The sequence below is a fragment of the Rhizobium leguminosarum bv. trifolii WSM2297 genome, from assembly GCF_000271845.1.
Window position 1 is genome coordinate 2,015,287 of the sequence record NZ_JH719395.1, and the last position, 56,119, is coordinate 2,071,405.

Here is a 56,119-nt window from a genome sequence, read left to right on the forward strand (position 1 = left end):
ACCTATTCCTGTACGGGCGCTTTGTCGCGCGAGCCCCGGGATGGCCATCCCGGGGCTCGATCCCAGCTTCCCCTGCAGTAAAGCATAGATTTGAGAGACAATTCCTGTGCCCGTCACAGGAATCCAGTGCGCCCAAGTCCTTGGGCGCGAGAGACTGTTTCAAGGCTCCAATGGATTCATTCACCGCGCCGACGCGCGGTGGCTGGATACCTGTGACGAGCACAGGAATGACGGAGGAGAACGAGGAGCCCCCACCAACCTCCCCATGAGGGGGCATTGACGAGGCGAGCCCCCGGCCGAGCAGGGGGGCTGGCGCAGCACACACCTCCTCCCACCCGCGCGCCCACATATTTTTCCTGCGATGCGACTCGCCCTTCCCTTCCGCCGCAATAGCTTCACAATCAACCGACAGAAAGTGCATCCGGGAAACGACAACTAGGGAATGAAACATGGCGCCGATTCTCTCCAAGACTATTCTGATGACTGCCCTTCTGGCCCTGCCGCTTGGCGGCGCAGCGCCTGTATGGGCGCAAGAGGCAAAGCCGCGCGAGGCGGTGATTTCGGTGACGGGCGATGGCGAATCGGCGGTCGCGCCCGATATGGCCGTCGTCAATCTCGCCGTCGTCAAGCAGGCGAAGACCGCCCGCGAAGCGCTCGACGAGAACAACAAGGCGATGAACGAGGTGCTGAAGGCGCTGAAGGACGGCGGCATTGCCGAGCGTGATCTGCAGACCTCCGGCTTTTCCATCCAGCCGCAATATAATTATCCGCAGCCTGTCGATGGTCAGCAGCAGCAGCCGCAGCTGATCGGCTACCAGACCATCAATTCCATCACCATCAGGCTGCGCGATCTCGCCAAGCTCGGCCAGGTAATCGATCAGTCCGTCACCCTCGGCATCAACCAGGGCGGCGACATCCAGTTCACCAACGACAAGCCGGAAGCAGCCCTTGAAGAGGCGCGCAAGAATGCCGTTGCCGAGGCGGTGAAGAAGGCGAAGACGCTGAGCGAAGCGGCCGGCGTCAAGCTTGGCCGCATCATCGAGATCAACGAGAATGTGCCCCGCCCGATGCCGCAGCCCACCTATCGCGCCACGATGATGAAGGAGGCGTCGGATGCAGCCGTTCCCGTCCAGAGCGGCGAGAACAATTACAATGTCAGCGTCACCGTGACTTTTGCGATTGAGCAAGAATGAGGGTGCCGCGTGTCTTTGAGGACGCGCGGCGCTCAGATGGGCTTGTGGTGGGAGCATCGGCCTCTGGGCGAAGGGAGATAGAGGCAACCTCTCCGTCCCTCGCCAGCCACTCGTAGGGCACGTCCCCTCGCCCCGTAAACGGGGGTCCGAAGGACGGGTCGAGACCCGTGGCTCGACCCCGGTCAGGTTAGGGTGAGGGGCAGCCGTGCGGTCGAATCGGTGTTATGGCACAGGGCGAAGACGACTCAGGGAAGAGCGCAAGACCCACAAAAAGAAAACCGCCCTTGCCGATCCGGGGAGACTGGCAAAGGCGGTTCTGGCCGCCGCATCGGGGAGACGAGGCGGTATTCTGCTTGATATCAGCGGCGCATCGCCGGGCAGCCGCGGACGTTGGCGAAGGTCATTTCGCTGGGGCCGCGGCGGGTCCAGCCCTGGACGATGACGCGGCGGGGCGTGATGTCGACGACGCGGGCGCGGCGGAAGCCGTAGTCGCGGGCCATATCTTCGGCCATACGCGGATCGCAGCCGCGCGGCCGGCGGTCGAAGCCCGGACGCTCGTAACCAGGACGCTCGTAACCCGGAGGCGGACGGCGGTAGTCGCGCGGCGCGTCACGGTCCTGATCGCCGATAATGATATTCAACTGCGCGGCGGCAGGCGCCACCGTGCCGGCAAGGGTGCCGGCGCTCAGCATGACGGCAAGACCCGCCTTTGCCAGAAACTGCATCATCGAAAAACCTTTCGTTCAAAGTCGGTCCGGCCGAGCCGTCCGTCCTATTACCCCGCATGCCGCTGAAGCGTTATTTGGGAATCACTCATACGGGTTAGAGAAGAGACGGCTGAAAGTGGCGCCGTCAAGGCAAAAGCGGCCGGCAAGCACCGCTTCGGCGCCTGCCGGCAGGCCCTCAGCGCCGGATCAGCGGGCAGCCGCGGACATTGGCGAAGGTGATCCTGTCCCAGCCGCGACGGTCGCGCCCGGCAACGACGACGACGCGCGGCGACATGTGGGTGATATGGGCTCTGCGCAGGCCGAAATCACGTGCCTTGTTCACGGCATGGATCGGCGAGCAGCCGCGGATCGGGCGATGGTATTGTGCCTCGATGACGAAGTTCGTCTGCGGCCCCGCGGCTGCCGCCGTGGAGAAAGTGGCCGGGATGGAGCAGAGAGCAAGCAATGCAGCAAGCGAGGCCTTGGCGAGGAAATGTGTCATGGAATGTCTCCGTCGGTTGGTAGGCTCTCCCTTCAGGGATTGCCTCGACAGTAACCACCACAAGCTGAATGGTGTTCGAACCGCACATTCAGTTTGCATTCACAAGGATTAATCCTTTCACGGGCTAAGATGCAGGACGATTTCGCGCCGGTGCGGGCGATCGCGATGTTCGAAGAGATAGAGGCTCTGCCAGGTGCCGAGCATCAGCCGGCCGCGGGCGACGGGAATACCGATCGATATCTGCGTCAGCGCCGCCTTGATATGCGCCGGCATGTCATCCGGCCCCTCGGCCCGATGCACGACCCAGCCCATCGATGGATCGGAGGCCGGCGGCACGAGGCGGCGGAAAAAGGAAAGAAGGTCGGTTTGCACGTCGGGGTCGGCATTTTCCTGAATCAGCAGCGAACAGGATGTGTGGCGCACGAAGACAGTGAGAAGCCCCTCCTCCCGCCCCGAGGCGCTGACGAAAGCGTCCGCCTGATCGGTGAATTCGTAGAGGCCCTGTCCGCGTGTGGACAGGGTCAGGATCATCTGGGGCAAGGCGCTCTCCCGTCTCGAAATGAATTCTGGCGACGTGACGCACCACTGGCGGCCAGTCAAGCTCGCCCGGGCAAAAGTCAAGCTCGCCCAAGCTCAGAGTTTGATCAGCGTCTCGAAGCCGCCATAGATCATCCGCTTGCCGTCGAAGGGCATCTGCCATTGGTCGCCCTTGAGCCTCGGGTCGGCCATCACCTTGGCGTTGATATCGTCGCGCTCCTGCCGCGACCGGTAGACGATCCAGGCAAACACCACCACCTCGTCCTCCTTGGCCTGCACGGCGCGGGGAAAGGAGGTCTGCTCGCCATAGGGCACGTCGTCGCCGAGGCATTCGACATATTCGAGCGCACCATATTCCTTCCAGATCGAGCCGGCGAAGGTCGAGAACTTCTTATAGGCTTCGATATTCTCCTTCGGCACCGCCACGATGAAACCGTCGATATAGGACATAACGCTGCTCCTCCTCCACACTGTCGCGTTGACGGGAGAGATAGGAGGCCGGCCGGGCAGGTCCAGGGCAGCTGACAGAGGCAATCACGGCCCATTGACCAGCTTGAGGATGAGCTGCTGGATATTGCCGCCGTCGCCCATTTCCACCTTGTCGAAGTCGCGGCCGCGCTGGCGCTGCTTCGCCGAGATCTCGCCGAGGCGCTGCGTCAGTTCGATCCGGATCTTCTTGCAATCGGGGTCATCGGCAACGGTGAGGCCGATGCTCATCACCTCGATTTCCCTAACCATCTCCTTGATCGTATCGCCATGCACCCGCTCATGCGCCGCGACGCCTGCGATGAAACTCTCCCAACTGCTGCCAACGGCGGCCGGCAGCGCTGCCGAGGCTTTCGGCAGCGTATAGGTGATGATCAGCTTCGGCCGGTTGGTCGTGATGACGCAGGCCTTACCCTGCACTTCGTATTTCCGGGTCCAGGTCAGCTTGAACGTCGTATGCGCGATCACCCGGCCGATGCCGACCTGAGGTCCCCGCGCGCCGATCGACTCGTAGAGCTCGGCGCCTGACTTGCCTGATATCGAATAGGGCCGCACCTCTTCCACCGCCTGCCATTCGGCCAGCGCCACAGCCGGCGCTAGGGAGAAAATCGCCGCAATTGCACAGGGCAGAAAAGATTTCGTCACGAGCGGCCCCCGCCGAATGATGGTTGGCGCGGACCCTAACGGGACCGCCTGCCACTTTCAATGCAGCTGAGCGCGCCGTGTCGCTTCAGCCCTGCAGCGTCTTGACCTTGGTGAGATCGGGGAAGAGCCGCATCCACAGCAGCACGACGGCGATTGTGCCGAGCCCCCCGACGAGGCCGGTGGCGACCGGCCCGAGGACGGCCGCCATCATGCCGGATTCGAATTCGCCGAGCTGGTTGGAGGTGCCGATGAACAGCGAATTGACGGCGCTGACGCGGCCACGCATCTCATCCGGCGTCAAAAGCTGCACCAGCGAGCTGCGCACGACGACGCTCACCGTATCCGACGCGCCGACCACAAGCAGCGCTACGACGGAAAGCGCGATATTGGTGGAGAGCGAGAAGACGATGGTGGCGAGGCCGAACACGGCGACGGCGGCAAGCATCTTACGCCCGACATTGCTCTCGAGCGGCCGGCGGGCAAGCACGATCGACATGGCAAGCGCGCCGATCGCCGGTGCGGCGCGCAGGAAGCCCAGTCCCCAGGGGCCGGCATGCAGAATATCACGGGCAAACATCGGCAACAGCGCGGTGGCGCCGCCGAGCAGCACCGCGAAGAGATCGAGCGAGATCGTGCCGAGCATCACCGGCCGGCTGCGGATGAAGGAGACGCCGGCAAAGACCGAGGCGAGTGTGACCGGCTCGCGTTTGGCTGGCGCCCATTGCATATGGATCGAGATGACGTTGAAGCTTGCAACGGCAAAGAGCAGCGCGGCAACAGCAAAGGGCGCAACCGGGTTCAACCCGTAGAGCAAGCCGCCGAGCGAGGGACCGATGATCAGCGCCGTCTGCATCAGCGACGTCGAGGTTGCGACCGCCTTCTGCAGCATCGAAGCCGGCACGATGTTCGGCAGCAGCGCTGCCATGGTCGGCCGCTCGAAGGCAACGACGGCGCCGAGCACGGTGACGGCGGCAAGGATGCCGGCCGGCGTCAGCCATTGCTGCCAGGTGGCAACCGCCAGCACCAGCGCCGTCACCGCCTCGATCAGCTGGCAGATAAGGCCGATGCGCCGGCGGTCGAACCGGTCGGCGACATGGCCGACGACGAAGGTCAGCACCGCCATCGGCAGGAACTGGCAGAGGCCGACGAGACCGAGCGCAAATGCGCTGTGCGTCTGGTCGTAGATCATCCAGCCCATGGCGATGCCGATGGACTGGAAGGCAAGTGAGGAAAAGACGCGGGAGGCAGCGAAGTTCAGATAGCCGGGGTGGCGAAGAACGCTCCGCTGGCCTTGGGATATGTCCATTTTGCGATGTCACCGGCCGACATGGGAGGCTGCGGCCTTCAGGAGGTTTCCGTGAATGTCAGAGCGGTGTTCTGCCCAGATGGAGGCTTTGTCAATTGGAATGAACCGATGTCACCGGATTATGCATGCGAAGCGGGCCGTGATCTGCGGGAAGCGCTTAGCGCGGCTCCTTGATGATGTTCAGATAGGCGGGGTCGAATTCGGCAATTTCCTGTAGCCGCTCCCAGTCGACGATGGTGATCGTCCGGTTCTCCCAGGTGAAAACCCCCTCGCGCCTCAGCGCCTGCAGCGTCTTGTTCAGATGGACCACGGAAACGCCGAGCACGTCGGCCATCTCGATCTGTGTCAACGGAAACTGGAAGCTTGCGCCCTTCGTCCGCTTGACGACCTGCAGGCGCACGAAAAGCTCGCAGACGAGGTGGGCGATATGGGCGCGTTTGGAGCGTCGGCCCATGGCGACGATCCACTCCCGGTGAATGGCGCCATCGACCAGCGTATCGAGCCAGAGCAGCCGCGTCAGATGCGGCATGCGCTCGGTGATCGCCCTGAGATCGCCGTGGTCGGCGAAGGCGACATGGCAGGACGACAGCGCGACAATGCCATGATCCATTTTCTTGACGGGAAAGGCATGCAGGTCGACGAAATCGCCGGCGACATGCAGCGCGGTGATCTGGCGGCTGCCATCGGCCATGACCTTGTAGCGCGCCGCAAAACCATCGAGCAGCAGCGTACTGTAGGGCGGGCGGCTGCCTTCGAGGACGATATCCTCTCCGGCAGCGAACTGCCTGTCCTTGACCAGGATCGACCTGAGAAGGTTCTCCTCCTCCGCCGAAACCACATCGCGGCTTCCAAGATTGAGCAGCAGGGCTTCAATCACGGGCTTGTCCGCCGATAGCACAAGAAGAGAACATGACGATGCGACCTGTATTTTCTATAAGAATCAATGCCTAGCCTCGGGAACAATTGTCTTCATCTGTGATTTCCCCTGTGACGCACAGGAAAAAACATGGCACGCTACTTTTTCGATCTGCATAACGGCGAAGGTCCGACACGCGACGAGCACGGCACCGAGCTCCGATCGCGCGAGGATATTCCGAAGGAAGTGACCCGCATCCTGCTGGATGTGGCCCGTGACGAGCTGCCCGCAGGCGATCGCACCATCATCGCCGTCACTGTCCGCAACGAAAGCGGCGATCCGGTTACGGTTGCCAGCCTCGTCTTCAACAATGAATGGCTCGACGTCTGGCGTTAGGTGTCGGGTCCTTGTTTTCCACATGTCGTTACCGCAAAACCGCTGCACGGTTTTGCGCGACATGCTTTAAGACCCACCTTCATAGCCGACAATTAAATTTGACACAGTCGCCCGGATTGCTCTCGGTCGATCGACAGCCATTCATCAATCAGCGCGACGATCCGGCTATTTGGCGATTTCTTCGAGAATCAGCCGGATTTCCGCCAATGGGCGCCGGTTTTCATCGAAGAGTTCCACCGACATCATATTCAAGGGTGCCGTCGGCAGGCCCTCGGCGGCCATCTCCGCCAGCACGCGTCGCGCTTCGGCTTTCGCGGCCTCGACGGATTCGAACTCATATCCCGTCTCGGTCGCCCCGACGCCATCACGATCGAAGAGCTGGAAGTAGAATTTCGGCACGACACATCCCCCGCTAGATCAGCCCTAACGATCCCGCGGGCAACATGTTCCCGCGGACAGCATGCCCGCTGGGCCGCATGCTCCGCCAGACAGTATCTCTTTCGAATCCGTGCGATCGTCAGAAGGTGCCGGCCTCCGGCGAGGCCATTTCCTCGATGCCGTCGACGCGGTTGGGATAGAAGGCGAGATGGTCCTTGATGCTGCTGACCGCGGCATTCGGCGACTCGTAGGTCCAGACGGCATTTTCCGAGCGCTCGCCGCCCGGAATAATGCTGTAATAGGCGGCGTCGCCCTTATAGGGGCAATGGCTGGTATGGTCGGTGCGCTGAAGCAGCGACATGTCGACATCCCGCCGCGGAATATACTGCACCGGCGGATAGGAGGCCTCGCAAAGCGTCAGCGCATCGTGGCTATCGGCAATCACCTTGCCGCCGAGCGTGACGACGACGCGGGAGGGATTGTGCTCGATAGTGATCGGATGGTCGGGCCCCGGGATCTTGATCGTCTTATCTGACATGCGCTTCGTCTCCAGGAAAATAGCGATCCCGTGGAGATAGGGTCGGCAGGCGGCCCGTCCAAGGCCTCAGGCGCCGCCTTCCGCTTATGCGCTAGGGTGAGCATTGGAATTCGAAATATGGCAACGCACGGCTGAGCACGGCCGCCCTTGTTGTCGCCGGCCAGTGACGTGTCAGCGCATCCGCGAGCGTTTCCATCAACCTGCCGATATCCTCGCCGGCAGAAGCATGCAGCGCCTCGGCAACGATCAGCACCGAGCGCGTCGGCGCCCGCACCGCCGAAAGCCCGCCCTGCCGGTTGGTCCAGCGCCGCGCATGCGCCCTCTCCTCACCGTCTGCGAAGATCACCTCGTTTGGTTCCGGATGCTCGATGTCTCCGCCGAAGGTCAGATAGGTCTCGTGGCCGCCGGCCCGCCGAACCTCGAGATCGCCCGCAATCCGTTCGGTGTCGAAGACGGCGATCGGAATGGCGAAGGCGAGCGAAATCACATTGCAGAGATCGACGAGCGGATGCAGGCGCGGCAGGCCATGCTCCTGGCGGAAGCGGCGCAGCAGCGCCTCGGAAGCGCAGCGATATTGCGTCGGCTTCAGCCCCATGCGGGAAAAGCCGCGCCGCCACGCCTGGATTTCAGGAAATTCGCCTTCCTGCGCGACGGCGAGCCGGGCCTCGGCAATCGCGCTGAAGCCCGCAATCGCCTTCTCGACATCGGCATCCGCATGGATAGCGTCCACATGGAGCACGCCGGCGCGAAGCTCCGGAAACGCCTGCCATATCGCCTCGGAATGACGGAACTGCATGGCCTATCTCCCTCCAGATATATTCATCGCCAACCGGCTGCCGGCAAAGGCAAGCCCGAGCATGGCCGCCAATACGCAGGCGATGCCGGCGATCTGGTTGAGCCCGATCGGTTCGCCGAGGATGAGGAAAGCAAGCATGACGGCGGAGACCGGAGCGACCGCAGTGAAGAGCGCGGCTTCCGTGCCGCTCACTCTTGCCGCCCCCGCATACCAGAGCAGGAAGCCGCCGGCTGTCGGCACCAGCGCATAATAGACGACGGCAACAACAGCGCCTGTGGACATATCCCGCGCGAAAGGCGCCTCGAAAACTGCCGGGATGGCGGCAACAGTGAGGCCGATGCCGGCCATCAGCGTCGACTGGGCAAGCGGCGGAATGTCAGTCTTCAGCCTCTTGTTCAGCAGGATGAACAGTCCCTCGCAGACGACGGCGCAGAAAATCAGCACATCGCCGGCGAGCGACCCGCCGGCCGCATGGGGTGTGAAGGCGATCGAAAGCACGCCCGCCGCCGCAAGCGCCACGGCAACGAGCAAAGCAGGCTTCGGCCGTTCGCGCAGCAGCAGGACGGAAATGGCCGCCGAAACCACCGGCAGCGTGCCGATGATGACGCCGGCATCGGCCGCCGAAGTGAGGCTGAGGCCGGAAATCAGCAGCGTCGTATAACCGACGCTGCCGGCGCCCGCCTGAATGACGAGGATCAGCCGGTCATGCCCGGAGAGCTTCGGCAGCCGGACGCCGCTCGCCCGCATCAGCACGACGAGGATGGGAAATGCGAGAGCGAAGCGCAAAGCCGTGGCGGTAAATGGCGACAGGCCCGATGCGATGAACTTGCTGGCGATGACGGTGCTTCCCACCGTCAGCATGGCCAGCGCCAGATAGAGATATCCTTGAATCTGCCTCGACATACAACGCCTCCTGTTGGGAGCGCCTAGGAAACAGCAGGGGCGTCTCGCGGTCTTGAACGAAATTGCAGGCGCGACGTTGGCGCTCAGAAAAAGGCGCCGGCATAGAGCCGCGGCGACAGGCCGTATTTGCGCACGAAGACGCGCGTCATGTGGCTCTGGTCGGCAAAGCCGCTGGCGAAGGCTGCTTCGGCAAGCGGCATGCCCCGAGCGATCAGCCGCCGGGCGAGATGGATGCGGGCCTGGACGAGATAGGCATGGGGCGTCAATCCCGTCGCCTTGGCAAAACCGCGCAGCACCTGGAAGCGGCTGAGCCCGCTTTCCCTGGCGAGATCGGCAAGCGAGACGGCCGCAAGCGGATCATCATCGATCAGATCTCGGGCCGCGCGGATCGACGCCGGCACTGGCGGCCGCTCGCGGCTGCCGCCGCGTTCCCGCATGACATCGGCGACGAGCTGTAGCAGTAACTCCTCCGAGAGCAGCCCGCCGGCCGCTCCGCCGCCGGTCACCGTGCCAAACAACTTTTCGAAGCGGGCGGCGATCGCCCTATTGCGGATGACGGGATAGGGGATTTCCTGCCGCCCTGCCCCACCCTCGGCGATCTCTCGCGACAGCCCGGCGACGATCTCAGGGTCGAAATAAAGGATGCGCCACGATCGCCCTTCGCCGATCGGCGCGCCGTCATGCACCTCGTTCGGATTGACGGTGATGATATCGCCGGCCTCGGCCTCCACCATGCCGCGGCCGCTCAGCGATTTCTGCGCGCCGGCGGAAATCAGGCCGATGCCGAATTGCTCATGCGTATGCCTACCGAAACTATGATGCGTTTCCGCCATCACCGCTTCGACGCCCGTCAGCGCCGAGCGCAGCATCCTGAACTGGTTTTTCGGCATGTCCCGTCCAAAGGTCCGATCGCCGCCACTTTGCCAGCCGGGCGGAGATGTCGCAATGGCTAGAGCATGTCGCGCAAAAGTGTGCGGCGGTTTTGCGATAACGACACGCGTAAAAACAAGGAGCTAAAGCGCGTCGTGCTTTAGAAGAACTCGTCGAGCAGCTGATAGTAATCAAGCCTCGCTGGCTCCAGGGCCGTCAGCCCGTAAAGATCGAGGAAGGGCTGCACAAGCGCATCGCCGAAATTGGAGGCGATGCTGCGGCAGGCGAGCGCGATATCCTGATAGCGGTCGGCAATGCCGAGCCGGCTGCAATCGATATAGCCGGAGAACCCGTCTTCGCAGGCGATGAAATTCGGCAGGCAGGCATCGCCATGGGTGACGACGAGATCCTCGCGGTCCGGCCTTCTGCTTTCGAGCTCGGCAAACAGCGTCTCGGCACTCTTGCCAAGCCGCGTCTCGTCGAAATCGGTCTCGTCGACGATGCCGGCCTGCATCCGCGCTTTGGCCACCGCCACGCGGTTCTCCAGCCGGTGATCGAAGGGGCAGGATGCGATCGGCAGACGATGCAGCTCGAGAAGCGCCGCAGCCAGCAATTCGACCCGCACAAGCGGCGTCAGCGCCGAGGCGCTGGCGAGATCGGCGCCCGGCAGGGCGCTGATCAGCAGCCGATTGCGCCCGCCGCCGCTTTCCCTCGCGATGACATCCGGACAGGGCAGTCCGGAAGCCTTGAGCCAGTCGAGCCTTGCTGCTTCATTGGCAAGCTCGCCGAATGGGCCTGCCTGCTCGACTTTCAGATAGAGGCTTGGCAAGCCCTCGCCTTCCAGCCGGAAGACGCTTGCCGCCGAACGACCGAGCCCATCCCGCTCCATCCGGTAACCCGATAGCCGCTCGCCGAGCGGTCCGGCCGGCAATGTCTTGGAAAATGTCAATGAAGCGTTTCGGCGGGCGCAGCTTCGAGAAGGATCTCGAAGGCCTCTTCGAGCGCTGCCACCAGAATATCGGTCAGCTCTTCGCCTTTGTTTTCCAGAAACAGCGCGCTCACGGCTTCGTCCTGGCCCTCCAGAAAATGCTCGAACTCGTTCGACATATCATTGTCCCTTCTTCACCGTACCATCACGGCCATGGGAAGAGGCTAGATGCGGTTCCTTGCGTGTGGCTTGTTGCCGGTGCGACGGGATCCGATCACGAGGGCTAGTCACGAATTTCATACTTCGCATACTGACTGCGGGGGATCAATCCGCCAACTTCGTGGGCAAATGACATAACTTTCGTAGCTCCGTCATCCACCTCGCAACGGAAGCGAACTTGGAACCAGCCCTTGGCTGTGCCAAAGGCCGCATCCTTCACATCAAGAATGTTACCGGCTCGCAACCCAAAACTGGGCAATGCGGACGGGAAATAGGCCGGTGAACCGTGAACAAGTTGGCCCTGAAGCTCGGTAGTGCAAAGCGTGGCCACTCGCTCTTTGCGTGAAAGGCCACCCATCGCGGTTTGCGCAAATAAACTGCCATCGGCCGTCCGCGAAAACAGGGTTCTTGCCTCAGGCAGATCGTTCGTTGCAGGCAGCGCTTTCGGTTTTTCAGCGGTCTTCTGCTCCGGCGGTTTCGCCTGCTCGATGGTCGTATTCGCTTCGCTAGACGCTTCTGCCGGCGGCCCATTGCGCTCCGGAGAAACGTCCATCGTGGCCACCTCAGGGAGCTTCACATCGTCTGGTACGGGTTTTGATGCAGGCGCCTCGGTTTCAGGTTTCGCCGCAGTAGCCTTTGTCGGCATCGGCTCCGATTGAGTGTCGTGCTGCGGTGGAGTTGTCGAAGGTTTTATTTCACCTTGCGAAGAATTTCCCGCTAACGATTTCTCGGGACCGCTATCCTTATCCCCAAATTGGGTGACAGGGCTCAGGGTCGGCATAGGCTTCGACTTGGCTTGCTCGGGAGCCTTTGTCGCCGAAGGCGGTGGTGGGGGTGGCGGCGGGCGTTTCTTGGCCTGTTCCGGCGGCTTAGGCTCCGGTGGCTTTTCCTCCGGCTTCTTCTCCTCCGGCGGCGGAACGAGCTCGACCTTGACGCTCTCGTCTTCCGCAGGCTTTGGCTCGATCTTCGGCAGCCCGAAAATCAACAGCGCGACAAGCGGCACATGCAGAAGCACGGACGCGACAACACCCCAGCGGATTTCAGGCCGCTGTTTTGCCGTTTCGTGATTCGTCTCTGTCATTTCCACGTCGTCTGTCACAGCAGCGATGTGGCTGTTAAAACCGGCAGCATCAAGCCACGAAACAAAAAAACCTCGTGATCGCCGCGTTCATTGGTCGGCGGGCCCGTCATCCTTTACCAGATCGTGCGCCTGCCATTCGGCCTCCGGAATGGCGTTTCCGACGAGAGAGGCGAAGGACACGATTTTACCGGATCCGGCATCAAGCGCGCATTTGAACTGGATGTTGTACCACTTGCCTTTGCTGCTGAAGGCGCCACCCCTCACCTCGACGCTGTTGCCGCTGACCTTCTCCGGTGCCATTGCATAGGGCGCGAGCATATCCGGCCGCGCGCGGCGAACCTGCTCCAGCGCTTCGAGGTCGCAGAGCTGCAGATTACGCTCGCTGCCGGCAAGGCTACGCAGTGCTTCGCGGGCGCCCCGGCTGCGCGGATCGGCCAGCACCTTGTCGGAAAACAGCCGGCTTGCCGCGACGAATTCAGTCGGCTTCGGCGCCGGCGGAGCGACTGACGTCACAGACGGCATTGCGGCAGCGGGCGGATTATTGGCGACCGGCGCAGGGCTTTCGGCTTGGGGCGATGCGGCTTCGGGTTTTGTCGGATCCGGCGATGGCACCTTAACCGGCTCGGACTTTGTCGGTGGTTCCGAGGGCTGCGGAACGATCTCCACCGAGAGACCGTCGTCGGGCAATGGCAAGGGCGGCTCGGCCTTCGGCAACAGTAGAAGAAGAAGAAGCAGGATGACACAGGCATGCAGCGCAAATGACGCAGCAGCGCCCCACCGGATCCCATCATCCCACTTGTCCGCCGCCATTTCCATCGGTTAGCAGGCGGCAGTCGGACGATCGGTGACGACCGGGAAATGGAGGAGCGCTTTCATCATGAGCTTGCCGAAAAATCGGGCCGGGAGCCCCGCCGCGGAAATTGAAGCACGGGTCGACACTGCCAGCACAGCCGAGGCTCTGCAACACAGAAAATTCCAATCTCTAATTACACTTAGCCAAGCGAGCCTATGAGATCCCGATAGGCCGCCTCCGGGAAGGCCTTCAGCGTCTCGGTCCGGACATTGCCGCCCATGGCAAGAGAGAGCGTAAAATGCGCCATCACAGCGTCATCGGGCGCCTCACAGACGGCGACCATGTCATGGCCGCCCATCGTCAGGAAAAACTGATTGAAGGAGCCGCCGACGCCGGCGAGCAATTTCTTCGCCGCGTCCAGTCGTTTTGCCGAGTCGCGAACGTTGCGGATGCCTTGATCCGTCCAATCGATCAAAAGAATGTAAGTGGTCATGTCGTACCTCCTAACGGAGGAACCAGTCTACGCAGGTATGCGTCGACCTTGGTTCGCGCGTCGCGATCGATCCCTTCCCCCGTGGCCGAATTATAGCCCTGTCACCATGAGGGGACAAGAAAGCCAACGCACTCATTGGTGTTAATTACAAAAGCAAAAGCCGGGCATCGAGCCCGGCTTTTCCCATCAGAACGGCATCGAAGCCTCAGCTATCGAGGAAGGAACGCAGCTTCCTGGAGCGGCTCGGATGCTTCAGCTTGCGCAGCGCCTTCGCCTCGATCTGGCGGATACGTTCGCGGGTGACCGAGAACTGCTGGCCGACTTCTTCGAGCGTGTGGTCGGTGTTCATGCCGATGCCGAAGCGCATGCGCAGGACACGTTCCTCGCGCGGCGTCAGCGAGGCAAGCACGCGGGTCGTCGTCTCGCGCAGGTTCGCCTGGATGGCGGCGTCGATCGGCAGCAGCGCATTCTTGTCCTCGATGAAATCGCCGAGATGCGAATCCTCTTCGTCGCCCACCGGGGTTTCGAGCGAGATCGGCTCCTTGGCAATCTTCAGGACCTTGCGGACCTTTTCGAGCGGCATGGCGAGCTTTTCGGCCAGTTCTTCCGGCGTCGGTTCGCGGCCGATTTCATGCAGCATCTGGCGCGAGGTGCGGACGATCTTGTTGATCGTCTCGATCATGTGCACCGGAATGCGGATCGTGCGGGCCTGGTCGGCGATCGAACGGGTGATCGCCTGACGGATCCACCATGTCGCATAGGTCGAGAACTTGTAGCCGCGGCGGTATTCGAATTTGTCGACCGCCTTCATCAGGCCGATATTGCCTTCCTGAATGAGGTCGAGGAACTGCAGGCCGCGGTTCGTGTACTTCTTGGCGATGGAGATGACGAGGCGAAGGTTCGCTTCGACCATTTCCTTCTTGGCGATGCGGGCTTCGCGTTCGCCCTTCTGCACCATGTGCACGATGCGGCGGAATTCCGAAATCGAAATGCCGGTCTCGGTCGCCAGATTCTGGATCTCCTGACGGATGTCCCGGATCGTCGTGTTTTCACCGCGAGCGAATTCCTTCCAGCCGCGGGCGGCCAGATTGCCGATCGACTTCATCCAGTTCGGATCGAGCTCGGCGCCCTGGTACTGTTCCAGGAAGCTATCGCGCTTGACGCCGTAGGATTCGGCCAGACGCAGCAGGCGGCCCTCGTTGGAAACGAGGCGCTTGTTGATGTCGTAGAGCTGCTCGACCAGAGCGTCGATGCGGTTCTGGTTCAACGACAGCGACTTGACGGCCTTGATCAGCTCGTCCTTGAGCTCCTTGTAGCGGCGCTCCTGGGCTGAAGACAGCGTGCCGGATGCCGACAGCCGCTGCTCGACCTGCTGGTCCTGCAGCTTGCGCAGCTTCTTGTAGGTCTCGGCGATCGTATCCAGCGTCTCCATTACCTGCGGGCGCAGCTCGGCTTCCATCGCCGCCAGCGAGAGGTTGGATTCGTCCTCGTCCTCTTCCTCCTCCTCGGCAGGCAGGCCTTCGCCGCCGACATCGGTGATGTCGTCGTCGCCGGAGCGGGCGCGACGGGTCTTTTCCTTTTCCTCGGCAGCCTTGCGGTCGGCCTCGATCTTCTCGGGGCTCTGGAACTGCGGCGCAGCCTTGGCTTCGGGACCGGAATAGGTCGTTTCGAGATCGATGATCTCGCGCAGCAGCGTCGTGCCTTCGTTCAGTTCGTCGCGCCAGATGATCAGCGCCTGGAAGGTCAGCGGGCTCTCGCAGAGACCGGCGATCATCGTCTCGCGGCCGGCCTCGATGCGCTTGGCGATGGCGATTTCGCCCTCGCGGGACAAAAGCTCCACCGAACCCATTTCGCGCAGGTACATACGCACCGGATCGTCGGTACGGTCGGTCGGTTCTTTCTTCTTGGCGGTCGCGAGCGCAGTGCCGCTCGACGGCGCGAGTTCGCCGCCTTCGCTCTCCTCGTCGGAACCGGCATCGTCGTCATCGCCGCCGCCGGAAGCACCGGCTTCCTCGGCTTCTTCATCTTCGATGACGTTGATGCCCATATCCGACAGCATCGACATCGTGTCTTCGATCTGCTCGGACGTCACTTCTTCGGACGGCAGAACGGCGTTAAGCTCGTCCATCGTCACATAGCCGCGCTTCTTGGCGGCCTTGATCATCTTCTTGACCGCGTCGTCGGAAAGATCGAGAAGAGGGCCGTCGCTTGCGCCGTCGCGTTCGACTTCCGCGTCTTCGTTCTCTTTGACCTTGGTTGCCATTTATATCGTCGCCTTCCTGACGCTATCCAATCTCGCTACGGTGAATGGGCCGTCTCCGAGCATCACGCGCCGCACGCGTCGCCCTAGAATCACCTTTGCCCACCTAACGGGATGACATTTAAAGCCTGATTAACCACGATCGCCGGCACCGGACAGCAAAGCTTTTTTGCTTTTGGATTTCCGGCCATGGTTGCGCGATCCGCCTTGACCCAGTTCACCGTTTCAACAAGTCGAACGGTGATTCCCACATTTTTTGCTCTCGTCAAGCTTTTCCACAAAAAAAGCTCACGAAATATCGGAAAAAGCCTTATCCACAGGCTTTGAACCGCGGCAGCGATTGCGAACCCTTATTTAAGATGCGGCGAACAAAAGACAAGGGCAGCACGGATTTTGCTCCCCCTGCCAGTGGTTCGCGGCTTTTTTGCGTCCTATCGTTGGTCTATTCGCCTCTGTCCGGACAAATACTGGCTACTTTGCCTCGCCATCATAGGCCGTCACCTTCAACGCGCCGAGATCGACCGCGGGAATGCAGCGCAGATTGACCGACGCCATGGCCGCGCCATTCGGGCCTACGCCTTCGCCGAACGGCGCGATGCCGCAGTTGGCGCAGAAGTGATGCCGGATGACGTGCCTGTTGAAAGTATAGGTCGAGAGATCGTCTTCGGGCGTCTTCAGCACCAGCTTGTCGCGCGGCACGAAGGCTAGAAGTCCGCCTCGCCGGCGGCAGAGCGAACAGTTGCAGTCCAACGCCTCGGTGAATTCGCCTTCGACTTCGAAAGCGACTTTGCCGCAATGGCAGCTTCCTTCATAGAGCATGTCTTCCTCCTCACATCCAATCCATCACGACCTTGCCTGAATTTCCTGACCGCATCGCCTCGAAGCCATCGCGGAAATCGTCGATGCCGATGCGGTGAGTGATAATCGGCGCAAGGTCGAGGCCGCCCTGGACGAAGGCGATCATCTTGTACCAGGTCTCGAACATCTCGCGGCCATAGATGCCCTTGAGATTGAGCATCTTGAAGATCACCTTGTTCCAGTCGATCTCGAAACCGGCCGGCGCGATGCCGAGAATGGCGATCTTGCCGCCATTGTTCATCTTGTCGATCATGTCGCGGAAGGCGGGTGCGGCCCCGGACATTTCCAGCCCGACGTCGAAACCCTCCGTCATGCCGATCGCCTTCATCACGTCGGCCAGGTTTTCGCTCGAAGCGTCGACGACGTGGTCGATGCCAAGTTTGCGCGCCAGCGCCAGCCGGTGCGGATTGATATCGGTGATCACGACCTTGCGGGCGCCCGAACGTTTGGCGACCAGGGCCCCCATGATGCCAATCGGCCCGGCGCCGGTAACAAGCACGTCCTCGCCGACGAGATCGAAGGAGAGTGCCGTGTGCACGGCATTGCCGAACGGATCGAAGATCGCGGCGACCTCATCGGAAATATCCTCCGGGATCGCCACGACATTGCTTTCGGGAATGCAGACGAACTCGCCGAAGGAACCCGGCCGGTTGACGCCGACGCCGAGCGTGTTGCGGCAGAGATGCCCCCTGCCCGCCCTGCAGTTGCGGCACTTGCCGCAGACGATATGCCCCTCGCCGGAAACCCGCTCGCCGACATGATAGCGGGTAACCGCCGAACCGATCTCGGCGATCTCGCCGGAGAATTCATGGCCGACCACCATCGGCACCGGAATGGTCTTCTGCGCCCATTGGTCCCAGTTCCAGATATGGACGTCGGTGCCGCAGATCGCCGATTTCCTCACCCGGATCAGCACATCATTCGGCCCGACCTCCGGCACCGGCACATTCTCCATCCAGAGCCCGACTTCCGGCTTCGACTTGACCAGCGCCTTCATCATGTTCGACATATCTATATCCCTTGCAGTGCCTATTCCCGCCCCTCATCCGCCTGCCGGCACCTTCTCCCCGCAGGCGGGGCGAAGGGGATATGCCGCACCGCCTCGTCAACCCTCGACGCCGCGTTTGGCACGTCCCCTCGCCCCGTTTACGGGGAGAGGGTTAGGGTGAGGGGCAATCTCCCATTCTCAAATCATGCCCAATTCCCGCCCGGCCTCGGCAAACGCCGCAATCGCCCGCTCGACATCCTGATGCGAATGCGCCGCCGACATCTGCGTACGGATGCGGGCCTGGCCCTTCGGCACGACCGGGAAGGAAAAGCCGATGACATAGATGCCCTTCTTCAGCATCAGCCCCGCCATGTCCTGGGCGAGCTTGGCATCGCCAAGCATGACCGGGATGATCGGATGGCCTTCGCCGGCGAGCGTGAAGCCGAGCTTGGTCATCTCGCGGCGGAAGAGATCGGCATTGTCGGACAGGCGCTGGCGCAAGGCATCGCCCTTTTTGATGAGGTCGAACACTTTGAGCGAGGCGGCGGCGATAACAGGCGCCAGCGTGTTCGAGAACAGATAGGGTCGCGAGCGCTGCCGCAGCCATTCGACGACCTCGGCCTTGGCCGACGTATAACCGCCGGAGGCGCCGCCGAGCGCCTTGCCGAGCGTGCCGGTGATGATATCGATCCGGCCCTCGACGCCGCAATATTCCGGCGAGCCACGGCCGTTCTTGCCGACGAAACCGACCGCGTGGCTGTCATCGACCATGACCATCGCGCCGTATTTTTCGGCGAGATCGCAGACGCCGCCGAGATTGGCGATGATACCGTCCATCGAGAAGACGCCGTCGGTGGCGATCAGCGTGAAGCGGCTGCCTTCGGCCTTTTTCAGCTCCTCTTCGAGTGCCGCCATATCGTTGTTGGCGTAGCGGAAGCGTTTGGCCTTCGAAAGCCGGACGCCGTCGATGATCGAGGCGTGGTTGAGGGCATCCGAGATGATCGCGTCCTCCTCGGAAAGCAGCGTTTCGAACAGACCGCCATTGGCATCGAAGCAGGAGGAATAGAGGATCGTATCCTCCATGCCGAGGAAGGCGGAGATGCGTGCCTCGAGCTGCTTGTGCTCTTCCTGCGTGCCGCAGATGAAGCGCACCGAGGCCATGCCATAGCCGTAGCGGTCGAGCGCCTGTTTGCCGGCCTCGGCCAGTTCCTCGTTGTCGGCAAGGCCGAGATAGTTGTTGGCGCAGAAATTCAGCACCCGCTCGCCGGTGGAAATCTTAATCTCGCCCGCCTGCTTCGAGCTGATGACCCGCTCGGATTTGTAAAGGCCGGCATCCTTGAGCGCCGCAATCTCGGCTCGGAGATGGGAGAGAAATGGCGAGGTCATGGGCGGCCCTTCCTGACGTTTTTTATAGCACTCGGGTTAGCATACCGCCGCGGGCTTGTCTTGTTCAGCGCTGGACGGAGATCAGCAGGAACATCGGGCGATCCATTTCCGTCGCCCAGTCGGAATTGTCCCGCAATTCCTGATCGTTCGGGCTCCACTCCTCGACATGGCGAATGGAAAAGCCGGCCGCGATCAATGTGTTGAGCGTCGTGCCAAGTTTGCGGTGATGCTTGATCACGCCCTTGGCGAGCCAATCGGTCGTTCGCGAGCCCTCGACAGAATAGCGATCGAGCGGCCAGATGCGCCGCCCCGCGGCATCGGTCGCCCAGTCCGGATTGGTCGGCGCCATGTAGATCGGGTGCTCGATGGTGAAGACGAAATGCGACCCCGGCAAAAGCGCGTCATGCACGGTAGCAACGATACCTGCGAAGTCCTCGATATAATGCAGCGCCAGCGAACTGTAGGCGAAATCGAAAGATGCCTCGGCAAGCCTTAAATGCTCGAGATCGGCGATCTCGTAGGTGGTCGCGGCATCCGTCGTCTCGGCCCTGGCTCTTGCGATCCTATTTTCCGAGATGTCGAGGCCAAGCACGCTTGCGGCACCCTGGCTCCTGGCAAAACGCGCAAACCAGCCAAAGCCGCAGCCGAGATCGACGATGCGTTTGCCGGCAAGGTCAGGCAGAAGCGCCTGCACTGCCGGCCATTCGGATGCCCCGGCAAGGCCGCGGACGGATCGGCTAAGATCGCTATACCCGGCGAAGAATTCCGCCCGGTCGTAGATATTCTGTGCCATCGACGCTTCTCCTCCCGAGGCAGCATTTATCCAGCGTCTATCTTGGCTGAACTGCCGATCTCAAGGATTGGCCCGTCCCCAGTTCAGCCATTGTCCTGCGCCAGGATGATCTCCAGGAACGCATCGCCGTAGCGCTCGAGCTTCGCCTGCCCGACGCCCGATATGGCAAGCAATTCCTTGCGGCTCCTCGGCCTTTCGGTGGCAAAGGCAATCAGCGTCGTATCGGGGAAGACGACATAGGGCGGTACGCCGAGCGATTTGGCGATCGCCATGCGCTCAGTTCGCAGCGCTTCGAAAAGACTGCCGTCGGCGCCTGACAGTCCCGATTTGCGCTCGCTGCGTTCCGCCTTCTTCGTGCGCCGTTCCGAGGCCGGGCGGTCCTTGCGGAAGAACACCTGCCGCTCTTGCTTGAAGACGGCGCGCGCCTCCGGCTCCAGCTTCAGCGCGCCATAGGCTTCGTGATCGACACGGATCAGCCCCATGGCCAGCAGCTGGCGGTAGACGGATTGCCAGGTGCGTGATGGAATATCCTTGCCGGCGCCGAACACCGGCATATCGACATGGCCGAAACGCTCGGTCTTTTCGTTGACGTTGCCGACAAGCACATCGATGACGTGGCCGGCGCCGAAACGCTCGCCGGTTCGGTAGATCGCGGCGAGCGCCTTGATCGCCGCTTCCGTGCCTTCCCAGGTCTCGACCGGCTTCAGGCAGGTGTCGCAATTGCCGCATTGCCCGGCATGCGCCTCACCAAAATGCGAAAGGATCGCCTGGCGGCGGCAGGAAGCGGTCTCGCAGATCGCCAGCAATGCATTGAGCTTGGCGCGCTCGACCCGCTTGATCTCCGCGGCGGCACCGCCCTCGTCGATCATCCGGCCGCGCTGGATGACGTCGGCCATACCATAGGCCATCCAGACTTCGGACGGCAGGCCGTCGCGCCCGGCGCGCCCGGTCTCCTGGTAGTAGGCTTCCACCGAGCCCGGCAGGTCGAGATGGGCGACGTAACGTACATTCGGCTTGTCGATGCCCATGCCGAAGGCGACGGTGGCGACCAGGCAAAGGTTTTCCTCTTTCAGGAAAGCATCCTGATTGGCATCGCGAACCGCCCTGTCCATGCCGGCATGGTAGGCAAGCGCGCGCACGCCCTGCCCGTTCAGCCACTCGGCCGTATCCTCGACCTTGGCGCGCGACAGGCAATAGACGATTCCGCTGTTTCCCTTGTGGCCGGAGAGGAACCGCAGGAGCTGCTGACGCGGCTGGTCGCGCTCGACGATTTCGTAAGCGATGTTCGGACGGTCGAAGCTGGTGGTGAAGATCTCGGCATCGTCGAGCCCCAGCCGCTCGATAATGTCGTCGCGCGTATGCGGATCGGCCGTCGCCGTCAGCGCCACCCTCGGCACGCCGGGATATTGCTCGCTGAGTTGGCCGAGCGCGCGATATTCCGGGCGGAAATCATGGCCCCATTGCGAAACGCAATGGGCCTCGTCGATCGCAAACAGGGCGATCTTTTCGTTGGCGATCAGCTCGCGAAAACCGTCGGTCAGGATGCGCTCGGGTGTGACGTAGAGAAGGTCGAGCTTACCTGCCGAAAGCGCCCGGCGAACCTCGATGAACTCCTCGCGGGACAGCGACGAATTGAGCGCTGCGGCGCGGATGCCGAGCTGCTTCATCGCCTCCACCTGATCGCGCATCAGCGCGATCAGCGGCGAAACGACGATGCCGACGCCGTCACGGCAGAGTGCCGGGATCTGGAAGCACAGCGATTTGCCGGCGCCTGTGGGAAAGAGCACCACGGCATCGCCGCCGGCGACCACATGTTCGACCACCAGCTGCTGCTTGCCGCGGAAGGAGGAATAGCCGTAAACCTGCTTGAGAATATCGAGTGGCGCGCGGCCGGCGGAAAACAGCGCATCGGCGGCGGAAAAGCCTGGTTCGTTCCGTTCGGTCAGCGGCATCAGTGGTTCGCCGCCCCTTTGACGCGGCCGGAAAGCACGCCGAAGCCGTCGATGATCGCCTCCTGGTTCTCAAGGCGCACCCCTTCAAAATGCACTTCCTGCTGCGCCCGCATCAGCTGAACGATCGCCTCGCCGTCGCCGGCCTCGGTCGCCAGCGCGATCTCGCGTTCGAGCTCGTTCTTCTGCCGGCGCAGCGCTTTTGCCCGTTTGTGGGAGGCCAGCGCCTGCCGGTATCCCTCACGCGCATCCTCCATCGCCGCCTCTTCGGTGGCGATCCACAGCCGGGCATTGCGCACCTGCTGGTCGAGGCTCTTGATGAGTGGGCCGAAACCTTCGAATTCCAGCCGTTCGGTCAGATATTCGCGCGTCAGATGCGGGCCGGCAACGGCAGCGGCGGCCCCAAGCATCGCCGACCAGAGCCGCTGCAGTTCACGGCTGTCATATTCGATCGCGGCGATTTCGTCATAATCGTCGATCATCAGCGCCGGATGATTGACGACGGTCAGCGCCAGCACGCTTTCGCGCAGCGCCGTATGGGCCTGGTGGCCGCGAACGGGGCCCGAGCGGGCAAGTCGGTCGGAAATGACGCTGGGGCTTTTCGGCCCTGCCTTGCCCGGATTGTCGCGGCCCGCGCGGTAGTTGCCGTTGCCGTTGAAGCCGCGGCGCTCGCCATTATTGCGGTTCTGGAACTGCGGCTGGAAGAAGGCGTTCAGCCGGTCGCGAATGTCCTGCTGATAATGGCGGCGGACATTCTCATCGGCGATGACGGCGACGAGTTGCTTCAGCCGCGCCTCGAGCTCGGCGCGTGCCTCGGGTGTGTCGAATTTGCCGGTGTTGATCTCCCGGCTCCACAGCATTTCGGATAGCGGCTTTGCCTGGCTCATCACCTTGTCGAAGGGGGCGCGGCCGTCATCGCGCACGAGATCATCCGGGTCCTTGCCATCGGGCAGAAGCGCGAAGCGGACGGAACGGCCCGGCTTCAGATGCGGCAGCGCCAGTTCGGCGGCGCGATTGGCAGCGCGGATGCCGGCTCCGTCACCGTCGAAGCAGAGCACCGGCTGCGGCACCATCTTCCAGAGCAGCTCGAGCTGGTTTTCGGTGAGCGCCGTGCCGAGTGGCGCGACGGCATTCTCAATGCCCGCCTGATAGAGCGCGATCACGTCCATATAGCCTTCGACGGCGATAATGGTGCCGCTCGCATTGTCGTCCTGAAGATCGCCGCGGCCCGGCCCCTGGATCGCACGGCGCGCGCGGGCGAAATTGTAAAGGACATTACCCTTGTGGAAGAGCTCCGTCTCATTGGAGTTCAGATATTTCGCCGGCGCATCGGCCGACATGGCGCGGCCGCCGAAGGCGATCACCTTTTCCCGGGACGAAAGGATCGGGAACATGATCCGATCGCGGAAGCGATCATAGGACACCGGCACGTTTTCATGAACGACCAGGCCGCAAGCCTCGATCTGCTCCTTGGAGACACCCTTGCCGGCGAGGAATTCCTTGAGCGCATTGCGGCTATCGGGCGCAAAACCGAGACGGAAGGTCTCGATGGTGCGGCCCGTCAGCCCGCGATCGCGCAGATAGGCGCGCGCCCTCGCCCCATTCGCCGTCTGCAATTGATCCTGAAAAAATTGTGTCGCCATTTCCATGACGTCGATCAGCGAGCCGCGCTCCTTCTCGCGCTTCTCCATCACAGGATCGGCAAGCGGCATCGGAACACCGGCCATATCGGCGATCTGCTGCACCGCCTCGGGAAAGCTCAAGCCTTCCAGCTCGGTGAGGAAGCGGAAATGATCGCCGGTGACGCCGCAGCCGAAGCAGTGATAGCGGCCCTTCCGGTCTTCGCAGTGGAAACTCGGCGATTTCTCGCCATGGAACGGGCAGCAGGCCCAGTAATCACCACGCGACACGTTGGTCTTGCGCTTATCCCAGCTGACGCGGCGCGCAATCACGTTCGAAATCGGAACGCGGTCGCGAATATCATCGAGAAAGGTGTTGGAAAAGCGCATCGAAACCTCTTGGCCAGCCTCCATATAAGCTGCTTTGCCGCTCCATGCCACGAAACTTGTCAGGAAAACCCGCTATTCACAGGCAAGTGCACCCGTCATCAGCGGCGTCGGTTATCCAATCAAAAACACGTTACCGCCCCCTGCGACAGGGTGCGACATTATTGTCTTTCGAGCGCTGAATTTCCCACCTCGCAAAAGACTCGGCAAGCGTGTCGAGCCTTTGATGAAACCGATTTAAACCGTTTTATAACAAACACTTATCACCTGAATCGATGGCACAACCTTATTCCGGAGCGGCCATCCAAGCGATCACTTCGACGCCTCCAAAAACGACGTTTTCGGCAATCATTATTTTTTTGTAATTTGAATAAGCAGCCGGCCCGCAATAGGTTCGATCTCAACAAAGCGATCCCCGAGCGAAGCACCATCCCTACCCCCGGCGCCGCTTCGCAAGGGTGCCTTTGCAAATACCCTCCGGCTTGGGCCTCGGCCCTGCGTTTGCCGGCGGAAGCAAAGAGCAAGAAGGCAGGAGCGCCCCCAGCTCCTGCCTTCTTAAATTTTGGCTTCCCCTGAAACAAATTCCCTTTTGAAATTAACCGATTATTGACAAAACCGTTGACACGCGGCGCCTGCCTGAAAGAAGTATGCGCCGAATTCCCTGGACCGCTTTCACATGGCCTTTACCGCTGAAAATCTTGCAGCCGACGATCGCTTTCTCGCTGCGATCCTGCATTGCGCCGATCAGATGCTTACGATCTATCGTGAGAGCCCGCGCATCGCCTCGATTTTCGCCGCACAGCAGCGCTGGCTGATGGCCCATGCCGGCTTTGCGCTTCATTATGGCCACCCCGACCATGAAAAGAGCGGGCTCTATTCCGGCCGCTTCATCGATTTCGCGGTCCGGAACGACATCGCCAGCCGCAATACCGCCGCGGCCTTCATGCAGGAAATGCTGGCCTATCGCTTCCTGCGGCCGGTTCCCGGCCCCGACAAGCGCACACGCTACCTGGAGCCCACGGAAACCGCCGAGGAGCATTTCACCAGGTGGCTCGTCGCCCATCTGACGATCCTCGACAGCCTCGATGGCGGTGAACGCGCCGGCAAGGTCACCGCCGATCCCTCGGCGATGATGGCAGCGATCCAGCCGCGGATCGCCAAGGCGATCATCGGCAGCGAAGCGGTGCGCAATCCCGGCGCCACCTTCAACCTCTTCAACTGGGCAAATACCGGCGGCTTGGTGATGGACTACCTGATCTCACGCCTTCCGGAATTTCCCCGGACGGCCGAACGTGTCGTGATTGGGCCGCTGTCGCTCAGGGAAATCCGCGAACAGTTCATGATTTCCAACACCCACCTGAAGCGGCTTCTGACGCAAGCGGCGACCATGGAGAGCGTCGGCTGGACCGAACCCTCCCGCAAGGGCGACTTCTGGCTGTCGGGCCGCTTCATCATGGAATATTGGAATTATCAGGCGGCGAAATTCGCTGTCATCGATGCCGCAGCCGAGGCGGTGCTCGGGCCTGCGGTTCAGAACGAACCGCAGGCGAGACGGGTCGTCTGAGGTTTATCCGTTCAGCAGTTCCTTGACGGTCGCCGACGCCTTGGCGAAATCCATCTGGCCGGCATAACGTTCTTTCAGCGCCGCCATGACCTTGCCCATGTCCTTGGCGCCGGCAGCACCGGTCTCGGCGATGATCGCCGACACATTGGAGCGCACTTCGCTGTCCGAAAGCTGCTTCGGCATGAAATCCTGGATGACGGTGATTTCGGCTCGCTCCTTGGCGGCAAGCTCCGGCCGGGAATTCTCTTCGTAGATCTTTGCCGATTCGTCGCGCTGCTTCACCATCTTGGCGAGGATCTGCAGAATCTCGTCGTCGCTCGCCTGCTCCTTGCCGGTGCCGCGATTGGCGATATCGCGATCCTTGACCGCGGCCTGAATCAGCCGGACGGTGGAAAGCCGCTCCGCATTCTTGGCCTTCATCGCCTCTTTCAGCTGGGTGGCGAGTTGATCGCGCAGCATGGTCTTCACTCCTGTTTTGATGCCGCTTCATAAACCACGCTGATACGGCGGATCAAATAAATTGCGCGGTCGCCACGATAAAGCGCAGGAAAATGGCGGCAATCTCGGCTAGAAAGATTGACGCTAAGCGATTGCGTGGCTATTTACCGCCACCTGCACCAAAATTCGTGATCAGGCCTGAAGCGCGCGGCATTGCCGTGTCCACACGCCTGCGAGATTAAATGGCGACGAGCGCGGCAACGCGCGTCGGCCGCCGGAAACGGGATGAAGATGACCGCGACAGCACCCTGGACAATCGAAAAGCCGACCGCCCTGCTCGTTCTTGCCGACGGCACGGTCATCGAAGGCAAGGGCATCGGCGCCACAGGCAAGGTCCAGGCCGAAGTGGTCTTCAACACGGCGCTGACTGGCTATGAAGAGATCATGACCGACCCTTCCTATCTCGGCCAGATCGTCACCTTCACCTTTCCGCATATCGGCAATATCGGCGCCAATGATGAAGACATCGAGGATCTGACGCCTGCCGCCCGCCACGGCGCCGTCGGCGTCATCTTCAAGGCCGACATCACCGAGCCTTCGAACTACCGCGCCGCCAAGCATCTCGACCAATGGCTGAAGGCGCGCGGCGTCATCGGTCTTTGCGGCATCGATACACGCGCGCTGACCGCCTGGATCCGCGAGAACGGTGCACCGAACGCGGTGATCGCCCACGATCCGAACGGCGTCTTCGATATCGAGGCGCTGAAGACCGAGGCCAGAGCCTGGAGCGGCCTCGAAGGTCTCGATCTTGCCAAGGTCGCTTCGTCGGGCCAGTCCTCGCAATGGACAGAGACGCCGTGGGTCTGGAACGAAGGTTACGGCCAACTCGGCTCGGCCGATGCCAAATACCACGTCGTCTGCCTCGATTACGGGGTCAAGCGCAACATCCTGCGGCTGTTTGCCGGCCTCGACTGCAAGGTGACCGTCGTGCCGGCGGCAACCAGCGCCGAAGACGTCCTCGCCATGCAGCCGGACGGCATCTTCCTGTCGAACGGCCCGGGCGATCCGGCGGCGACCGGCGAATATGCCGTGCCGGTGATCAAGACGCTGGTTAAGACCGATATCCCGGTCTTCGGCATCTGCCTCGGCCATCAGATGCTGGGTCTTGCCCTCGGCGCCAAGACCGAGAAGATGCATCAGGGCCATCACGGCGCCAACCATCCCGTCAAGGATCATACAACCGGCAAGGTCGAGATCGTCTCGATGAACCATGGCTTCGCGGTCGACTCTAAGTCGCTGCCCGATGGCGTTGAAGAGACTCATATTTCCCTTTTCGACGGCACCAATTGCGGCTTACGCGTGCTCGGCAAGCAGGTCTTCTCCGTCCAACACCATCCGGAAGCCTCTCCCGGCCCGCAGGACAGCCACTATCTCTTCCGCCGCTTCATCAACATGGTGCGCGAGAAGAAGGGCGAACCGGCGCTAGCAGAACGCTAATCGTAAGGATTCCGAAAAGGCCCCTTCAACCGGGCCTTTTTCTTGCTCCGCATATTGACCTCAACTTAACTTGAGGAACTACAAGACCTCCTGCAGATCTGACGCAGGAGAAAATGGATGAGCGGAGCCTTCTTTCGTGTCGACAAATTCGTCGTGCCGGCCGCGGCGCGTGAGGAATTTCTCGTCAAAGTGATGATGACCCACAAGCTGCTGGAGGCGCAGGAGGGGTTCATCGATCATAGGGTGCTGGAGCAGGTCGCCGGACCCGGCGAATTCAATTTCGTCACCATTGCCGAATGGGAAAATGCCGAGGTCGTCGAGCGCGTAAGGGCAGCCGTCGCGGCCGCCCACAAGGCTGCCAATTTCGATCCGCAGGAAATGTTTGCGCGTCTCGGCATTCGCGCCGATATGGCCAGCTACAAGCCTGTCGCCGCTTAGGCTCAGGCGCCGGCCATCGCCCCTTCCCGGCGAAGCAGACGATAGAACCGCCAGCAGAGCATGACGGCCGCCGCCGCCAGCCCGACGAGGAAGCCGAACCAGATGCCGATGCCGCCGAAGCCCAGCGGGAAGGCAAAGGCCCAGGCAAGGAAGAAGCCGATCGGCCAATAAGCAATCAACGCCATGATCATCGGCACGCGTGCATCCTTGAGGCCGCGGAGCAATCCGTTGGCGACCACCTGCAATCCGTCGACGAGCTGGAAAAGACCGGCAACGACGATCAGCGGCCCGGCATAGGCAAGCACCGCGGGCGCCTCCGGCGAGTTGACGTCGAGGAACCAGCTGCCAAGGAATTGCGGCATGGTGGCAAAGAGCACCGAGCCCACGGCGGAAATGGCGCAGGCAAGGATAAGCACCATGACCGAGGCGCGCACCAGCCCGCGGTAATCACCCTGACCATGGGCAACGCCGACGCGCACCGTCGCCGCCTGGCTGAGGCCGAGCGGGATCATGAAGGCGATCGAGGCCCATTGCAGGGCGATGCCGTGAGCGGCGAGTTCGATGGTGCCGATGTAGCCCATCAGCAGCGAGGCCACCGTGAACAGGCTGACCTCGGCAAGCACGGTGACGCTGATCGGAAAACCGAGCCGGAGGACCTCCAGCAGCGCATGCCAGTCAGGCTTCCAGAACCGCACGAAGATCTCGTAGCGCCGTGTCTCCTCGCGCCTCTGGACGAAGGCGAGGATGAAGAGAAAACCGGCCGTCTGCACAACGACAGAAACGATCGCGGCCCCCTCGAGCCCCATCGCCGGAAAGCCGAAATGGCCGAGCACCAGCGCATAGGCGAAGATCGCGTTCAACACCAGCGTGGCGATGGTGACGTTGAGGATGATGCCCGCCTTGCCGATGGCGCTAACCAGCGCGCGCATGACATTGAAAAGCAGCGCCGGCAGCACGCCGAACTGGCCGATCATGATATAGCCATGGGCGAGCTTGGCGACCTCCGGCTTCTGCTGCGCAAAGAGAAGGATCTGCTCGGAATTGAAGAAGGCGGGCTGCATGAGGACCCAATATGCGATCACCACCCAGAGACCCATGCGCAGCGCCCGGCGCACCGAGACGACGTCGCCGCGGCCATAGGCCTGCGCCACCATCGGAATGACGGCGATGGCAAAGCCCGAACCGAAGATCAGGATCGTGAACAGGAACTGGGCAGACAGCACCATCGCCGCCAGATGCTCGGCGCCGAGACGGCCGACGATCATCACGTCGGTGGTGTTGATGCCGAGCTGGGCGAGCTGCGCGCCGATCAGCGGAATGCCGAGCGCCAGCGTTGCACGGAAATGTGCGCCCCAACGATTATCGGTTGTCGGCGCAAGCCTGCGCGCGTCGATCGGCGTGTCCATGACACTAGTCCTGTGATTGAAATCGCGTCGCCGCAGTTCGCGGCAAAATATCATTCCGGGCTTAGATCAAAGCCCGGCGAAGCACTACCCCAAAACAGGCAGATGATGAAAAATTCATCATCACATCAGCATTCCTGATCGATCAACCCGCCGCTTCCAAAACCTCGGCCGGCTGACGGACCCGGACCCGTACGAGGAAGACACCGGCGGCCACCAGGATGAACAGAGCGGCGGTCAGATAGGGCGCGCCGGCAAAGGTGACCCGCGCCTCCGGCCGGGTGAAATAGCTGAACAACTGCGTGAAGATCAGCGGCCCGACGATGGTGGTGATGCTGCTGAGACTGGTCAGCGCGCCTTGCAGCTCGCCCTGCGCCGAAGGCGGCACCTTGCCGGCGGCGATGCTGCGCAACGGCGGATCGGCGACGTTTTCCATCACTGTCGCAACGATCACCACATAGACCACCCAGCCCTCCCAGGCGAAAGCATAGCCGGTCAGCCCAGCAGCCGAAAAACAGAGACCGAGAAGCGCTGTCTTCCATTCCCCGAGCAAAGGCACGACCCGCGGCAATACCAGTCCCATCACCAGCGCAGCGCCGATGCCGTAGATGCCGAGCGACAGGCCGATCTGTCCCTCGCTCCAGCCGTAGCGATAGGTCGAGACGAAGGACCAGACCGAGGGATAGACGGCATGGGCCAGGAAAAACAGGAACATGACGAGGCTGACCCAGCCGATGCCGGGATAATGACGCATCTGCCGCAACGCGCCGAGGGGATTGGCGCGCTTCCACTCGAACCGCCGCCGGTTCTTCGCCTCCAGGGTTTCCGGCAGCAGGAAGCAGGCGGCGATGAAATTGACGAGCGAGAGTGCCGCCGCGCCGAGGAACGGCACACGCGGGCCGAATTCGCCGAGTACGCCGCCGATGACGGGGCCGATGGTGAAGCCGACGCCGAAGGCAATGCCGATCAGCCCGAAATTCTTCGCCCGGTTCTCCTCGGTGCTGATATCGGCGATATAGGCCGAACAGGTGGCGAAGCTGCCGCCGCTGATGCCGGCCAGCACGCGGCCGACGAACAGCATCCAGGAGCTGGTGGCAATGCCGCAGATGAAATTGTCGATCGCAAAGGTCAGCACCGACAGCAGAAGGATCGGCCGGCGGCCGAAGCGATCCGACAGGTTTCCGAGCAGCGGCGCAAACAGGAATTGCATGCCGGCATAGACGAGCATCAGCCAGCCGCCGTCAATCGCCGCATCGCTGACGCCGCCGCCGGTCAACTGCTCCAGATAGGCGGGCAGCACCGGCATGATGATGGCGATGCCGATAATGTCGAGGAAGAGGATGATAAAGACCAGGAAAAGGCCGCGACGGACGAATTTAGGGTCAAGCATGAGGCATCTCTACAGCGGTTGGTTCTGAAAAGACGATCTCGTCGCCGAGAAAGTGACATAGCTCAGAAAAGAAACCGAAACAATCCGTGAACATTTCAAAGTTTTTGATGCTGCCGTACGGGAAATTTATGCACGACCTCAACCGAAGGGCGCGTTGCCGCTCAACCTTGAAAGAGATCGAGAGCCAGCGATCGCCATGCTGCGCGTCACCTTGCAATTGCCGCGACGGCATCCAGATCACTCGAGGAAGATCGCTCACTGTGCGTTTCCCCGCACAGCCTGTTCGATTCCGTCCGATTATCGGGGGGACGTGAAAGCGGTAGAACGACATCGACAGCGCCGCTCGATGCGCGCGGGCGAAGGAGAAGACAATGCAGACCTATCGTTTGGGAAAGACCGGACCAGATGTTTCGGCCATCGGCCTCGGCTGCATGGGCATGTCAGGCATGTACGGTCCTTCCGACCGCCAGGAGAGTATCGCAACCATCCATGCCGCGCTCGATGCCGGCGTCAATCTGCTCGATACCGGCGATTTCTACGGCATGGGCCATAACGAGATGCTGATCGGCGAGGCCTTGAAAGGCCGAAGGCGCGAGGATGCCATCATCAGTGTCAAGTTCGGCGGCTTGCGCGATCCTGTCGGCGGCTGGAACGGCATCGACGCTCGCCCGGTGGCGGTGAAGAATTTCCTCGCTTATACGCTGCAGCGCCTCGGCGTCGACTATATCGATATCTACCGCCCGGCCCGCCTCGATCCGAACGTGCCGATCGAGGACACCGTCGGCGCCATCGCCGACATGGTCAAGGCGGGTTATGTCAGGCACATCGGCCTGTCGGAAGTCGGCGCCGACACCATCCGCCGCGCCGCAGCCGTCGCCCCGATCGTCGACCTGCAGATCGAATATTCGCTGATTTCGCGCGGAATCGAAGAGAAGATCCTGCCGGCAACACGCGAACTCGGCATCTCGATCACCGCTTACGGCGTGCTGTCGCGCGGCCTGATCAGCGGCCACTGGCAAAAGGGTCAGGGTGCGACGGCCGGTGATTTCCGCCATTACAGCCCGCGCTTCCAGGAGGTCAATATCGATCAGAACCTCGCTCTGGTGGAAAAGCTGCGTGAGATCGCTCAGGCAAAAAGCGTCTCGGTCGCCCAGATCGCCATCGCCTGGGTCGCCGCCAAAGGCAAGGATATCGTCCCGATCATCGGCGCCCGCCGCCGCGACCGGCTGACCGAGGCGCTCGGCTCACGCGCGGTGGATCTATCGCCGGAAGATTTCGCCGCCATCGAACGCGCCGTGCCGAAGGATGCGGCCGCGGGTGGGCGTTATCCGGAACATATGCTGCAGCATATGGACAGTGAGAAGTGAGCGACCTGTCCCGCAATCCCAGTTGGAAAAATGAGAGGACGGCGCTGCCCCTCACCCTAACCCTCTCCCCGTAAACGGGGCGAGGGGACGTGCCATGCGAGACGTAGGCAAGGAACGGAGAGACTGCGGCATATTCCCTTCGCCCCGCAAGCGGGGAGAAGGTGCCGGCAGGCGGATGAGGGGCATTTCAAACCGGCCCCGAAAACGTATCGCAGGCCGACAGCTGTCCGCTGTCGAAGCCGCGCTTGAACCATCTGACGCGCTGCGCCGAGGTGCCGTGGTTGAAGCTCTCAGGGACCACGTAACCCTGCGACCGTTTCTGCAGCGTATCGTCGCCGATCTGCTGGGCGGCGTTCAGCGCCTCCTCAAGGTCACCGGACTCCAGCAAGCCCTTCTGCTGGGTAAATTTACCCCAGATGCCGGCGAAGCAATCGGCCTGCAGTTCGACGCGCACCGACATCTTGTTGGCCTCTTCCTCGCTCATGCGCTGGCGGGCCTGGTTGAATTTCGGCAGGATGCCGAGCAGGTTCTGCACATGATGCCCGACCTCGTGGGCGACGACATAGGCCTCGGCGAAATCGCCTGAGGCGCCGAACCGGTTGGAAAGCTCCTGGAAGAATTCGGTGTCGAGATAGAGCTTGTGGTCGCCAGGGCAGTAGAATGGCCCGGTAGCCGCCGATGCGGAGCCGCAGGCCGATGCCGTCGAGCCCGAAAACAGCACGAGGCGCGGCTCTTCATAAGTCCGGCCCTGCGCCTGGAAGATGCCCTGCCAGGTATCCTCGGTCTCGGCAAGCACCGTGCGCATGAAGGCGGTCATCTCGTCATTGGCCGGTGTGCGCGTGCCTTCGGACTGGCTCTGCTCGTAGCCGGGGCCACTCGTCATGCCGCCGCCTTCGAGCACCTGCAGCAGATCAACGCCCATCATCTTGAAGATGAAATAGATGACGACAAGGAAGATGATCGTACCGATGCTCAAGCCGCCGCCGGCGCGGCGAACGCCGCCGCCGGAAGGAAAGTTGAAACCGCCGCCGCGGCCGAAACCGCCGCCTGTGGGATCACCGCGGCGATCCTCGACATTGTCGGACTGACGCCGGCCTCTCCATTCCATCTTCGTTCTCCCCGGCAATGCCTGTGCTTGCACTTAAGGAATCTATATATCCGTCGACGGCCGGAATTCCAGCGACTTCATCGGACAATCGGACCCCTGCCTCGCGAGCACCATCGATCGCGGCGGCGCCTTTCACGGTGAAGCGACGCTCGATTTCGGCATGGTTGTGCGAGGTGTCGGACAGACCAGCGGTTCGATAGCACCAATACCGGCGGCGGAGGCCTTCGTCCCTTGCAGGCAGAATATCGCGACGTTCGCGACAGCAGGATTTGCGGTCCAGCCTGTCACCATGTCACCACCAATTGCGACCGCAGGATTCAGCGTAGCGGGCTGTGTTTTCCGAAGGCTTTGCTCACCGTCAACATGATGGCGTTTGCCGCCGATGCGAGTACGGAGGGTTTTCGAATGACCGGGGGCAGACCCATTCTCACTCGCTGTTGAGGCGCAAGCGACACGGTATCGACAAGGGTCCAGGCATCGCCGATAGCAACATCGACCAAGCCGAGATCTTCAGCCGCTTTGACTGCGTCATCTTCTGCAAGGCCGACACCGGTCACACGGCCTCCCTGTGCAGCGATCGCAGCCAAAAGCCTATCGATTTCCTTTGAATATAACACCTTGCGCCCCCCAGCACCTCACACCCAGCGCACCGACTATCAGCTTGTAAAGTGCGCGTAAATCGAGAGTAGCGTTGGTGGTAATAAGGACCCAAAAATGGTTTGCCGGGTAAAGACTAATACCCACCGCGCCGTCATCATCTGGCACCACGGCCGCCATCGCCAATCCGGCGCGTGGCGGCGAAATGCGGCTCCTGGTCGTAGCTGACGGAAAATAGCCTGCCGCGCTATGTTGGATTCCTGTCGATTCCGCGATTTATGGGGTTCCGTTTGCAAATACATTTGCCTATAAGCCGCTTCTAGCCTGAAAAGACCCAGCACGCGCGACCCGACCCGGTGATTTCCCCACCCTGGCCGGCTTTCTGCGCAGCCAGAAAACGGAAGCACCCATGCCGAAGCGCCAAGATATCAAATCGATCCTCATCATCGGCGCGGGACCGATCGTCATTGGCCAGGCTTGCGAGTTCGACTATTCAGGCACCCAGGCCTGCAAGGCGCTGAAGGAGGAAGGCTACCGCGTCATCCTCGTCAACTCCAACCCGGCAACGATCATGACCGATCCGGGCCTGGCCGACGCCACCTATGTCGAGCCGATCACCCCTGAGGTCGTCGCCAAGATCATCGCCAAGGAGCGCCCGGACGCGCTGCTGCCGACTATGGGCGGCCAGACGGCTTTGAATACCGCCCTCTCCCTGAAGCGCATGGGCGTGCTCGACCGCTACAATGTCGAGATGATCGGCGCCAAGCCGGCCGCCATCGACATGGCCGAGGACCGCGCCCTGTTTCGCGAGGCTATGGTCCGCATCGGGCTGGAAACGCCGCGCTCGATGCTGGCGAACGCCACCGACATCAAGGACCTCGACCGCAAGACGCACGAGGCCGAGCGCAACAAGCTGCGCGAAAGCCTCTCCGGATCCGACCTCGACAAGGCGCTGGACGAGCTGGAAAACCAGTGGAACCTCGGCGAGAGCGACCGCAAGCAGCGCTACATGAACCATGCCGTGGCGATCGCCGCCCAGGCGCTCGACCATGTCGGCCTGCCCGCCATCATCCGGCCCTCCTTCACACTCGGCGGCACCGGCGGCGGCATTGCCTACAACCGCTCGGAATTCTTCGAGATCGTCGGTGGCGGCCTCGACGCGTCTCCGACGACGGAAGTGCTGATCGAAGAATCGGTGCTCGGCTGGAAGGAGTATGAGATGGAGGTCGTCCGCGACAAGGCGGACAACTGCATCATCATCTGCTCGATCGAGAACATCGACCCGATGGGCGTCCATACCGGCGATTCGATCACTGTCGCTCCGGCGCTGACGCTGACCGACAAGGAATACCAGATCATGCGCAACGCCTCGATCGCGGTGCTGCGCGAGATCGGCGTCGAGACCGGCGGCTCGAACGTCCAGTTCGCCGTCAATCCGAAGGACGGCCGCCTCGTCGTCATCGAAATGAACCCGCGTGTGTCGCGCTCCTCTGCGCTGGCCTCCAAGGCCACCGGCTTCCCGATCGCCAAGATCGCCGCCAAGCTCGCTATCGGCTATACGCTCGACGAATTGGACAACGACATCACCGGCGGTGCGACACCGGCCTCCTTCGAACCGTCGATCGACTATGTCGTCACCAAGATCCCGCGTTTCGCTTTCGAGAAATTCCCCGGCGCTTCGCCGGTGCTGACCACAGCGATGAAATCCGTCGGCGAAGTCATGGCGATCGGCCGCACCTTCGCCGAATCGCTGCAGAAGGCGCTGCGCGGCCTCGAAACCGGCCTGACCGGCCTCGACGAGATCGAGATCCCCGACTCCGAGGAAGGCGAATCCAGCCACAACGCCATTCGCGCTGCCATCGGCACGCCGACGCCGGACCGCCTGCGCATGGTCGCCCAGGCGCTGCGCATGGGTCTTAGCATCGAAGAGGTGCATGAGGGCTGCAAGATCGATCCTTGGTTCATCGCCGAGCTCAAGAACATCGTCGACACCGAAGCCCGTATCCGCGAGCACGGCCTGCCTGAGGATGCCGCCAACCTGCGCATGCTGAAGGCCATGGGCTTTTCAGACGCGCGCCTGGCGACGCTAACCCGCAAGCGCCCCAAGCAAGTCGCCGAATTCCGCAACAGCCTGAACGTCCGCCCCGTCTTCAAGCGGATCGATACCTGTGCTGCCGAATTCGCCTCGCCGACCGCCTACATGTATTCGACCTATGAGACGCCCTTCGTCGGCGCCGCCCGCTCCGAGGCTGAAGTGTCCGACCGCAAGAAGGTCGTCATCCTCGGCGGCGGCCCGAACCGCATCGGCCAGGGCATCGAGTTCGATTATTGCTGCTGCCATGCCGCCTTCGCGCTGAAGGATGCCGGTTATGAAGCGATCATGATCAACTGCAACCCGGAAACCGTATCGACCGACTACGACACCTCCGACCGCCTCTATTTCGAACCGCTGACGGCTGAAGACGTGATCGAGATCCTGCGCGCCGAGCAGGAAAAGGGCGAAGTCGTCGGCGTCATCGTCCAGTTTGGCGGCCAGACGCCGCTGAAGCTTGCCGAGGCGCTTGAGAAGAACGGTATCCCGATCCTCGGCACCGCGCCTGACATGATCGACCTTGCCGAAGATCGCGACCGCTTCCAGAAACTCCTGATGAAGCTCGATCTCAACCAGCCGAACAATGGCATTGCCTATTCGGTCGAGCAGGCCCGCCTGGTCGCCGCCGAAATCGGCTTCCCGCTGGTCGTGCGCCCCTCCTACGTGCTCGGCGGCCGCGCCATGCAAATCCTGCATTCGGAAGGCCAGCTGCAGACCTACCTGCTCGACACGGTTCCGGAACTGGTGCCCGAGGATATCAAGCAGCGCTATCCCAATGACAAGACCGGCCAGATCAACACCCTGCTCGGCAAGAACCCGCTGCTGTTCGATAGCTACCTCTCTCAAGCCATCGAAGTCGACGTCGACTGCCTCTCTGATGGTACCGACGTCTATGTCGCCGGCATCATGGAGCATATCGAGGAAGCCGGAATCCACTCCGGCGACAGCGCCTGCTCGCTGCCGCCGCGCTCGCTGCCGGTCGAACTGCTCGACGAGCTGGAACGCCAGGCAAAGGCCATGGCCAAGGCGCTCAATGTCGGCGGCCTGATGAACGTCCAGTTCGCCATCAAGGACGGCACCGTCTACGTTCTCGAAGTCAATCCGCGCGCCTCGCGCACCGTGCCCTTCGTCGCCAAGACCATCGGCGCGCCGATCGCCAAAATCGCCGCCCGGGTGATGGCCGGCGAGAAGCTCGATGCGACCTTCGCCGCCTATGGTGAAAAGCCAGATCCGCGCCGGTTGAAGCACATCGCCGTCAAGGAAGCCGTCTTCCCCTTCGCCCGCTTCCCCGGCGTCGACACGCTGCTCGGCCCGGAAATGCGCTCGACCGGCGAAGTCATCGGCCTCGACACCGATTTTGCGCTGGCCTTCGCCAAGTCGCAGCTCGGCGCCGGCGTCGAGCTGCCGCGTGACGGCACGGTGTTCGTCTCGGTGCGCGACGAGGACAAGCCGCGTGTGCTGCCGGCGATCCGCATTCTCGTCGAACAGGGCTTCAAGGTGCTGGCAACCGGCGGCACCGCTCGCTTCCTCGCCGAAAACGGCATCACCGCCACCAAGATCAACAAGGTGCTCGAAGGCCGTCCGCACATCGAGGACGCAATCCGCAACCGCCAGGTCCAGCTCGTCATCAACACCACCGACGGCAACAAGGCGATCTCGGATTCGAAGTCGTTGCGACGCGCGACGCTGATGCAGAAAGTGCCCTATTACACCACCATGGCAGGCGCCGAAGCTGCCGCCCAGGCGATCAAGGCGCTGAAGGCCGGCAACCTCGAAGTCCGGCCGCTGCAGAGCTATTTCGCCTGAGATAGCCCATAGACTGTGCCATCGCTCGATGAGCGGTGGCGCATCTCGTTTGTCTGGAAGGCCGAAGTCCCGGAATCAAACTATCCGATCGCTGCCATAAGCCGCTGTATTTTCAGCATATCCTGACGAAATCGCGCCAATTCCTCCGCCTTCAATCGCTCGTCGGGAAGACGCAGCAGGTAGGACGGATGCACCGTCACGAACAGCGTCCGCCCGCCTTCGATCGCCATCGCCTCGCCCCTGATATCCTGGAGCCGATGCTTCGCGTCGGTCAGCGCCGCAAGCGCCGTTGCCCCCATGGCCACGATCAGCTTCGGTTTGACCAGTTCCATCTCCAGATTGAGCCACCAGCGGCAATGTTTCACCTCGCCCATATTGGGCCTCTGGTGGATACGCCGCTTGCCGCGCGGCTCATATTTGAAATGCTTGACGGCATTGGTGACGTAGAGCCTCGAGCGGTCGATGCCCGCTTCCCCGATCACCTGATCGAGCAGCCGGCCGGCCGGACCGACGAAGGGACGCCCTGCAATATCCTCCTGGTCGCCCGGCTGCTCGCCGACGAACATCACCTCCGCATCGGGCGGCCCCTCGCCGAAGACGGTTTGCGTCGCCTTCTCATAAAGCGGGCAGCGGGTGCAGACGGCAGCTTCGGCGCGCAACGCTTCCAGCGTGCCGGCCGGCGCTTCGGGTTCGGCAGGCACGCTGCGCGCCGCCTCCTGCAGCCGCTCGTGAAAGGGCATCGCTTGCGTCGACTCGCGCGCTGCCATCGCTCGCACCTTGCTCTCCGCCGATGCGATCAGGCCGGGAATGAGATCGGCCTCCGGCAGGTTCTTCCAGTATTTTTTCGGCATCTCCGCCTGCATCGCCTTCAGCTTCAGGCGCGCCGGGTTGAAGATGCTGGCGTAATAGGTGCGCCAGAGTTCATCAGTGACATCGGTGAGATTGGGCTTCTCGCACGGCTCATCGCTCATCGTCAGCCGCTCGCCATCCCAGGCGGCCGACCCCTTGGGCGTGACGATCAGCCAGTCCATATCGGTGAAGCGCCGCTGGAAGAAGGGCGCCATGCGCCTGACGATATGGTGGTCCGGCTCGAACCAGGCGATGAATTTTCGACGGTCTGCTGTGACTGCACCAACCTCCTTGAAGCGGACGAAGGCCGTCATCTTGTGCGCGTCGCGTCGGACATTTTTCGCCATCAGCCGGGCACGGGCGACATCCTCGTCGGAAGCCACTTCGAGCAGTTGCCGGTCCAGCTGCAGCCGCCAGAGCAGGCGGTAAAGCAGCGAAAATCGTGCCGGGTCGGTATGGCAGAGAACCGTCTCAGCCAGTTCGATGAAAGCGGGCGGCACCGTCATCGGCCTGCGTGTCACCGGCGCCGGCGGCATGGCGTCGCGTTGGAATGAAAGATCGGCCTCTGCGCTTTTTTCGCGCCAGTCGATCTCATCGGGCAAGATGCCGGCGGCCGCGAAGGCGCGCGCGGCATCACGCCACTCGGCAAGCTCGCCCCGCCCTGCAAGCACGACCCGGCGCATCACAGCAACGACAATTGTTCGGGTTGCGGTTCGAACATGGAGCGGAGATCCGGCCGGTCAATCAGCCGGCGCGGCGACCAGCCTTCCGCCGCGATGAAGGATTGGACTTTCCTGATCGAAACGCCGAGCCGCGAGAGGTCGTCGAGCCGCAAGCGGCGAAACCGGCGCGCCGAAACGATCGCCTTGACCGTCTTGGTGCCGAGACCGGGCACCCGCAGCAACCGTTCACGCTCGGCCTTGTTGATATCGACGGGAAATTCGGCCCGGTTGGCAAGCGCCCAGGCAAGTTTGGGATCGAGATTCAGATCGAGCATGCCGTCCGTCTGGTTGGCGGTGATCTCGTCAATGCCGAAACCGTAGAAGCGATAGAGCCAGTCGGCCTGATAAAGCCGGTGTTCCCTGATCAGCGGCGGCTTGATCAGCGGCAGGTTTTTCGACGAATCCGGGATCGGGCTGAAGGCGGAATAATAGACGCGCTTCAGGCCATAGCTGCTGTAAAGCCGGCCGCTGGTGGCAAGGATCGTCGCGTCGTTGGCGCCGTCGGCGCCGACGATCATCTGCGTGCTCTGGCCGGCCGGCACGAAACGCTGACGCGTCTTCGTGCGCAGCGTCGGTTCGCCGGCGGCCTCGATCTTCAGCCTCAGATCGCCCATCGACCGGCGGATATTGGCAGGCTTCTTTTCCGGTGCGAAACGGCTGATTCCACTATCCGTCGGCAGCTCGATATTGATCGACAGCCTGTCGGCATAGAGCCCCGCCTCCTCGATCAGCCGCGGCGACGCCTCGGGGATCGACTTCAGATGGATATAACCGCGGAAATTATGCGTGACGCGCAATTCGCGGACGATACGCACCATCTCTTCCATCGTGTAGTCGGGCGAACGAATGATGCCCGAGGACAGGAACAGGCCTTCAATATAGTTGCGGCGGTAGAATTCCAGCGTCAGCCAGATCACCTCCTCGGGCGTGAAGCGCGCCCGTTCCACATTGCTCGACGAGCGATTGATGCAATAGGCGCAGTCGTAGATGCAGAAGTTGGTCAGCAAGATTTTGAGAAGCGAAATGCACCGCCCATCCGGCGCATAGGCATGACAGATGCCGGACCCCTCGGTCGAACCCAGTCCGCCGCTGGCTCCAGAATCGCGTTTCACCGTGCCGCTGGAAGCGCAGGACGCATCATATTTGGCGGCGTCGGAAAGGATGGCCAAGCGTTCTGTTAGCGACTTCTTCATTAGTATGTTCACTATATGTTCTAATGCATAAAGTCAATCCCGACCATCCGGCCTTGGCCGGGTTTTTGCGACGGATGACCGGCTGTCGCGGCCACCTGCTTTTTCGTCTATGCGAATTTTCTGGAAATCGGCCTTGGCGATCTGCTATAAGCACTTAACTAGGATTGTGGCACGGTTCCGAAGCACCCTTCGGGACCTGTTTTCTTTTGTGTTCGCGCCTACCGCGTGGATACAAGGAGTGAAGGACAGAAAAATGGTTGAAAAGGTACCAATGACACCGGGTGGTTTCGTCAAGCTGCAGGAAGAACTGCGCTGGCGTCAGCAGGAGGAGCGCCCTCGAATCATCGAGGCGATCGCCGAAGCCCGTGCCCATGGCGACCTTTCCGAAAACGCCGAATACCACGCCGCCAAGGAAGCCCAGAGCCACAATGAAGGCCGCATCAGCGAGCTGGAAGACCTGACGGCGCGCGCCGAGGTCATCGACCTCACCAAGATGTCCGGCGACAAGATCAAGTTCGGCGCCAAGGTGAAGCTCGTCGACGAGGATACCGAGGAAGAAAAGACCTACCAGATCGTCGGCGACCAGGAAGCCGACGTCAAGGCCGGCCGTATCTCCATCTCCTCGCCGATCGCCCGTGCGCTGATCGGCAAGGAAGTCGGCGATTCCATCGAGGTCAATGCACCGGGTGGTTCGAAGGCTTACGAGATCCTCCAGGTTAGCTGGGGCTGATCGCCCGCCAGACACGAGATCCATCCCTTGCCGGACATAAGTGACGTCGAGATCATCGCGCCCAATTTCAAGCGCCGGCTCTCCGGCGTCACGTCGACCATCGTCCAGCTCATTCCGTGCCAGACCCGTCTTGGTTTCAGGATAGCAACGCTCGGTCCCGGCCTGCCCGAAGGCCTGCCGAAACTGCGATGGTCGCAACTTCCAGGTCTCTGGCGCCCGCCGGCGCGCCGGCGCCGGCGCGTCTGGCACGCCCGCCGCAACAATGAGATGGCCTTCGGCCTTTTGCTGCGCGACGTGCTGCGCATGCCGCTGAAGCTGCTCTTCACCTCAGCTGCCCAACGCCGCCACACTTCCTATACGAAATGGCTGATCCGCCGCATGGATGCGGTGATCGCAACCAGCGACCGGTCCGGCTCGTTTCTCGAGGTGCCGCACACGGTCATCCAGCACGGCGTCGATCTTGCCCTCTTCCATCCGCCGGAAACGGCCGAAGACGGCATAGCCGCCACCGGCCTGCCCGGCGGCTATCTCGTCGGCTGTTTCGGCCGCGTGCGTCATCAGAAGGGCACCGATCTTTTCGTCAAGGCGATGATCGAACTCTTGCCGCAGCACCCCGAATGGACGGCCGTCGTTTCCGGCCGGGTGACGGCGGAACACACGGCCTTCGGCGACAAGCTCAAGGCCGATGTCGCCGCCGCCGGCCTCAGCGACCGTATCGTCTTCCTCGGCGAAGTGCCCGATATCAAGGTCTGGTATCGCCGCTTGACGCTTTATGTCGCCCCTTCCCGCAACGAGGGCTTCGGCCTGACGCCGCTCGAAGCCATGGCCTCGCGGACCGCGGTGGTGGCATCGGACGCCGGCGCCTATGCCGAGCTCATCGCCGAAGGCGAGACCGGCGCGGTGGTCGCCGCCGGCGATGGCGAGGCGCTGACGCGTGCAATCGCTCCTTATATCGCTGATCCCGCGCTGGCGATTGCGCATGGCGAGAATGCGTTGAAGCATGTCAGGACGAATTTTGCGCTTGAGAAGGAAGCAACCGCGATCGGCGCCGTCTACACCAGGCTTCTTAGCGACAATCGCGGCTGACGCGGAAAAGAGAAGCGGCCCGTTTGGTAACGAGCCGCCGCAAGATTTCAATGATATGATCCAGCCGATTACTCCGCCGGCTGAAGCCCGGCAGCCGGAGCGCCGTCGATGGTCTGGCCGCCCAGCGCTGCGGCGAGTTGCGTGGTATCCAGCTCGTTTTCCCAGCGTGCCACGACGATCGTCGCCACCGCATTGCCGACGAGGTTGGTCAGTGCCCGGCATTCCGACATGAAGCGGTCGATGCCGAGGATGAGCGCCATGCCGGCGACCGGCACGGAGGGCACGACGGAGAGCGTTGCGGCCAGCGTGATGAAGCCAGCGCCGGTGATACCAGCGGCACCCTTGGAGCTCAGCATCGCCACCAGCAGCAGCAGGATCTGGTCACCCCAGGAGAGATTGATGCCGGTTGCCTGGGCAATGAACAGTGCTGCCAGCGTCATGTAGATATTGGTGCCGTCGAGATTGAAGGAATAGCCTGTGGGGATGACGAGGCCGACGACCGAGCGCTTGCAGCCGGCCTTTTCCATCTTGTTCATCAGGCCGGGAAGTGCGGCCTCGGAAGACGAAGTGCCGAGAACCAGCAGCAGCTCTTCCTTGATGTAGCGCAGCAGCGCCAGGATCGAGAAGCCGTTATAGCGGGCGACGGCGCCGAGAACGACGAGCACGAAGAGCAGCGAGGTGAGGTAGAAAGTGCCGATCAGCATGGCGAGATTGGCGATCGATCCGATGCCGTACTTGCCGATGGTGAAGGCCATGGCGCCGAAGGCGCCGATCGGGGCGGCCTTCATCAGGATGGCGACGAGCTTGAAGACCGGAGCCGTCAGCGCATTGAGGAAATTGACGACCTGCTCGCCCTTTTCGCCGACCATGGCAAGCGCGATGCCGAACAGCACCGAGAAGAACAGCACCTGCAGAATGTCGCCATCGGCAAAGGCGCCGACAATCGTCGTCGGGATGATGTTGGTGAGGAAACCGACGATGCTCTGCTCATGCGCCTTCGAAGCATAGGTGGCAACGGCAGTGGGATCCAGCGAGGCCGGATCGATATTCATGCCGGCGCCGGGCTGGACGACATTGGCGACGATCATGCCGATGACCAGCGCCAGCGTCGAGAAGGTCAGGAAGTACAACATCGCTTTGCCGGCGACGCGGCCGACCTTCTTCAGGTCGCTCATGCCGGCAATGCCGGTCGCCACTGTCAGAAAGATGACCGGGGCGATGACCATCTTGACGAGCTTGATAAAGGCATCGCCGAGCGGCTTCAACTGCGCGCCGAGTTCGGGATAGAAGTGGCCGAGCAGGATACCGGCGGCGATCGCCGCGAGAACCTGAACGTAGAGATGGGCATAAAAAGGCGTCTTGCCCTTGCTGTCTGCGACTGCATCAAATGGTGCTGCGATCATGATGTCCTCCTTAAGGCTCGTCCGGAACGATCTCCGGCCTCCCGAGCCGTTCGCTTGAATCCAACAGCTCAGCCGTTGTTGCCATCTCCTTCGCAATCGTCGTGCCAGTTTCGAATTATCGCATTAAGCATTTGATTTGATGGTATAAAAATTTTCACTAGTTACCCGCAGCCCGTGGAGCAATGCGGAAATCCGCACAAATTTATTTGCATCCCGTGCAGAAAAATGCACAAATCCCCCATGTCCCTGTCCCTGCCATCGCTGTGGCCTTCCCTGCCCCTGCGGCACCGCATCCGCCGGATGTGGTGGGCCTATGCGGTGATCGCGCTTCTTGCCGTCGTCGCAAGCCTGTGGGCCAGCGGCGAGGTCGGCCGCTACCAGGCCGAGGCTGCCCTCGAAGAACAGGCTCGCACGGATGCGAGGCTGAATGCGGCCTTGTTGCGCACGGTTCTCGAAAAATACCGGGCGCTTCCCTTCGTGCTGTCGCAAGACGCTGCACTCGCCGCGGCGTTAGCGGGAAACGATGCCGGCACGTTCGAGCAGCTCAGCCGGAAACTCGAAGTCCTGGCGGCGGGCACGAAGGCGGCCGTCATCTATGTCATCGATAAGAACGGCATGGCGGTTGCGGCCAGCAACTGGCGCGAACCGACGAGCTTCGTCGGCAACGACTATCGTTTCCGAGAGTATTTTCAGGGCGCGGTCTCGCAAGGACAGGCCGAGCACTTCGCGCTCGGCACCGTCAGCAAGAAACCCGGCCTCTATATCTCGGAGCGGATCACCGGCAGCAGCGGGCTGCTCGGCGTCGTCGTGGTCAAGGTGGAGTTCGACGACGTCGAGGCGGATTGGAATGCGACGGACGCCCCCTCCTATGTCCTCGACGACCGCGGCATCGTCCTCATCACCAGCATTCCTTCCTGGCGGTTCATGACGATTGGCCGGATCGCCGAGGACCAGCTGACGGCGATCCGCGAAAGCCTGCAATTCGGCGATGCGCCGCTTCAGCCGCTGCCGCTCGATACCGTCCGAAGTCTCGGCGACAGACTTGACGTCGTCGAGATCGTCATGCCGGGCGGCGCCGGCAAAACCAGCTTTCTCGATGTCGGAATGCCGGTTCCGGCGACGGCATGGCATTTGCAGCATCTGGTGGCGCTGGGGCCATCCATCGATGCGGGCATTCGCCAGGCCCGGATGCTGGCACTGCTCATGCTCTTGCCGCTGCTCTCAGGTGCAGCCTTCCTGTTGCGCCGCCGCCAGGCGGTCACCCTCAAGATTTTCAGAGAACAGCAAGCACGGGAGGAACTGGAACAGCGGGTGGCCGAGCGGACGCTGGATCTCAGCCAGGCGCGCGACCGGTTGCAGGCGGAAATTACCGGCCACAGGAGCACGGAGCAGAAACTGCAGGCGGTGCAGCAGGATCTGGTGCAGGCCAACCGGCTGGCAATTCTCGGCCAGGTGGCTGCAGGCGTCGCCCATGAGATCAACCAGCCGGTGGCAACCATCCGCGCCTATGCGGATAACGCCCGCACCTTCCTCGATCGCGGCCAGACGGCGCCGGCCGGTGAAAATCTCGAAAACATTGCTGCGCTGACGGAGCGCATCGGTTCGATCACCGAGGAGCTGAAGAGTTTTGCCCGCAAGGGCCGCGGCAGCGCCGAACCGACAGGATTAAAGGACGTCATCGAAGGTGCGGTAATGCTGTTGCGCAGCCGGTTTGCCGGCCGCATGGATACGCTCGACATCGCCCTGCCGCCGGCCGAACTGCAGGTCATGGGAAACCGCATCCGTCTTGAACAGGTGCTGATCAACCTGCTTCAGAATGCACTCGAAGCAGTCGCGCCGAAGGCCGATGAGGCGCGCGTCGAAGTCAGGACATCGGCCGATGCGGAGATCGTGACACTGACGGTCGCCGACAACGGTCCCGGCATTTCACCTGAAATCCGCAAGGGCCTGTTCACGCCGTTCAACACCTCGAAGGAAAGCGGCCTCGGCCTGGGGCTGGTCATCTCCAAGGATATCGTCGGCGATTATGGCGGCCGCATGGAGGTTGACAGCGACGGCAGCGGGACCCGGTTCGTCGTTCATCTGAGGAAGGCTTGAGATCATGGCCACACCGATGCCCGTTGCGCTGATCGACGACGACAGAGATTTGCGCCGCGCCACTGCCCAGACGCTCGAACTCGCCGGATTTTCCGTTTCGGCCTATGACGGGGCGAAAGCTGCTCTGGCAGACTTGCCCGCGGATTTTGCCGGTCCCGTTGTCACCGATATCCGCATGCCAGAGATCGACGGGCTGCAGCTTTTCGCCACGCTCAAGGGCATGGATGCCGACCTTCCGGTGATCCTGATGACCGGCCACGGCGATATTCCGATGGCGGTTCAGGCGATCCAGGACGGCGCCTATGATTTCATCGCCAAACCCTTCGCGGCTGACCGGCTCGTCCAGAGCGTGCGTCGCGCCAGCGAGAAGCGGCAGCTCATCCTGGAAAACCGCATGCTGCGCAAGGCTGCCGAAGATGCACAGGAGAATTCGCCGCTGATCGGCCAGACCCCGGTCATGGAAAACTTGAGAAAGATCCTTCGCCACATCGCCGATACCGATGTCGACGTGCTTGTCGCCGGCGAAACCGGCAGCGGCAAGGAAGTGGTCGCCCAGATCCTCCATCAATGGAGTCACCGCCGGAAGGGCAACTTCGTGGCGCTCAATTGCGGGGCGCTACCCGAAACCGTCATCGAAAGCGAGCTGTTCGGCCACGAGGCCGGCGCCTTTACCGGCGCCCAGAAGCGCCGCACCGGCCGCATCGAACATGCAAGCGGCGGCACGCTTTTCCTCGACGAGATCGAGAGCATGCCCGTCGCCACCCAGGTCAAGATGCTGCGCGTGCTGGAAATGCGCGAAATCACCCCGCTCGGCACCAATGAGGTACGCCCGATCGATCTTCGCGTCGTTGCAGCCGCCAAGATCGACCTCGGCGATCCCGACCTGCGCGGCGATTTTCGTGAGGATCTTTATTACCGGCTGAATGTGGTGACGATCTCCATTCCGCCGCTTCGGGAGCGCCGCGAGGATATTCCGCTGCTGTTTTCCCACTTCGCCGCCCGCGCCGCCGAGCGCTTCCGCCGCGATGTGCCTGAGCTTTCGCCCGAAGTGCGCCGCCACTTTGCCTCGCATGCATGGCCGGGCAATGTCCGCGAACTCTCCCATTATGCCGAACGCGTGGTGCTGGGCGTCGAAGGCGGCGGAGCGGCACCAATCCCCACCCAGCCGACGGGCGGCACGTTGCCCGAACGGCTGGAACGTCACGAGGCGGAGATCATCCGCGACGCTCTCACGGCCAATGACGGCGACGTGCGCCGCACGATCGAGGCGCTCGGCATTCCGAGAAAGACCTTTTACGACAAACTCCAGCGCCACGGCATCAACCGTGGCGGCTATATCCAGCGCAAGTAAGTGGCTTAAACTTCCACCAATCCGAGCTTCTTCACCTGGCGGATCGTCAGCATGGTGCGCACGGTATCGACATGTTCGTTCGCCGTCAGCACCTCGATGACGAAATCCTGGAAGTGGGTGAGATTTTCGGCCACGCAATGCAGCAGGAAATCGCTGTCGCCCGAGACCATCCAGGCTTGGCGCACCAGCGGCCACTCGGTGGTGGCGGCGGCGAAGGCCTTGAGATTGCCTTCCGACTGATGCTTGAGGCCGACCATGCAGAAGGCGACGAGGTCGAAGCCGAGCCTCGGGCTGTTCAGCATCGCGTGGTAACCCTCGATGATGCCGGCTTCCTCGAGCTTGCGCACCCGGCGCAGACAGGGCGGCGCCGAGATGCCGACCCGATCGGCAAGCTCCACATTGGTCATGCGGCCGTCGGCCTGCAGCTCCCGGAGGATCTTTATGTCGATGACGTCGAGTTCGGCGCGACCCACATCATTGCCTTTCTTTAATTCTCCGCGGGGAGCTTCTATATAAAGCGGCGCAATACGCAAGAATGTTTCACGCCGATGACGGATTCTTGCACATCCGGGCGATTTGCCTTGTTGGTAACGCAAGGCTGCCCTTGAATAAAAGCATTGGACGTTCATAAATGGCGCGTGGACCGCGAAACGGCGCAATCGCCACTGCGCCGCCGCCCTCCTGCCCAGTCGAAAGGAAATGACATGCCCGCCCGCCACACAAAGGTGCTCATCATCGGTTCCGGACCCGCAGGCTATACCGCCGCGGTCTATGCCGCGCGCGCCATGCTGAAGCCGGTTCTGATCGCCGGTCTCGAACAGGGCGGCCAGCTGATGATTACCACCGATGTCGAAAATTATCCGGGCTTTGCCGATCCGATCCAGGGTCCCTGGCTGATGGAACAGATGTTGCAGCAGGCAAAAAATGTCGGCGCCGAGATCGTCAACGACCTCGTGACCGAAGTCGATATGAACCAGCGTCCCTTCGTCGCCCGCACCGACAGCGGCCAGGTCTGGACCGCTGATACGCTGATCATCGCCACCGGCGCCAAGGCCAAATGGCTCGGCATCGAGAGCGAGCAGCATTTCCAGGGTTTTGGCGTTTCGGCTTGCGCCACCTGCGACGGGTTCTTCTATCGCAACAAGGATGTGATCGTGGTCGGCGGCGGCAACAGCGCCGTCGAGGAAGCTCTCTATCTCTCCAACATCGCCAAGTCGGTCACATTGGTGCATCGCCGCGATTTCTTCCGGGCTGAAAAGATCCTGCAGGAACGCCTGTTCGCCAAGGAAAACGTCAAGGTGCTGTGGAACAGCGAAATTGCCGAAATCACCGGAACGCCGGCCAAGCCGCCGATGCCACAATCCGTGACTGGCGCGCGCCTGCGCGACGTCAGAACCGGGGCGATCACCGAGATGCCGATCGACGGCGTCTTCGTCGCCATCGGCCATGCGCCGGCCACCGAACTGTTCAAGGACAAACTGAAGCTGAAGGACAATGGCTATCTCTGGACGGCGCCGGATTCGACCGCGACCAGCCTGGAGGGCGTCTATGCCGCCGGCGACGTGACCGACGATACGTTCCGCCAGGCGATCACCGCTGCTGGCCTGGGGTGCATGGCAGCGCTTGAAGCCGAGCGATATCTGACGGGTCACATGCCTGTCGCCGTGGCCGCGGAGTAAGATCGGCATGAGGGGTGGGGGAATGCCATTGGATTGGGACAAGCTGCGTATTTTTCACGCAGCTGCCGAGGCGGGTTCGTTCACGCATGCGGCGGATAAACTGCATCTGTCCCAATCCGCCATCAGCCGCCAGGTCAGCGCGCTGGAGCAGGATGTCGGCACCAAGCTGTTTCACCGCCATGCGCGCGGCCTGATCCTGACGGAACAGGGCGAGCTGCTTTACCGCACCGCCCATGACGTGCTGCTGAAGCTCGAAACCGTGAAGATGCAGCTGACGGAAACGACGGAAACGCCGTCCGGCAAGCTGCGTGTCACCACCACGGTCGGCCTCGGCCAGGGCTGGCTGACCGACAAGATCCAGGAATTCCTGCAGCTTTATCCCGATGTGCAGATCCAGCTCATCCTCGACAACGAGGAAGTGGATGTGAACATGCGCCATGCCGATTGCGCAATCCGCCTACGCCAGCCGCAGCAATCAGACCTGATCCAGCGCAAGCTCTTCACCGTGCACATGCACGTCTATGCCGCCCCCTCCTATATCAACCGCCATGGCGAGCCGCAGAAGATCGAGGATCTCGACAATCACCGCATCATCACCTTCGGCGAGCCAGCGCCGAGTTATCTGCTCGACGTCAACTGGCTTGAGGTCGCTGGCCGCTCGTCCGACAATAAGCGCATCCCGCATCTGCAGATCAACAGCCAGACCTCGATCAAGCGCGCCGCCCTGCTCGGAATCGGTGTCGCCTGCCTGCCGGATTACATCGTCGGCCGCGATCCAGGCCTGATTCAGCTGGCGATCAATGCCGACGTCCCCTCTTTCGACACCTATTTTTGCTATCCGGACGAGATCAAGAACGCCGCCAAGCTGAAAGCTTTTCGGGATTTCATCGTCAGCAAGGCGAGAAACTGGAATTTTTAAGCCAGTTTTATGGAATGTTTTCCATACTATGCGATGGGCGCATGACTGGCATGCACAAATGAGGGTTGCCGTTTGCCCATTAAACCACCATATCGCACATAGCTGATGCACATGGTGGCTTTTCCTCCCAGTTCCACCGCATTAGCTGTTCCCCTCTGGAGGTTTTTGACCTTCACACTTATAAGGGCCCTGGTTTTCCAGTGGCCCTCTTTTTTTGCCTTGCCTCCTCGGGGAATGCTGCATCGCAAAAAAATTGTGCGACGCATAGCAGGCATGCACAAAAAAGCATTGAAACCTGCCTAAGGAAGCACCATATCTCTCTCAGCTGATGCATCTTGTGGTTTCTCTCCCAGTACCACCGCATTAGCTGTTCCCCTCTGGAGGTTTATTGACCTTCACAATTAAAAGGGCCCTGGTTTTCCGGTGGCCCTCTTTTTTTGCCCAAAATTTGCTCACTCAACAAAAGCCGCGGCCTCACGTCTCCGTGATTTGCATATCGAGATCCAACGATCAATATATCGGTTAAACACGATTTATGGTTCGGTAAACGACGATGGACAAAGACGAGATCATCAAGGCGCTCGCCCATCCCACCCGGATGGACATTCTGAGCTGGCTGAAAAATCCCGAAGAACATTTCCCCACGCAGGAGCATCCCTTTGAGATGGGTGTCTGTGCCAGTCAGTTCGAGCGCTGCGGCCTATCGCAGTCCACCGTCTCGGCCCATCTCGGAACCCTGCAGCGCGCCGGCCTCGTGACCACGAAACGCGTGGGACAGTGGATATTTTACAAGCGCAACGAAGAAACGATCGCTGCTTTCCTCAAGCAGATGACACAGGATCTTTAGAATGCCCCTCGCCCTGCTCGTCCTCGCCTTGAGCTCTTTTGCGATAGGCACAACCGAATTCGTCATCATGGGCTTGCTGCCGGAGATCGCTGCCGATCTCTCGGTCACCATCCCGCAGGCCGGATGGCTAGTGACCGGTTATGCGCTGGCGGTCGCGATCGGCGCGCCCGTCATGGCGGTCTCGACCGCGAAACTGAAGCGCCGCACCGCATTGATCGCGTTGATGGCCTTCTTCATCGCCGGCAATCTGCTTTGCGCATTGGCGAGCGGTTATTGGTTGCTGATGATCGCCCGCATCGTGACCGCACTTTGCCACGGCGCCTTCTTCGGCATCGGCTCGGTCGCCGCCGCCGGCCTGGTCGCCGAAGACCGCAAGGCCCGCGCCGTCGCGCTGATGTTTACCGGCCTGACGCTTGCCAATGTCCTCGGCGTGCCGATCGGCACCGCTATCGGCCAAGCCTATGGCTGGCGCGCCACCTTTGGTGTCGTCACCGTCATTGGGGTCGTTACCATTCTCGGCCTGATTGCCATCCTGCCCAGGGATAAGCAGCAGGAAAATGGCAGCATCCTGCGCGAGATCGCAGCCCTCAGGAACGGCGGCCTGTGGCTGGCGCTCTCCACCACGGTCTTCTTCTCCGCTTCGATGTTTGCCCTCTTCACCTATATCGCGCCGCTGCTGCGTGATGTCACCGGCATTTCCCCGGAAGGCGTCACCTGGACGCTGTTCCTGATCGGCCTCGGGCTGACCATCGGCAATCTCGTCGGCGGCAAGCTTGCCGACTGGCGGCTCGGCGTCACACTTGCCGGCGTCTTTGCTGCGATCGCCCTCACCTCGATCACCTTCAGCTATACCAGCCGCTTCCTCATCCCGGCCGAAATCACCCTCTTCCTCTGGGCACTGGCAAGCTTTGCCGCCGTGCCGGCACTCCAGGTCGGCGTCGTCGGCTTCGGCAAGGACGCTCCGAACCTCGTCTCGACGATCAATATCGGCGCCTTCAACACCGGCAATGCGCTCGGCGCCTGGGTTGGCGGTCTCGTCATCGATGCCGGCTTCGATCTCACCCGCGTTCCGCTCGCCGCAGCCCTGATGGCCCTGATCGGCCTCGGCGCGACGGCGCTCACCTATCTCTCCGCCAGGGGCCGAGCCGCCCTCGCCCCTGCCGAGTGATCCTCCCGCAAAAGAAAGGACCATCATGGCCAAGCTTTTCGAACCCTCCAAGGTTGGCGATATCACAGTCAAGAACCGCATCGTCATGGCGCCGCTCACCCGCAACCGTTCGCCGGGTGCTATCCCCAACGACCTCAATGTCGAATATTACCGCCAGCGCGCCACCGCGGGCCTGATCATCACCGAAGCGACCGCGATCACCCATCAGGGCCAGGGTTATGCCAACGTACCTGGTCTCTACAGCAAAGAGGCTCTCGACGGCTGGAAGCGGGTGACCGACGCCGTTCACGCGGCAGGAGGTAAGATCGTCGTCCAGATGTGGCATGTCGGCCGAATCTCGCACACGACGCTGCAGCCGGATGGCGGCAAGCCGGTCTCCTCGACCGACCGGGTCGCCAAGGCCAAGACCTATCTGGTCAATGGCGACGGCACCGGCAGCTTTACCGACACCTCCGAGCCGCGCGCGCTCGAAACCGCCGAAATCCCCGGCATCGTCGAGGATTACCGCAAGGCTGCCCGTGCCGCCATCGACGCCGGCTTCGACGGAGTCGAGATCCACGGCGCCAACGGCTACCTGCTCGACCAGTTCATCCGCGACGGCGTCAACGACCGGACGGACCAATATGGTGGCTCGATTGAAAACCGCACTCGCCTGGCCTTTGAAGTGGTCGATGCCGTGGTCAAGGAGGTCGGCGCAGGCCGCACAGCGATCCGCATCTCGCCGGTGACGCCATCGGGTGAAAGCTACGATTCCAATCCGCAGGCGACCTTCACCCACGTTGTTGAGGGGCTGGCCAAACACGGCCTCGCCTATCTTCACGTGATCGAAGGCCAAACCGGCGGCGAGCGTGACTACCGCCAAGGCGACAATCCTTCCTTCGACTACAAGGCGCTGCGCCAGGCTTATGAAAAAGCCGGCGGCAAGGCCGACTGGATGGTCAACAACGGCTACGACCGGGAGCTGGCGATCGACGCCGTCGAAAGCGGCCGTGCCGATCTCGTCGCCTTCGGCAAGCCTTTCATCGCCAATCCCGATCTCGTCGAACGGCTGGCGAAGAACCTGCCGCTCAACACGCCCGACCAGTCGACCTTCTATGGCGGCACCGCCAAGGGTTATCTCGACTATCCCATCCTCGAAAAGGTCGCCTGAGAGCCTTTCGGATACGAACCGCGAAATCCCGCCCAAGGGCGGGATTTCCATTGACAGCAACCTCCGCTAAGGTGTCGCCATGTTCGCTTCCTATCTTGATCGCTGGTCGTTGATCCCAGACGGCGAGCCTATCCTCACCCACTCGAGCCGCCTGCTGCCGGTCCTCTGGCAGGACAAGCCCGCCATGCTGAAAGTGGCCGCCGATATCGATGAACGATATGGCGCCCTGTTGATGCAATGGTGGGATGGCGACGGCGCAGCCCATGTCTACGCTCATGAGGGCGACGCGGTGCTCCTGGAACGGGCGATGGGAAAACGCTCGCTGCTTGCCATGGCGATGAATGGCGAGGACGACGAGGCAAGCCGCATTCTTTGCCGCACCGCAGCGCAGCTGCATACGCCGCGCGAAAAACCGCTCCCCGATCCCGTGCCCCTCAGCCGCTGGTTCCGCGATCTGGAACCAGCAGCCAAAAAACATGGCGGCACGCTGGCCGAATGTTCGGCGATTGCCAACGCGCTGCTTGCCGATCCGCGCGACCTCGCCGTCCTTCACGGCGACATCCACCACGACAATATCCTCGATTTCGAGGCGCGCGGCTGGCTGGCGATCGATCCGAAGCGGCTGCACGGCGAGCGCGGCTTCGATTTCGCCGATATCTTCGCCAATGAGGAATTGCCTGTTATCACCGACCCCGCTCGTTTTCGCCGCCAGCTCGCTATCGTCTCGGCGGAGGCTCGGCTCTCGCCGAAGCGGCTGTTGCAATGGATCGCTGCCTATTCCGGCTTATCCGCCGCCTGGTTCCTCGGCGATCCGAATATTGAGCAGGCAGAAACGGCCCTGACGGTCGCACGGATCGCGCTGGCCGAACTTGAGGCTTAACCCGGATTCTCAGGCGACGGCACCATAAAGGCCGGCGCCGTGTCGCGACGCGGTTCGGGCAGGCAGCCGAGCGCCACAAGCGAAGCCCTGACGGCCTCGTCAATTGGCGTCTGCGGCTCCTTGCCGAGTTCGGCCACAAGCTTGGCGTTTCGCATCCTGAGCGGCACCTTCCAGAGGTAACGCATCTCCTTGATCTCGCGCAGCATGGGAATAAAGGGCGCGGCGAGCGGCACGACCCACCAGGGAAAACGGCCGATCCTCGCCTTGCCGCCGGCAACACGCTTGATCGCTTCGGCCATCTGCATACCGTCCGCATCCCAGAACCCCTCCATATGGTAGACGGCAAAGGGCGACAGCCGGTCGGCCCGCTCGATGAGCTGGGCGACGGTTTCCGCCATATCGGGCAGAAAGGTCCACTGATGGCCGATGCCGCGCCGCGCCGGATTCTTGATCGTGCCGACGGGCTTGCCCGGCGTCACGAGACCCGACGAAAACCAACTGTTTTCTGTGGTGCCTGGGCCGAAGAAATCGCCGGCCCTGACGATGATTGCGCCAACGCCGGCGTGCGATGCCGCTTCCAGCCGCTTCTCCATCTCGACGCGGATCGCCCCCTTCTTCGTCAGCGGATGCTGCGGGCTTTCCTCGGTCGGCGCCGGCAGGGTATCGGGACCGAAATTGTAGACGTTTCCTGGCAGTACGATGCCCGCACCGACGGCTCGGGCAGCGACGATGCTATTGTCCAACATCGGCAGCACCAGCGTTTCCCAATTGCGATAGCCGGGCGGATTGACGGCATGGACGATCAGGTTGACGCCTTCAGCCGCCTTCAGGACGTCACCGGCATTCATCGCATCGCCCTGGACCCATTCGAATGCCGGGTCGCGCTTCGACACCTTGGCGGCATCACGGTTGAGCGCCCGGATGCGCCAACCGCGCGCAAGCAGCTTGCGGGCAATCGCGCCGCCGATACCGCCGGTGGCGCCGAGAACGAGGGCCGTGGTGTTCATTTCGCTGCTCATGACAATCATCTCCTTCACTTGACTGGAGGGACTATGCCACCGCGCCAGAATAAACAAAATTGACGAAATAAATGCATCTGCTATACAAAAATATATGAACACTGAACCGAGCTGGGATTTTTACCGCAGTTTCCTGACCGTGCTCCAGCAAGGATCGCTTTCGGCCGCAGCTCGCGAGTTGGGGCTGACGCAGCCGACTATAGGCCGCCATGTCGACGCACTGGAAACGGCAATTGGTGCCGAACTCTTCACCCGATCCCCGAACGGTCTGCTGCCGACTGACGCCGCGTTGGCGCTGAAGCCCTATGCCGAGACGCTGGCGGCAACCACCGCCGCCCTTATGCGCACCGCATCCGGTGAGCGCGAGCGCGTCGCCGGAACCGTCAGGGTCAGCGCCAGCGAGGTCATCGCCGTTGAAGTGCTGCCTGGGGTTCTCGGACCGCTGCAGGAGACCTATCCCCAACTCCAGATCGAGCTCTCGGCTTCCGATGCGATTGAGGATCTGGTGACCCGCGAGGCAGATATCGCCGTGCGCATGGCCGAGCCTCAGCAAGCTGCGCTCGTCGTGCGCCGCATCGGCGATATCCCGCTCGGTTTCCACGCCCACCGCCGCTACCTCGAACGACACGGCATTCCGCAAACCCTGGCTGACCTCGCAAACCACCGGCTCATCGGCTTCGACCGGCAGACGGCCTATGTCCGCATGGTAACAAAACGCTATGAAGTGCCGGGCATCGACTTCTCCTACAGGAGCGACAGCAATCTTGCCCAGCTTTCGGCAATCCGCGCCGGCGTCGGCATCGGTCTCTGCCAGATCGGGCTCGCACGGGGCAACCCCGATCTGGTGCACCTCCTGCCCGATGCGTTCAACATCCCGCTCGGCATGTGGGTGGCGATGCATGAGAGCCTGAAGACCTCGCCGCGCTGCCGCGCCACCTTCGACGCACTGGTCAAGGGGCTTCAGGACTATCATCGATATTCGACCAGCACTTAACTTCGAAATCCGGAATCGATTTTCGAAGAGAATCATGCGCAAATTTCAATGCCAGAGAGCATTCCAAACCTGTCCTGTCGGATAAACGGCGCTGTAGCGGAAAAATGATGACCCACGATCCGGTTGAACTCGTGCCCTACGATCCGCAATGGCCGCAGGCGTTCCGGCGCATCCGCGACAGGCTGCTTGTCTTGCTGCCGCAGGCGCTCTCCGTCGATCACATCGGCAGCACCTCCATATCAGGCATGACCGCCAAGCCGCTGATCGATATCGACATCGTTCTTCCCGGCCTCGGGCATATCAAGGCCGCCACCGACGTACTTCTCGCAGAAGGCTACGAACCGCGCGGCAATCGTTATGACGACGAGGTCTGGGCGTTTTTATCGAGAGGTTTGGTGCCGCGGGAGCGGGTCTACCTTTGTCCTGCCGGCAATGGCACGCATCGTAACCGGCTGGCTTTCCGGG

At 61.8% G+C, this 56,119-nt stretch carries 54 protein-coding genes (1 of these 54 cut by a window edge); 19 read left to right on the top strand and 35 right to left on the bottom strand.

Translation table 11 applies throughout. The annotated features are described in order from the left end of the window. The first annotated feature begins 449 nt into the window (after nucleotides 1-449). Nucleotides 450-1,193 (top strand): SIMPL domain-containing protein, encoded by a 744-nt coding sequence (locus RLEG4DRAFT_RS25195; protein ID WP_003581026.1) that lies wholly within the window; start codon nucleotides 450-452, stop codon nucleotides 1,191-1,193. A 359-nt stretch (nucleotides 1,194-1,552) separates the two neighbouring features. Here RLEG4DRAFT_RS25195 and RLEG4DRAFT_RS25200 read toward each other — a convergent pair whose 3' ends face one another. The 7 genes from RLEG4DRAFT_RS25200 to RLEG4DRAFT_RS25230 all read right to left on the bottom strand — a co-directional run bounded on the left by RLEG4DRAFT_RS25200 (nucleotide 1,553) and on the right by RLEG4DRAFT_RS25230 (nucleotide 6,253). Then, the gene (locus tag RLEG4DRAFT_RS25200) at nucleotides 1,553-1,921 is read right to left on the bottom strand and encodes a hypothetical protein (RefSeq protein WP_003581027.1); all 369 of its coding nucleotides are present in this window, start codon (nucleotides 1,919-1,921) and stop codon (nucleotides 1,553-1,555) included. A gap of 175 nt (nucleotides 1,922-2,096) precedes the next feature. Continuing rightward, complete coding sequence (locus RLEG4DRAFT_RS25205) at nucleotides 2,097-2,402, bottom strand: hypothetical protein (protein WP_003581028.1); 306 nt, start codon at nucleotides 2,400-2,402, stop codon at nucleotides 2,097-2,099. Between the two features lie 117 nt (nucleotides 2,403-2,519). Continuing rightward, nucleotides 2,520-2,942: a secondary thiamine-phosphate synthase enzyme YjbQ gene (locus RLEG4DRAFT_RS25210; protein WP_037094133.1), complete on the bottom strand. Its 423-nt coding sequence runs from the start codon at nucleotides 2,940-2,942 to the stop codon at nucleotides 2,520-2,522. A gap of 93 nt (nucleotides 2,943-3,035) precedes the next feature. After that, nucleotides 3,036-3,389 carry a DUF1428 domain-containing protein gene (locus tag RLEG4DRAFT_RS25215; RefSeq protein ID WP_003581030.1) on the bottom strand — a complete coding sequence of 118 codons (354 nt, stop codon included), beginning with the start codon at nucleotides 3,387-3,389 and terminating at the stop codon, nucleotides 3,036-3,038. Between the two features lie 84 nt (nucleotides 3,390-3,473). Continuing rightward, nucleotides 3,474-4,070: a DUF922 domain-containing Zn-dependent protease gene (locus RLEG4DRAFT_RS25220; RefSeq protein ID WP_003581031.1), complete on the bottom strand. Its 597-nt coding sequence runs from the start codon at nucleotides 4,068-4,070 to the stop codon at nucleotides 3,474-3,476. Nucleotides 4,071-4,155: 85 nt separating this feature from the next. After that, a complete protein-coding gene (locus tag RLEG4DRAFT_RS25225) occupies nucleotides 4,156-5,376 on the bottom strand; it encodes an MFS transporter (RefSeq protein WP_003581032.1) in 1,221 nt (406 codons plus the stop codon). Between the two features lie 157 nt (nucleotides 5,377-5,533). Then, nucleotides 5,534-6,253 carry a Crp/Fnr family transcriptional regulator gene (locus tag RLEG4DRAFT_RS25230; protein ID WP_003581035.1) on the bottom strand — a complete coding sequence of 240 codons (720 nt, stop codon included), beginning with the start codon at nucleotides 6,251-6,253 and terminating at the stop codon, nucleotides 5,534-5,536. 129 nt (nucleotides 6,254-6,382) lie between these two features. Between RLEG4DRAFT_RS25230 and RLEG4DRAFT_RS25235 the strand changes: the two genes are divergently transcribed. Then, nucleotides 6,383-6,628, top strand: coding sequence for a DUF6894 family protein (locus RLEG4DRAFT_RS25235; protein WP_003581038.1), 246 nt, complete (start codon nucleotides 6,383-6,385; stop codon nucleotides 6,626-6,628). A gap of 165 nt (nucleotides 6,629-6,793) precedes the next feature. Here RLEG4DRAFT_RS25235 and RLEG4DRAFT_RS25240 read toward each other — a convergent pair whose 3' ends face one another. The 17 genes from RLEG4DRAFT_RS25240 to dnaG all read right to left on the bottom strand — a co-directional run bounded on the left by RLEG4DRAFT_RS25240 (nucleotide 6,794) and on the right by dnaG (nucleotide 23,870). Beyond that, a complete protein-coding gene (locus tag RLEG4DRAFT_RS25240; protein ID WP_003581039.1) occupies nucleotides 6,794-7,027 on the bottom strand; it encodes a DUF6894 family protein in 234 nt (77 codons plus the stop codon). Nucleotides 7,028-7,145: 118 nt separating this feature from the next. Beyond that, the gene (locus RLEG4DRAFT_RS25245) at nucleotides 7,146-7,544 is read right to left on the bottom strand and encodes a DUF427 domain-containing protein (protein ID WP_003581040.1); all 399 of its coding nucleotides are present in this window, start codon (nucleotides 7,542-7,544) and stop codon (nucleotides 7,146-7,148) included. Nucleotides 7,545-7,635: 91 nt separating this feature from the next. After that, the gene (locus RLEG4DRAFT_RS25250; protein ID WP_003581041.1) at nucleotides 7,636-8,340 is read right to left on the bottom strand and encodes a B3/B4 domain-containing protein; all 705 of its coding nucleotides are present in this window, start codon (nucleotides 8,338-8,340) and stop codon (nucleotides 7,636-7,638) included. A gap of 3 nt (nucleotides 8,341-8,343) precedes the next feature. After that, nucleotides 8,344-9,243, bottom strand: coding sequence for a DMT family transporter (locus tag RLEG4DRAFT_RS25255; protein WP_003581042.1), 900 nt, complete (start codon nucleotides 9,241-9,243; stop codon nucleotides 8,344-8,346). Nucleotides 9,244-9,326: 83 nt separating this feature from the next. Further along, entirely contained in the window at nucleotides 9,327-10,133 is an 807-nt protein-coding gene (locus tag RLEG4DRAFT_RS25260) for a helix-turn-helix transcriptional regulator (protein WP_003581043.1), read from the bottom strand. A gap of 140 nt (nucleotides 10,134-10,273) precedes the next feature. Next, on the bottom strand, nucleotides 10,274-11,062 hold the full coding sequence (locus RLEG4DRAFT_RS25265; protein ID WP_003581044.1) for an APH(3') family aminoglycoside O-phosphotransferase: 789 nt from the start codon (nucleotides 11,060-11,062) through the stop codon (nucleotides 10,274-10,276). Then, the gene (locus tag RLEG4DRAFT_RS41005) at nucleotides 11,059-11,220 is read right to left on the bottom strand and encodes a hypothetical protein (RefSeq protein ID WP_003581045.1); all 162 of its coding nucleotides are present in this window, start codon (nucleotides 11,218-11,220) and stop codon (nucleotides 11,059-11,061) included. The genes RLEG4DRAFT_RS25265 and RLEG4DRAFT_RS41005 overlap by 4 nt, the downstream gene beginning before the upstream one ends. A 104-nt stretch (nucleotides 11,221-11,324) precedes the next feature. Beyond that, a complete protein-coding gene (locus tag RLEG4DRAFT_RS25270) occupies nucleotides 11,325-12,341 on the bottom strand; it encodes a DUF930 domain-containing protein (RefSeq protein WP_003581047.1) in 1,017 nt (338 codons plus the stop codon). Nucleotides 12,342-12,428: 87 nt separating this feature from the next. Next, a complete protein-coding gene (locus RLEG4DRAFT_RS25275; protein WP_003581049.1) occupies nucleotides 12,429-13,157 on the bottom strand; it encodes a DUF930 domain-containing protein in 729 nt (242 codons plus the stop codon). Nucleotides 13,158-13,333: 176 nt separating this feature from the next. Next, a complete protein-coding gene (locus RLEG4DRAFT_RS25280) occupies nucleotides 13,334-13,627 on the bottom strand; it encodes a GYD domain-containing protein (protein ID WP_003581051.1) in 294 nt (97 codons plus the stop codon). A 205-nt stretch (nucleotides 13,628-13,832) separates the two neighbouring features. Continuing rightward, nucleotides 13,833-15,890 (bottom strand): RNA polymerase sigma factor RpoD, encoded by a 2,058-nt coding sequence (gene rpoD, locus RLEG4DRAFT_RS25285; protein WP_003581052.1) that lies wholly within the window; start codon nucleotides 15,888-15,890, stop codon nucleotides 13,833-13,835. A gap of 468 nt (nucleotides 15,891-16,358) precedes the next feature. Then, nucleotides 16,359-16,706, bottom strand: a complete 348-nt coding sequence (locus RLEG4DRAFT_RS25290) for a GFA family protein (RefSeq protein ID WP_003565374.1) — start codon at nucleotides 16,704-16,706, stop codon at nucleotides 16,359-16,361. A 10-nt stretch (nucleotides 16,707-16,716) separates the two neighbouring features. After that, the gene (gene tdh, locus RLEG4DRAFT_RS25295; RefSeq protein ID WP_003581054.1) at nucleotides 16,717-17,754 is read right to left on the bottom strand and encodes an L-threonine 3-dehydrogenase; all 1,038 of its coding nucleotides are present in this window, start codon (nucleotides 17,752-17,754) and stop codon (nucleotides 16,717-16,719) included. 177 nt (nucleotides 17,755-17,931) lie between these two features. Next, complete coding sequence (locus RLEG4DRAFT_RS25300; RefSeq protein ID WP_003581057.1) at nucleotides 17,932-19,119, bottom strand: glycine C-acetyltransferase; 1,188 nt, start codon at nucleotides 19,117-19,119, stop codon at nucleotides 17,932-17,934. A 64-nt stretch (nucleotides 19,120-19,183) separates the two neighbouring features. Next, complete coding sequence (locus RLEG4DRAFT_RS25305; RefSeq protein ID WP_003581059.1) at nucleotides 19,184-19,912, bottom strand: class I SAM-dependent methyltransferase; 729 nt, start codon at nucleotides 19,910-19,912, stop codon at nucleotides 19,184-19,186. An 83-nt stretch (nucleotides 19,913-19,995) separates the two neighbouring features. Then, nucleotides 19,996-21,864: a DNA helicase RecQ gene (recQ, locus tag RLEG4DRAFT_RS25310; protein ID WP_003581060.1), complete on the bottom strand. Its 1,869-nt coding sequence runs from the start codon at nucleotides 21,862-21,864 to the stop codon at nucleotides 19,996-19,998. Then, complete coding sequence (gene dnaG / locus RLEG4DRAFT_RS25315) at nucleotides 21,864-23,870, bottom strand: DNA primase (RefSeq protein WP_003581061.1); 2,007 nt, start codon at nucleotides 23,868-23,870, stop codon at nucleotides 21,864-21,866. The genes recQ and dnaG overlap by 1 nt, the downstream gene beginning before the upstream one ends. A gap of 673 nt (nucleotides 23,871-24,543) precedes the next feature. Between dnaG and RLEG4DRAFT_RS25320 the strand changes: the two genes are divergently transcribed. Continuing rightward, nucleotides 24,544-25,431: a hypothetical protein gene (locus RLEG4DRAFT_RS25320; RefSeq protein WP_003581062.1), complete on the top strand. Its 888-nt coding sequence runs from the start codon at nucleotides 24,544-24,546 to the stop codon at nucleotides 25,429-25,431. Nucleotides 25,432-25,434: 3 nt separating this feature from the next. Here the strand turns inward: RLEG4DRAFT_RS25320 and RLEG4DRAFT_RS25325 are convergent, their stop codons facing one another. Next, nucleotides 25,435-25,890 (bottom strand): GatB/YqeY domain-containing protein, encoded by a 456-nt coding sequence (locus RLEG4DRAFT_RS25325; protein WP_003581063.1) that lies wholly within the window; start codon nucleotides 25,888-25,890, stop codon nucleotides 25,435-25,437. 270 nt (nucleotides 25,891-26,160) lie between these two features. On the opposite strand from RLEG4DRAFT_RS25325, the gene carA reads away from it, so the two are divergent. Both carA and RLEG4DRAFT_RS25335 read left to right on the top strand, forming a co-directional pair. After that, nucleotides 26,161-27,366: a glutamine-hydrolyzing carbamoyl-phosphate synthase small subunit gene (gene carA, locus RLEG4DRAFT_RS25330; protein ID WP_037094793.1), complete on the top strand. Its 1,206-nt coding sequence runs from the start codon at nucleotides 26,161-26,163 to the stop codon at nucleotides 27,364-27,366. A gap of 117 nt (nucleotides 27,367-27,483) precedes the next feature. After that, nucleotides 27,484-27,804, top strand: coding sequence for an antibiotic biosynthesis monooxygenase family protein (locus tag RLEG4DRAFT_RS25335; protein ID WP_003581065.1), 321 nt, complete (start codon nucleotides 27,484-27,486; stop codon nucleotides 27,802-27,804). A gap of 2 nt (nucleotides 27,805-27,806) precedes the next feature. On the opposite strand, the gene RLEG4DRAFT_RS25340 is transcribed toward RLEG4DRAFT_RS25335, so the two are convergent. The 3 genes from RLEG4DRAFT_RS25340 to RLEG4DRAFT_RS25350 form a co-directional block, all read right to left on the bottom strand. Beyond that, the gene (locus RLEG4DRAFT_RS25340) at nucleotides 27,807-29,210 is read right to left on the bottom strand and encodes an MATE family efflux transporter (RefSeq protein ID WP_003581066.1); all 1,404 of its coding nucleotides are present in this window, start codon (nucleotides 29,208-29,210) and stop codon (nucleotides 27,807-27,809) included. A gap of 142 nt (nucleotides 29,211-29,352) precedes the next feature. After that, nucleotides 29,353-30,597: a TCR/Tet family MFS transporter gene (locus RLEG4DRAFT_RS25345; protein ID WP_003581067.1), complete on the bottom strand. Its 1,245-nt coding sequence runs from the start codon at nucleotides 30,595-30,597 to the stop codon at nucleotides 29,353-29,355. Further along, complete coding sequence (locus RLEG4DRAFT_RS25350; protein ID WP_125869658.1) at nucleotides 30,590-30,856, bottom strand: hypothetical protein; 267 nt, start codon at nucleotides 30,854-30,856, stop codon at nucleotides 30,590-30,592. The genes RLEG4DRAFT_RS25345 and RLEG4DRAFT_RS25350 overlap by 8 nt, the downstream gene beginning before the upstream one ends. A 112-nt stretch (nucleotides 30,857-30,968) precedes the next feature. Between RLEG4DRAFT_RS25350 and RLEG4DRAFT_RS25355 the strand changes: the two genes are divergently transcribed. Next, entirely contained in the window at nucleotides 30,969-31,964 is a 996-nt protein-coding gene (locus RLEG4DRAFT_RS25355) for an aldo/keto reductase (protein ID WP_003581068.1), read from the top strand. Nucleotides 31,965-32,151: 187 nt separating this feature from the next. Here RLEG4DRAFT_RS25355 and ypfJ read toward each other — a convergent pair whose 3' ends face one another. Continuing rightward, on the bottom strand, nucleotides 32,152-33,072 hold the full coding sequence (gene ypfJ / locus RLEG4DRAFT_RS25360; RefSeq protein ID WP_003581071.1) for a KPN_02809 family neutral zinc metallopeptidase: 921 nt from the start codon (nucleotides 33,070-33,072) through the stop codon (nucleotides 32,152-32,154). A 317-nt stretch (nucleotides 33,073-33,389) separates the two neighbouring features. Beyond that, nucleotides 33,390-33,629: a hypothetical protein gene (locus RLEG4DRAFT_RS40390; protein ID WP_003581072.1), complete on the bottom strand. Its 240-nt coding sequence runs from the start codon at nucleotides 33,627-33,629 to the stop codon at nucleotides 33,390-33,392. A 449-nt stretch (nucleotides 33,630-34,078) separates the two neighbouring features. Here RLEG4DRAFT_RS40390 and carB point away from each other — a divergent pair, with 449 nt between their 5' ends. After that, entirely contained in the window at nucleotides 34,079-37,567 is a 3,489-nt protein-coding gene (gene carB, locus RLEG4DRAFT_RS25365; protein WP_003581074.1) for a carbamoyl-phosphate synthase large subunit, read from the top strand. A gap of 80 nt (nucleotides 37,568-37,647) precedes the next feature. Here the strand turns inward: carB and RLEG4DRAFT_RS25370 are convergent, their stop codons facing one another. Together RLEG4DRAFT_RS25370 and RLEG4DRAFT_RS25375 are read right to left on the bottom strand one after the other, a co-directional pair. Further along, nucleotides 37,648-39,099 (bottom strand): UdgX family uracil-DNA binding protein, encoded by a 1,452-nt coding sequence (locus tag RLEG4DRAFT_RS25370; protein WP_003581076.1) that lies wholly within the window; start codon nucleotides 39,097-39,099, stop codon nucleotides 37,648-37,650. After that, on the bottom strand, nucleotides 39,099-40,331 hold the full coding sequence (locus RLEG4DRAFT_RS25375) for a putative DNA modification/repair radical SAM protein (protein WP_003581078.1): 1,233 nt from the start codon (nucleotides 40,329-40,331) through the stop codon (nucleotides 39,099-39,101). The genes RLEG4DRAFT_RS25370 and RLEG4DRAFT_RS25375 overlap by 1 nt, the downstream gene beginning before the upstream one ends. A gap of 253 nt (nucleotides 40,332-40,584) precedes the next feature. Between RLEG4DRAFT_RS25375 and greA the strand changes: the two genes are divergently transcribed. Next, nucleotides 40,585-41,061: a transcription elongation factor GreA gene (gene greA / locus RLEG4DRAFT_RS25380; protein WP_003565408.1), complete on the top strand. Its 477-nt coding sequence runs from the start codon at nucleotides 40,585-40,587 to the stop codon at nucleotides 41,059-41,061. A gap of 27 nt (nucleotides 41,062-41,088) precedes the next feature. Continuing rightward, entirely contained in the window at nucleotides 41,089-42,147 is a 1,059-nt protein-coding gene (locus tag RLEG4DRAFT_RS25385) for a glycosyltransferase family 4 protein (protein ID WP_003581080.1), read from the top strand. Between the two features lie 68 nt (nucleotides 42,148-42,215). Here RLEG4DRAFT_RS25385 and RLEG4DRAFT_RS25390 read toward each other — a convergent pair whose 3' ends face one another. Further along, the gene (locus tag RLEG4DRAFT_RS25390) at nucleotides 42,216-43,550 is read right to left on the bottom strand and encodes a dicarboxylate/amino acid:cation symporter (protein WP_003581081.1); all 1,335 of its coding nucleotides are present in this window, start codon (nucleotides 43,548-43,550) and stop codon (nucleotides 42,216-42,218) included. A gap of 225 nt (nucleotides 43,551-43,775) precedes the next feature. On the opposite strand from RLEG4DRAFT_RS25390, the gene RLEG4DRAFT_RS25395 reads away from it, so the two are divergent. Further along, a complete protein-coding gene (locus tag RLEG4DRAFT_RS25395) occupies nucleotides 43,776-45,647 on the top strand; it encodes a sensor histidine kinase (protein WP_037094140.1) in 1,872 nt (623 codons plus the stop codon). 4 nt (nucleotides 45,648-45,651) lie between these two features. Beyond that, nucleotides 45,652-46,998, top strand: coding sequence for a sigma-54-dependent transcriptional regulator (locus RLEG4DRAFT_RS25400; RefSeq protein WP_003581085.1), 1,347 nt, complete (start codon nucleotides 45,652-45,654; stop codon nucleotides 46,996-46,998). A gap of 5 nt (nucleotides 46,999-47,003) precedes the next feature. Here RLEG4DRAFT_RS25400 and RLEG4DRAFT_RS25405 read toward each other — a convergent pair whose 3' ends face one another. Further along, nucleotides 47,004-47,471 (bottom strand): Lrp/AsnC family transcriptional regulator, encoded by a 468-nt coding sequence (locus RLEG4DRAFT_RS25405; RefSeq protein WP_003581087.1) that lies wholly within the window; start codon nucleotides 47,469-47,471, stop codon nucleotides 47,004-47,006. A 231-nt stretch (nucleotides 47,472-47,702) separates the two neighbouring features. On the opposite strand from RLEG4DRAFT_RS25405, the gene trxB reads away from it, so the two are divergent. The 6 genes from trxB to RLEG4DRAFT_RS25435 all read left to right on the top strand — a co-directional run bounded on the left by trxB (nucleotide 47,703) and on the right by RLEG4DRAFT_RS25435 (nucleotide 53,641). After that, a complete protein-coding gene (trxB, locus tag RLEG4DRAFT_RS25410; RefSeq protein ID WP_003581088.1) occupies nucleotides 47,703-48,677 on the top strand; it encodes a thioredoxin-disulfide reductase in 975 nt (324 codons plus the stop codon). 22 nt (nucleotides 48,678-48,699) lie between these two features. Continuing rightward, complete coding sequence (locus RLEG4DRAFT_RS25415; RefSeq protein WP_003581089.1) at nucleotides 48,700-49,596, top strand: LysR family transcriptional regulator VtlR; 897 nt, start codon at nucleotides 48,700-48,702, stop codon at nucleotides 49,594-49,596. A 553-nt stretch (nucleotides 49,597-50,149) separates the two neighbouring features. Next, nucleotides 50,150-50,443, top strand: coding sequence for an ArsR/SmtB family transcription factor (locus RLEG4DRAFT_RS25420; protein WP_003581090.1), 294 nt, complete (start codon nucleotides 50,150-50,152; stop codon nucleotides 50,441-50,443). Between the two features lies 1 nt (nucleotide 50,444). Then, nucleotides 50,445-51,611, top strand: a complete 1,167-nt coding sequence (locus RLEG4DRAFT_RS25425; protein WP_003581091.1) for an MFS transporter — start codon at nucleotides 50,445-50,447, stop codon at nucleotides 51,609-51,611. A 25-nt stretch (nucleotides 51,612-51,636) separates the two neighbouring features. Next, nucleotides 51,637-52,761, top strand: a complete 1,125-nt coding sequence (locus RLEG4DRAFT_RS25430) for an alkene reductase (RefSeq protein WP_003581092.1) — start codon at nucleotides 51,637-51,639, stop codon at nucleotides 52,759-52,761. A gap of 79 nt (nucleotides 52,762-52,840) precedes the next feature. Next, nucleotides 52,841-53,641 (top strand): aminoglycoside phosphotransferase family protein, encoded by an 801-nt coding sequence (locus tag RLEG4DRAFT_RS25435; RefSeq protein ID WP_003581093.1) that lies wholly within the window; start codon nucleotides 52,841-52,843, stop codon nucleotides 53,639-53,641. Here RLEG4DRAFT_RS25435 and RLEG4DRAFT_RS25440 read toward each other — a convergent pair. Beyond that, nucleotides 53,638-54,660 carry an NAD(P)H-binding protein gene (locus tag RLEG4DRAFT_RS25440; protein WP_003581094.1) on the bottom strand — a complete coding sequence of 341 codons (1,023 nt, stop codon included), beginning with the start codon at nucleotides 54,658-54,660 and terminating at the stop codon, nucleotides 53,638-53,640. The two genes, RLEG4DRAFT_RS25435 and RLEG4DRAFT_RS25440, sit on opposite strands and share 4 nt — an antisense overlap. Before the next feature lie 94 nt (nucleotides 54,661-54,754). On the opposite strand from RLEG4DRAFT_RS25440, the gene RLEG4DRAFT_RS25445 reads away from it, so the two are divergent. Together RLEG4DRAFT_RS25445 and RLEG4DRAFT_RS25450 are read left to right on the top strand one after the other, a co-directional pair. Further along, nucleotides 54,755-55,654, top strand: coding sequence for a LysR family transcriptional regulator (locus tag RLEG4DRAFT_RS25445; protein WP_003581095.1), 900 nt, complete (start codon nucleotides 54,755-54,757; stop codon nucleotides 55,652-55,654). Between the two features lie 104 nt (nucleotides 55,655-55,758). Beyond that, on the top strand, nucleotides 55,759-56,119 hold the 5' portion of the coding sequence (locus RLEG4DRAFT_RS25450; RefSeq protein ID WP_037094143.1) for a GrpB family protein. It continues 155 nt past the right edge of the window; 361 of the gene's 516 nt are visible here — the first part of the coding sequence; the start codon lies at nucleotides 55,759-55,761; the stop codon falls past the right edge of the window.

Coding starts and splice junctions, on each gene's coding strand:
- RLEG4DRAFT_RS25195 (WP_003581026.1), top strand. CDS start 450: ATGGCGCCGATTCTCTCCAAGACTATTCTGATGACTGCCCTTCTGGCC.
- RLEG4DRAFT_RS25200 (WP_003581027.1), bottom strand. CDS start 1,921: ATGATGCAGTTTCTGGCAAAGGCGGGTCTTGCCGTCATGCTGAGCGCC.
- RLEG4DRAFT_RS25205 (WP_003581028.1), bottom strand. CDS start 2,402: ATGACACATTTCCTCGCCAAGGCCTCGCTTGCTGCATTGCTTGCTCTC.
- RLEG4DRAFT_RS25215 (WP_003581030.1), bottom strand. CDS start 3,389: ATGTCCTATATCGACGGTTTCATCGTGGCGGTGCCGAAGGAGAATATC.
- RLEG4DRAFT_RS25225 (WP_003581032.1), bottom strand. CDS start 5,376: ATGGACATATCCCAAGGCCAGCGGAGCGTTCTTCGCCACCCCGGCTAT.
- RLEG4DRAFT_RS25235 (WP_003581038.1), top strand. CDS start 6,383: ATGGCACGCTACTTTTTCGATCTGCATAACGGCGAAGGTCCGACACGC.
- RLEG4DRAFT_RS25245 (WP_003581040.1), bottom strand. CDS start 7,544: ATGTCAGATAAGACGATCAAGATCCCGGGGCCCGACCATCCGATCACT.
- RLEG4DRAFT_RS25250 (WP_003581041.1), bottom strand. CDS start 8,340: ATGCAGTTCCGTCATTCCGAGGCGATATGGCAGGCGTTTCCGGAGCTT.
- RLEG4DRAFT_RS25255 (WP_003581042.1), bottom strand. CDS start 9,243: ATGTCGAGGCAGATTCAAGGATATCTCTATCTGGCGCTGGCCATGCTG.
- RLEG4DRAFT_RS25260 (WP_003581043.1), bottom strand. CDS start 10,133: ATGCCGAAAAACCAGTTCAGGATGCTGCGCTCGGCGCTGACGGGCGTC.
- RLEG4DRAFT_RS41005 (WP_003581045.1), bottom strand. CDS start 11,220: ATGTCGAACGAGTTCGAGCATTTTCTGGAGGGCCAGGACGAAGCCGTG.
- RLEG4DRAFT_RS25270 (WP_003581047.1), bottom strand. CDS start 12,341: ATGACAGAGACGAATCACGAAACGGCAAAACAGCGGCCTGAAATCCGC.
- RLEG4DRAFT_RS25275 (WP_003581049.1), bottom strand. CDS start 13,157: ATGGAAATGGCGGCGGACAAGTGGGATGATGGGATCCGGTGGGGCGCT.
- RLEG4DRAFT_RS25280 (WP_003581051.1), bottom strand. CDS start 13,627: ATGACCACTTACATTCTTTTGATCGATTGGACGGATCAAGGCATCCGC.
- rpoD (WP_003581052.1), bottom strand. CDS start 15,890: ATGGCAACCAAGGTCAAAGAGAACGAAGACGCGGAAGTCGAACGCGAC.
- RLEG4DRAFT_RS25290 (WP_003565374.1), bottom strand. CDS start 16,706: ATGCTCTATGAAGGAAGCTGCCATTGCGGCAAAGTCGCTTTCGAAGTC.
- tdh (WP_003581054.1), bottom strand. CDS start 17,754: ATGTCGAACATGATGAAGGCGCTGGTCAAGTCGAAGCCGGAAGTCGGG.
- RLEG4DRAFT_RS25300 (WP_003581057.1), bottom strand. CDS start 19,119: ATGACCTCGCCATTTCTCTCCCATCTCCGAGCCGAGATTGCGGCGCTC.
- RLEG4DRAFT_RS25305 (WP_003581059.1), bottom strand. CDS start 19,912: ATGGCACAGAATATCTACGACCGGGCGGAATTCTTCGCCGGGTATAGC.
- recQ (WP_003581060.1), bottom strand. CDS start 21,864: ATGCCGCTGACCGAACGGAACGAACCAGGCTTTTCCGCCGCCGATGCG.
- dnaG (WP_003581061.1), bottom strand. CDS start 23,870: ATGCGCTTTTCCAACACCTTTCTCGATGATATTCGCGACCGCGTTCCG.
- RLEG4DRAFT_RS25320 (WP_003581062.1), top strand. CDS start 24,544: ATGGCCTTTACCGCTGAAAATCTTGCAGCCGACGATCGCTTTCTCGCT.
- RLEG4DRAFT_RS25325 (WP_003581063.1), bottom strand. CDS start 25,890: ATGCTGCGCGATCAACTCGCCACCCAGCTGAAAGAGGCGATGAAGGCC.
- carA (WP_037094793.1), top strand. CDS start 26,161: ATGACCGCGACAGCACCCTGGACAATCGAAAAGCCGACCGCCCTGCTC.
- RLEG4DRAFT_RS25335 (WP_003581065.1), top strand. CDS start 27,484: ATGAGCGGAGCCTTCTTTCGTGTCGACAAATTCGTCGTGCCGGCCGCG.
- RLEG4DRAFT_RS25340 (WP_003581066.1), bottom strand. CDS start 29,210: ATGGACACGCCGATCGACGCGCGCAGGCTTGCGCCGACAACCGATAAT.
- RLEG4DRAFT_RS25345 (WP_003581067.1), bottom strand. CDS start 30,597: ATGCTTGACCCTAAATTCGTCCGTCGCGGCCTTTTCCTGGTCTTTATC.
- RLEG4DRAFT_RS25355 (WP_003581068.1), top strand. CDS start 30,969: ATGCAGACCTATCGTTTGGGAAAGACCGGACCAGATGTTTCGGCCATC.
- ypfJ (WP_003581071.1), bottom strand. CDS start 33,072: ATGGAATGGAGAGGCCGGCGTCAGTCCGACAATGTCGAGGATCGCCGC.
- carB (WP_003581074.1), top strand. CDS start 34,079: ATGCCGAAGCGCCAAGATATCAAATCGATCCTCATCATCGGCGCGGGA.
- RLEG4DRAFT_RS25370 (WP_003581076.1), bottom strand. CDS start 39,099: ATGCGCCGGGTCGTGCTTGCAGGGCGGGGCGAGCTTGCCGAGTGGCGT.
- RLEG4DRAFT_RS25375 (WP_003581078.1), bottom strand. CDS start 40,331: ATGAAGAAGTCGCTAACAGAACGCTTGGCCATCCTTTCCGACGCCGCC.
- greA (WP_003565408.1), top strand. CDS start 40,585: ATGGTTGAAAAGGTACCAATGACACCGGGTGGTTTCGTCAAGCTGCAG.
- RLEG4DRAFT_RS25390 (WP_003581081.1), bottom strand. CDS start 43,550: ATGATCGCAGCACCATTTGATGCAGTCGCAGACAGCAAGGGCAAGACG.
- RLEG4DRAFT_RS25395 (WP_037094140.1), top strand. CDS start 43,776: ATGCACAAATCCCCCATGTCCCTGTCCCTGCCATCGCTGTGGCCTTCC.
- RLEG4DRAFT_RS25400 (WP_003581085.1), top strand. CDS start 45,652: ATGGCCACACCGATGCCCGTTGCGCTGATCGACGACGACAGAGATTTG.
- trxB (WP_003581088.1), top strand. CDS start 47,703: ATGCCCGCCCGCCACACAAAGGTGCTCATCATCGGTTCCGGACCCGCA.
- RLEG4DRAFT_RS25415 (WP_003581089.1), top strand. CDS start 48,700: ATGCCATTGGATTGGGACAAGCTGCGTATTTTTCACGCAGCTGCCGAG.
- RLEG4DRAFT_RS25420 (WP_003581090.1), top strand. CDS start 50,150: ATGGACAAAGACGAGATCATCAAGGCGCTCGCCCATCCCACCCGGATG.
- RLEG4DRAFT_RS25425 (WP_003581091.1), top strand. CDS start 50,445: ATGCCCCTCGCCCTGCTCGTCCTCGCCTTGAGCTCTTTTGCGATAGGC.
- RLEG4DRAFT_RS25430 (WP_003581092.1), top strand. CDS start 51,637: ATGGCCAAGCTTTTCGAACCCTCCAAGGTTGGCGATATCACAGTCAAG.
- RLEG4DRAFT_RS25435 (WP_003581093.1), top strand. CDS start 52,841: ATGTTCGCTTCCTATCTTGATCGCTGGTCGTTGATCCCAGACGGCGAG.
- RLEG4DRAFT_RS25440 (WP_003581094.1), bottom strand. CDS start 54,660: ATGAGCAGCGAAATGAACACCACGGCCCTCGTTCTCGGCGCCACCGGC.
- RLEG4DRAFT_RS25445 (WP_003581095.1), top strand. CDS start 54,755: ATGAACACTGAACCGAGCTGGGATTTTTACCGCAGTTTCCTGACCGTG.